56 protein-coding genes and 1 pseudogene are annotated in these 56013 nt (G+C 72.0%); 37 read left to right on the forward strand and 20 right to left on the reverse strand.

Annotated elements, in window-relative coordinates; all coding sequences use genetic code 11:
* Positions 1–358 precede the first annotated feature (358 nt).
* From BUE41_RS27410 to BUE41_RS27465, 12 genes are all read left to right on the forward strand, one after another.
* Positions 359–670, forward strand: coding sequence for a hypothetical protein (locus BUE41_RS27410; protein ID WP_073460244.1), 312 nt, complete (start codon positions 359–361; stop codon positions 668–670).
* An 84-nt stretch (positions 671–754) separates the two neighbouring features.
* Positions 755–1180: a hypothetical protein gene (locus BUE41_RS27415; protein ID WP_143172396.1), complete on the forward strand. Its 426-nt coding sequence runs from the start codon at positions 755–757 to the stop codon at positions 1178–1180.
* A 17-nt stretch (positions 1181–1197) separates the two neighbouring features.
* Positions 1198–1452: a hypothetical protein gene (locus BUE41_RS27420; RefSeq protein WP_143172397.1), complete on the forward strand. Its 255-nt coding sequence runs from the start codon at positions 1198–1200 to the stop codon at positions 1450–1452.
* A gap of 7 nt (positions 1453–1459) precedes the next feature.
* Positions 1460–1837, forward strand: coding sequence for a phage tail fiber protein (locus BUE41_RS27425; RefSeq protein WP_073460247.1), 378 nt, complete (start codon positions 1460–1462; stop codon positions 1835–1837).
* 380 nt (positions 1838–2217) lie between these two features.
* On the forward strand, positions 2218–4284 hold the full coding sequence (locus BUE41_RS27430) for a hypothetical protein (protein ID WP_143172398.1): 2067 nt from the start codon (positions 2218–2220) through the stop codon (positions 4282–4284).
* A 37-nt stretch (positions 4285–4321) separates the two neighbouring features.
* The gene (locus BUE41_RS31540; protein ID WP_200804135.1) at positions 4322–4771 is read left to right on the forward strand and encodes a hypothetical protein; all 450 of its coding nucleotides are present in this window, start codon (positions 4322–4324) and stop codon (positions 4769–4771) included.
* Positions 4771–5364: a class F sortase gene (locus BUE41_RS27440; protein WP_073460249.1), complete on the forward strand. Its 594-nt coding sequence runs from the start codon at positions 4771–4773 to the stop codon at positions 5362–5364. The genes BUE41_RS31540 and BUE41_RS27440 overlap by 1 nt, the downstream gene beginning before the upstream one ends.
* 14 nt (positions 5365–5378) lie before the next feature.
* Positions 5379–5774: a hypothetical protein gene (locus BUE41_RS27445; RefSeq protein WP_073460250.1), complete on the forward strand. Its 396-nt coding sequence runs from the start codon at positions 5379–5381 to the stop codon at positions 5772–5774.
* Positions 5771–6076, forward strand: a complete 306-nt coding sequence (locus tag BUE41_RS27450; protein ID WP_143172399.1) for a hypothetical protein — start codon at positions 5771–5773, stop codon at positions 6074–6076. The genes BUE41_RS27445 and BUE41_RS27450 overlap by 4 nt, the downstream gene beginning before the upstream one ends.
* A gap of 113 nt (positions 6077–6189) precedes the next feature.
* Positions 6190–6951 carry an N-acetylmuramoyl-L-alanine amidase gene (locus BUE41_RS27455; RefSeq protein ID WP_159444977.1) on the forward strand — a complete coding sequence of 254 codons (762 nt, stop codon included), beginning with the start codon at positions 6190–6192 and terminating at the stop codon, positions 6949–6951.
* A 39-nt stretch (positions 6952–6990) separates the two neighbouring features.
* On the forward strand, positions 6991–7386 hold the full coding sequence (locus BUE41_RS27460) for a hypothetical protein (protein ID WP_143172401.1): 396 nt from the start codon (positions 6991–6993) through the stop codon (positions 7384–7386).
* Between the two features lie 169 nt (positions 7387–7555).
* Positions 7556–7945, forward strand: coding sequence for a hypothetical protein (locus BUE41_RS27465; RefSeq protein WP_143172402.1), 390 nt, complete (start codon positions 7556–7558; stop codon positions 7943–7945).
* Here BUE41_RS27465 and BUE41_RS27470 read toward each other — a convergent pair.
* From BUE41_RS27470 to BUE41_RS27480, 3 genes are read right to left on the reverse strand one after another with little or no spacing between them, the layout of a single operon-like run.
* A complete protein-coding gene (locus BUE41_RS27470) occupies positions 7942–8793 on the reverse strand; it encodes a helix-turn-helix domain-containing protein (RefSeq protein ID WP_073460255.1) in 852 nt (283 codons plus the stop codon). The genes BUE41_RS27465 and BUE41_RS27470 overlap by 4 nt on opposite strands.
* Positions 8786–9343 carry a DUF6879 family protein gene (locus tag BUE41_RS27475; protein ID WP_073460256.1) on the reverse strand — a complete coding sequence of 186 codons (558 nt, stop codon included), beginning with the start codon at positions 9341–9343 and terminating at the stop codon, positions 8786–8788. The genes BUE41_RS27470 and BUE41_RS27475 overlap by 8 nt, the downstream gene beginning before the upstream one ends.
* Positions 9344–9345: 2 nt before the next feature.
* Positions 9346–9561: a hypothetical protein gene (locus BUE41_RS27480; protein ID WP_073460257.1), complete on the reverse strand. Its 216-nt coding sequence runs from the start codon at positions 9559–9561 to the stop codon at positions 9346–9348.
* Between the two features lie 224 nt (positions 9562–9785).
* Between BUE41_RS27480 and BUE41_RS27485 the strand changes: the two genes are divergently transcribed.
* From BUE41_RS27485 to BUE41_RS32285, 15 genes are all read left to right on the forward strand, one after another.
* Entirely contained in the window at positions 9786–10094 is a 309-nt protein-coding gene (locus tag BUE41_RS27485; protein WP_073460258.1) for a DUF6907 domain-containing protein, read from the forward strand.
* Positions 10095–10231: 137 nt separating this feature from the next.
* Complete coding sequence (locus BUE41_RS27490; protein ID WP_073460259.1) at positions 10232–10978, forward strand: hypothetical protein; 747 nt, start codon at positions 10232–10234, stop codon at positions 10976–10978.
* The gene (locus BUE41_RS27495; RefSeq protein WP_073460260.1) at positions 10975–12948 is read left to right on the forward strand and encodes a hypothetical protein; all 1974 of its coding nucleotides are present in this window, start codon (positions 10975–10977) and stop codon (positions 12946–12948) included. Before BUE41_RS27490 ends, BUE41_RS27495 begins: the two co-directional genes overlap by 4 nt.
* 64 nt (positions 12949–13012) lie before the next feature.
* Positions 13013–13831, forward strand: coding sequence for a metal-dependent hydrolase (locus tag BUE41_RS27500; protein WP_143172404.1), 819 nt, complete (start codon positions 13013–13015; stop codon positions 13829–13831).
* Positions 13828–14418 carry a hypothetical protein gene (locus BUE41_RS27505; protein WP_143172405.1) on the forward strand — a complete coding sequence of 197 codons (591 nt, stop codon included), beginning with the start codon at positions 13828–13830 and terminating at the stop codon, positions 14416–14418. The genes BUE41_RS27500 and BUE41_RS27505 overlap by 4 nt, the downstream gene beginning before the upstream one ends.
* A gap of 450 nt (positions 14419–14868) precedes the next feature.
* A complete protein-coding gene (locus BUE41_RS27510; RefSeq protein ID WP_143172406.1) occupies positions 14869–15147 on the forward strand; it encodes a hypothetical protein in 279 nt (92 codons plus the stop codon).
* A gap of 173 nt (positions 15148–15320) precedes the next feature.
* A complete protein-coding gene (locus tag BUE41_RS27515; protein WP_073460264.1) occupies positions 15321–15746 on the forward strand; it encodes a type II toxin-antitoxin system RelE/ParE family toxin in 426 nt (141 codons plus the stop codon).
* 30 nt (positions 15747–15776) lie between these two features.
* A complete protein-coding gene (locus tag BUE41_RS27520; RefSeq protein ID WP_073460265.1) occupies positions 15777–16172 on the forward strand; it encodes a helix-turn-helix domain-containing protein in 396 nt (131 codons plus the stop codon).
* Positions 16169–16639, forward strand: a complete 471-nt coding sequence (locus BUE41_RS27525) for a DUF6941 family protein (protein WP_073460266.1) — start codon at positions 16169–16171, stop codon at positions 16637–16639. Before BUE41_RS27520 ends, BUE41_RS27525 begins: the two co-directional genes overlap by 4 nt.
* Positions 16640–16840: 201 nt before the next feature.
* Positions 16841–17053, forward strand: a complete 213-nt coding sequence (locus tag BUE41_RS33090; protein ID WP_456107117.1) for a DUF7340 domain-containing protein — start codon at positions 16841–16843, stop codon at positions 17051–17053.
* Between the two features lie 241 nt (positions 17054–17294).
* Positions 17295–17699: a helix-turn-helix domain-containing protein gene (locus BUE41_RS27530; RefSeq protein WP_073460267.1), complete on the forward strand. Its 405-nt coding sequence runs from the start codon at positions 17295–17297 to the stop codon at positions 17697–17699.
* Positions 17692–18408 carry a MucR family transcriptional regulator gene (locus BUE41_RS30530; RefSeq protein WP_073460268.1) on the forward strand — a complete coding sequence of 239 codons (717 nt, stop codon included), beginning with the start codon at positions 17692–17694 and terminating at the stop codon, positions 18406–18408. The genes BUE41_RS27530 and BUE41_RS30530 overlap by 8 nt, the downstream gene beginning before the upstream one ends.
* Before the next feature lie 340 nt (positions 18409–18748).
* Entirely contained in the window at positions 18749–20215 is a 1467-nt protein-coding gene (gene pdxR / locus BUE41_RS27540) for a MocR-like pyridoxine biosynthesis transcription factor PdxR (RefSeq protein ID WP_073460269.1), read from the forward strand.
* 265 nt (positions 20216–20480) lie between these two features.
* Positions 20481–24218, forward strand: a complete 3738-nt coding sequence (locus tag BUE41_RS27550) for a PEP/pyruvate-binding domain-containing protein (protein ID WP_234997624.1) — start codon at positions 20481–20483, stop codon at positions 24216–24218.
* A 141-nt stretch (positions 24219–24359) separates the two neighbouring features.
* Positions 24360–24752, forward strand: a complete 393-nt coding sequence (locus BUE41_RS32285) for a nuclear transport factor 2 family protein (protein ID WP_159444978.1) — start codon at positions 24360–24362, stop codon at positions 24750–24752.
* 86 nt (positions 24753–24838) lie between these two features.
* Here BUE41_RS32285 and BUE41_RS32750 read toward each other — a convergent pair.
* Positions 24839–25159 (reverse strand): annotated as a pseudogene (locus tag BUE41_RS32750) (urease subunit beta); the annotation flags it as partial.
* A gap of 171 nt (positions 25160–25330) precedes the next feature.
* Between BUE41_RS32750 and BUE41_RS32295 the strand changes: the two are divergent.
* Positions 25331–25588, forward strand: coding sequence for a helix-turn-helix domain-containing protein (locus tag BUE41_RS32295; protein WP_073460272.1), 258 nt, complete (start codon positions 25331–25333; stop codon positions 25586–25588).
* A gap of 208 nt (positions 25589–25796) precedes the next feature.
* On the opposite strand, the gene BUE41_RS27570 is transcribed toward BUE41_RS32295, so the two are convergent.
* From BUE41_RS27570 to BUE41_RS27615, 10 genes are all read right to left on the reverse strand, one after another.
* On the reverse strand, positions 25797–26933 hold the full coding sequence (locus tag BUE41_RS27570; RefSeq protein WP_143172407.1) for a thiolase family protein: 1137 nt from the start codon (positions 26931–26933) through the stop codon (positions 25797–25799).
* On the reverse strand, positions 26930–27349 hold the full coding sequence (locus BUE41_RS27575; protein ID WP_073460273.1) for a Zn-ribbon domain-containing OB-fold protein: 420 nt from the start codon (positions 27347–27349) through the stop codon (positions 26930–26932). The genes BUE41_RS27570 and BUE41_RS27575 overlap by 4 nt, the downstream gene beginning before the upstream one ends.
* Positions 27349–28848, reverse strand: coding sequence for a carboxyltransferase (locus BUE41_RS27580; protein WP_073460274.1), 1500 nt, complete (start codon positions 28846–28848; stop codon positions 27349–27351). Before BUE41_RS27580 ends, BUE41_RS27575 begins: the two co-directional genes overlap by 1 nt.
* A complete protein-coding gene (locus BUE41_RS27585; RefSeq protein ID WP_073460275.1) occupies positions 28845–30254 on the reverse strand; it encodes an acetyl-CoA carboxylase biotin carboxylase subunit in 1410 nt (469 codons plus the stop codon). Before BUE41_RS27585 ends, BUE41_RS27580 begins: the two co-directional genes overlap by 4 nt.
* Positions 30247–30795 (reverse strand): acetyl-CoA carboxylase biotin carboxyl carrier protein, encoded by a 549-nt coding sequence (locus tag BUE41_RS27590; protein WP_073460276.1) that lies wholly within the window; start codon positions 30793–30795, stop codon positions 30247–30249. The genes BUE41_RS27585 and BUE41_RS27590 overlap by 8 nt, the downstream gene beginning before the upstream one ends.
* Positions 30792–32558, reverse strand: coding sequence for a pyruvate, phosphate dikinase (locus BUE41_RS27595; RefSeq protein WP_234997625.1), 1767 nt, complete (start codon positions 32556–32558; stop codon positions 30792–30794). The genes BUE41_RS27590 and BUE41_RS27595 overlap by 4 nt, the downstream gene beginning before the upstream one ends.
* Positions 32559–32566: 8 nt before the next feature.
* Positions 32567–33175: a hypothetical protein gene (locus BUE41_RS27600; RefSeq protein ID WP_073460278.1), complete on the reverse strand. Its 609-nt coding sequence runs from the start codon at positions 33173–33175 to the stop codon at positions 32567–32569.
* Positions 33175–34671 carry a class I adenylate-forming enzyme family protein gene (locus BUE41_RS27605; protein ID WP_073460279.1) on the reverse strand — a complete coding sequence of 499 codons (1497 nt, stop codon included), beginning with the start codon at positions 34669–34671 and terminating at the stop codon, positions 33175–33177. Before BUE41_RS27605 ends, BUE41_RS27600 begins: the two co-directional genes overlap by 1 nt.
* 64 nt (positions 34672–34735) lie before the next feature.
* Positions 34736–36271 (reverse strand): hypothetical protein, encoded by a 1536-nt coding sequence (locus BUE41_RS27610; protein WP_073460280.1) that lies wholly within the window; start codon positions 36269–36271, stop codon positions 34736–34738.
* Between the two features lies 1 nt (position 36272).
* On the reverse strand, positions 36273–37010 hold the full coding sequence (locus BUE41_RS27615; RefSeq protein ID WP_073460281.1) for a PEP-utilizing enzyme: 738 nt from the start codon (positions 37008–37010) through the stop codon (positions 36273–36275).
* A 140-nt stretch (positions 37011–37150) separates the two neighbouring features.
* Between BUE41_RS27615 and BUE41_RS27620 the strand changes: the two genes are divergently transcribed.
* Positions 37151–37966 carry a helix-turn-helix transcriptional regulator gene (locus BUE41_RS27620; protein ID WP_084755979.1) on the forward strand — a complete coding sequence of 272 codons (816 nt, stop codon included), beginning with the start codon at positions 37151–37153 and terminating at the stop codon, positions 37964–37966.
* 186 nt (positions 37967–38152) lie between these two features.
* On the opposite strand, the gene BUE41_RS27625 is transcribed toward BUE41_RS27620, so the two are convergent.
* Genes BUE41_RS27625 through BUE41_RS27640 form a run of 4 tightly spaced genes read right to left on the reverse strand, consistent with a single transcriptional unit; the run spans position 38153 to position 42504 of the window.
* Positions 38153–39274 (reverse strand): Rv3169 family protein, encoded by a 1122-nt coding sequence (locus tag BUE41_RS27625; protein WP_200804136.1) that lies wholly within the window; start codon positions 39272–39274, stop codon positions 38153–38155.
* A 41-nt stretch (positions 39275–39315) separates the two neighbouring features.
* A complete protein-coding gene (locus BUE41_RS27630) occupies positions 39316–40944 on the reverse strand; it encodes a PEP-utilizing enzyme (protein ID WP_073460283.1) in 1629 nt (542 codons plus the stop codon).
* Position 40945: 1 nt separating this feature from the next.
* Positions 40946–42136, reverse strand: a complete 1191-nt coding sequence (locus BUE41_RS27635) for a hypothetical protein (RefSeq protein ID WP_073460284.1) — start codon at positions 42134–42136, stop codon at positions 40946–40948.
* On the reverse strand, positions 42133–42504 hold the full coding sequence (locus BUE41_RS27640) for a PEP-utilizing enzyme (protein WP_073460285.1): 372 nt from the start codon (positions 42502–42504) through the stop codon (positions 42133–42135). The genes BUE41_RS27635 and BUE41_RS27640 overlap by 4 nt, the downstream gene beginning before the upstream one ends.
* A 399-nt stretch (positions 42505–42903) precedes the next feature.
* Between BUE41_RS27640 and urtA the strand changes: the two genes are divergently transcribed.
* From urtA to atzF, 8 genes are all read left to right on the forward strand, one after another.
* Positions 42904–44160 carry an urea ABC transporter substrate-binding protein gene (gene urtA, locus BUE41_RS27645; protein ID WP_073460303.1) on the forward strand — a complete coding sequence of 419 codons (1257 nt, stop codon included), beginning with the start codon at positions 42904–42906 and terminating at the stop codon, positions 44158–44160.
* Between the two features lie 76 nt (positions 44161–44236).
* The gene (gene urtB, locus BUE41_RS27650) at positions 44237–45121 is read left to right on the forward strand and encodes an urea ABC transporter permease subunit UrtB (protein ID WP_073460286.1); all 885 of its coding nucleotides are present in this window, start codon (positions 44237–44239) and stop codon (positions 45119–45121) included.
* Positions 45118–46230, forward strand: a complete 1113-nt coding sequence (gene urtC, locus BUE41_RS27655) for an urea ABC transporter permease subunit UrtC (protein WP_143172408.1) — start codon at positions 45118–45120, stop codon at positions 46228–46230. The genes urtB and urtC overlap by 4 nt, the downstream gene beginning before the upstream one ends.
* Positions 46227–47018 (forward strand): urea ABC transporter ATP-binding protein UrtD, encoded by a 792-nt coding sequence (urtD, locus tag BUE41_RS27660; RefSeq protein ID WP_234997626.1) that lies wholly within the window; start codon positions 46227–46229, stop codon positions 47016–47018. The genes urtC and urtD overlap by 4 nt, the downstream gene beginning before the upstream one ends.
* Positions 47018–47710: an urea ABC transporter ATP-binding subunit UrtE gene (gene urtE / locus BUE41_RS27665; protein WP_073460287.1), complete on the forward strand. Its 693-nt coding sequence runs from the start codon at positions 47018–47020 to the stop codon at positions 47708–47710. The genes urtD and urtE overlap by 1 nt, the downstream gene beginning before the upstream one ends.
* 31 nt (positions 47711–47741) lie before the next feature.
* A complete protein-coding gene (locus BUE41_RS27670) occupies positions 47742–48470 on the forward strand; it encodes a GntR family transcriptional regulator (protein WP_073460288.1) in 729 nt (242 codons plus the stop codon).
* A gap of 38 nt (positions 48471–48508) precedes the next feature.
* Positions 48509–52102, forward strand: coding sequence for an urea carboxylase (uca, locus tag BUE41_RS27675; protein ID WP_084755980.1), 3594 nt, complete (start codon positions 48509–48511; stop codon positions 52100–52102).
* On the forward strand, positions 52099–53778 hold the full coding sequence (atzF, locus tag BUE41_RS27680) for an allophanate hydrolase (protein WP_084755983.1): 1680 nt from the start codon (positions 52099–52101) through the stop codon (positions 53776–53778). Before uca ends, atzF begins: the two co-directional genes overlap by 4 nt.
* On the opposite strand, the gene BUE41_RS27685 is transcribed toward atzF, so the two are convergent.
* Both BUE41_RS27685 and BUE41_RS27690 read right to left on the reverse strand, forming a co-directional pair.
* Positions 53766–54959: a PucR family transcriptional regulator gene (locus tag BUE41_RS27685; RefSeq protein ID WP_073460290.1), complete on the reverse strand. Its 1194-nt coding sequence runs from the start codon at positions 54957–54959 to the stop codon at positions 53766–53768. The two genes, atzF and BUE41_RS27685, sit on opposite strands and share 13 nt — an antisense overlap.
* Before the next feature lie 46 nt (positions 54960–55005).
* Positions 55006–56013: an Acg family FMN-binding oxidoreductase gene (locus BUE41_RS27690; RefSeq protein ID WP_073460307.1), complete on the reverse strand. Its 1008-nt coding sequence runs from the start codon at positions 56011–56013 to the stop codon at positions 55006–55008.

The following is a 56013-nucleotide window of genomic DNA, read 5'->3' on the forward strand; positions in this document are numbered from 1 at the left end:
CTGGCGACGACGTCGACAACACCAAGCCCGCGCCGCCCACTACCGACGCCGCGGACACCAACCCCCACGATCATGAAGTGCCGTTGCAGTACTAGGCGCGATCACCGGACTGCTGACCGGCACCACCACCAGTCCCGCCGCCACCGGGGTGCTTTTCGTGCTCGGGACCACCGTCTGCGGGCTGCACGGCTCAGGGCTGTGGTTCGCGCGGGACACCCGGCCACGAGGCCGGTAGGAGGCGTGGGGACCGTTGACAACCACAGCGGTTGCCGAGGCCACCGCCCCGACTCCGCTCCCTCCCGCTTCTGAGCTGGCGTCGCTTCCGCAACCGGTAGCGATCACTCTGCTGGTCACGTCGGTGGTGCTGGCCGGTCTGGTGCACTTCGGCCCGGTCATTCGTGACCGCATCCGGCCGCGACCGGCGGAGGACGACCAGCCGGGCTCGTCGAGCCCGTCCACCCAGACGCCGCCGGTGGTGGATCGCACCGACCAGTTCCTGCAGCACCTGCTGCGTCAAATCGCGGAGGCGCAGGAGCGAGAGGACGAGCTGGAGCGGCAGATCCGGGAGCGCGACGAGCGGATCGAGCGGCTGGAGCGCGAGGTCGTGCGGCTGGAGCGGGAGGTGCTGCGGCTGGAGTCGCTGCTGTGGCGGCGCCCGACACGCGACTGAGCCACCCGAGCCGCGGTTGCCGCTGACCCTCGCCCTCGTGAGGTCGACGAGCTGCTGCATCACCCGTGCCCGGGAGTGGTGTCGGTGAGCAAGCAGCACTACACGGTGGTGCCGCGCACCACCTGCATCGACATCACGGTCAACGCCGGCGAGCCGCTGGCGCTGCGCATCCCGATCCTGGACGACCACGACCAGCCCGTGGAGATCACGCCCGGCGCCGAGGTGCTGTGGAAGGCGCTCGCGCAGGTGCGGCGTAACAACTTCTCCAGCGTGGTGCTGCACGAGTGGGCCACCACCGGGCCTGACCCGAACGCGGAGATCCTGCCCGGCCCCGCCTCGGCGGTGCTGTTGACCGCCACCGCGGATGAGACCGCCGCGTGGCAGGACTGGCCGGATTACACGTGCGCCTGGGACCTGTACCTGACCGAGCCGCCGACCGGCGGTGCCCCGTCTGAGCCGCACCGGATCGCGCAAGGCGGATTCCGGGTGTGGCCCGCCATCACCCGTTGATCACGAGGAACCCGGCTATGTCGATGCTGCGCACCTGCTCCCGATGCGGACAGACCGATGATCACCCGCGGCACGTCATCGCAGCTCCCGCGGGCCAGCAGGGGGCGAATTTTCATCACCGCTGCCACGCCCAGCTCGGCTGCCCACTGTGCATCGAGCAGCTGAAGGGCGCCGGGGACGCCGAGGGCGAAGACCTGCGGGCGTACCTGCTCGCGAACCCGCTCAGTGACGAGCGCGTCGCTGAGCTGCTGGGACAGGAGTCGGAGGGCTGAGTACAAGATGGCAACTGGTCTGATCGCCGCGGTCGCGAATGGGCTGCTGGAGGGCACCGCGGACCTGTCTGAGTTCACGTGGGTGAAGCTGCACGTCGGTGACCCCGGCGCGGACGGCACCTCGAACCCGGCCACGGAGACCACCCGCAAGCAGGTCACGTGGAGTGCCGCGTCGAGCGGACAGCAGGTGTCCACGAACGACCTGGTGTGGACGTCGATCGCGGCGTCCGGCACGGAGGACGCCACGCATTTCTCCGTGCTCGACCAGGAGTCCGGCGGCAACGTCGGTTTCACCGGCACCGTGACGGCGAACCCGTACAACGCGGGCGACACGCTCACCATCCCCGCGGGCTCGCTGACCCGCAGCTTCACCGTCGCCAGCTGATCACCGCGACAAGTCCGGCCAGTGGCCGCGCGCTGCGCTCTGGCCGGACCTGTCCGCGTAGGTAGGGGAAGTGGCGCGCTGTGGCCTCGATCAGGTGGTTCTCCACTGACGTTCACGATGGCGAGACCGTCTCTCCCGCCTGCGGCGCGGGCACGCAGGTGGGGGACCGGCTCATCGTCATCGTGCTGGAGGACGAGAACGAGACGTGGCACGAGCCGGTCACACCGCCACAGGGTGCGGGCACATCGTGGACGGTCTATCGGCGGAATCCGTTTGAAAACGACTTCGGCCCGAAGGGCAGCGTCTACGAATGGAAGGTCACCAACCCGGCGAACCTTCCTCAGGCGTGGTCTTTCGAGCCCATCGTGTGGTCGGCCGGGTTGGCGTGGGCTTTCTGCATCGCCGACCTGCCCGACTCGGCGCAGATCGTCGTCGACTGGGGTTCTGGTGTGCTACCGAACACCGGTGCCCGGAACGCGTCCGCCCCTTCCATCCCCAGCAGCGGCTACACCGGCACCGACCCGCTGCTGATCGTCGCGGTCGCGGCGATCCATGAATACGACGAGCCCGACATCACTCCGCCAGCCGGGATGACGCAGCGCGGCGAGATCCTGGAAGCCTGGTGGATGAACGGAGCGGCGTACACGCTGCAGCTGGTCGGAAAGGTCGACACCGGTAGCCGGTCGGCGGCGTACGAGAACGTCGACTCGTCGGACATGTACCCGTGGATCGCCGTCGCCGTGGCGATCCCGACTGCCGGGGCTGCCGCGACCGTGCAGGGGTCCGCGAGCGCGCCGCTCGGTGGGATCGCTGCGCACGCCGACGCGACCGTCACCCACCCAGCAACAGCTGCCGCGCCCCTCGGTGGCCTGCAGGCCGAGGTCGCGGCGACGGTCACGCACCCCGCGATCGCGGCGGCTGATCTCGGCGGGCTCGCTGCGGCCGCGTCCGGGCAGGTCAAGCACACAGCCGCCGCTGCTGCGCCGCTCGGTGGCCTGCAGGCTGCAGCGGAAGCCATGGTCACCCACCCGGCGACCGCGGCAGCCGACCTCGGCGGACTTGCGGCCACCGCGACCGGCACCGCATCGGCTCCTGCCTCCGGCGACGCGGCTCTCGGTGGCCTGCACGCGGAAGCGACCGCGACTGTCACCCACCCCGCCACCGCTGCCGCACCGCTTGGTGGGCTCGCCGCGCACGCAGACGCCACCAACTTCCGCGTCGCCGCCGCCGACGCCCCGCTCAGCGGCCTGCACGCTCAGGCGGAAGCTGCGGTCACTCACCCCGCCACCGCCGCGGCCGACCTCGGCAGCCTCGCCGCGCACGCCGACGGCACCATCACCCGGCCGGCCACCGCGGAAGCGGACCTCGGCGGACTCGCGGCCACAGCATCCGCCGCGATCACCCACCCCGCCAGCGCGGATGCTCCGCTCGGTGGGCTGGCCGCGTCCGCTGTCGCCGGCAACGTCGCAGCCGCCACCGCCAGCGCACCGCTCGGCGGACTTGCTGGCCACGCCGACGCGACCCGCACGGTCGTCGCCGCCGCTGCCGCCGATCTCGGCGGCCTCGATGCCGCCGCTGCGGCCGTACGCTCGACGACCGCGTCCGGGGCCGCGCCGCTCGGCGGCCTCGACGCTGCCGCTGCCGCGATCGTCGACCACTCGGCGACTGCCGCGGCACCTCTGGGGGGCCTGTCCGCCACCGCTGCCGCCAGCAGCGTCGCCACCGCGTCCGCTGTGGCCCCGCTCGGTGGTCTGGTCGGGCACGCGGACGCCACCATCGCTCGGTCCGCGTCCGCTGCCGCTGACCTCGGCGGGCTCGACGCCGCCGGGGTGGCCGTCGTCGACCACCCCGCCACGGCTGTGGCGTCCCTCGGCGGGGTCACTGCTGCCGCGTCGGGCGACACCACCGGTGTCGGCTCGGGTGCTGCTGCCGCCCAATTGGGCGGACTCACCGGGCACGCGGACGCCGCGGTCGAGCACTCCGCGTCCGCGGCGGCACCGCTCGGCGGGCTGGACGCCGCGGCTGTCGCGGTCCGCTCGACTGCGGCCGTGTCCGCTGACGCCCCACTCGGTGGGCTGTCCGCCAGCGCTGGCGGCGAGGCACGGAACGTCGGGGCCGCGCACGCCGACCTTGGCGGCCTCACCGCGACCGCTGCCGGTGACACGAGCGTGCAGGTGGCGGCGCACGCCGAACTCGGCCCGCTGGTCGCGCACGCGTCCGCCGGGCTCGATCTGCTCGCGGCCGCGCTCGCGGATCTGGGCGGACTTGCTGCGCACGCGGAAGCGACCGGTGCGCTGCCCGCGGTCGCTGACGCGCCACTAGGTGAGCTGGTCGCTGCTGGTGTGGGGGTGAGTTACCCGCCGCCGACGTGGGTGCCGCCGCTGCATGCGGGGGAGCCGGAGGATCTTCGGCAGCATCTGCATGCGGGGCAGCCGACACGCGACTAGCGCACCGCCGTGTGAGGGTGGGCGGGACGGTCGGGGCATGAACCGCACTGCTCGCGCAGCCGCGCTCGCTGCCGGTTTGCTCGTTGCTGGTGTGCTTGCCGCGCCGGCCGCTGCCGCGCAAGATGACGACCCGGGGACGCCCGAATGCGCGGAGGTCGTCCAGGAGGAGTGCACCGACGATCCCGGGAACGGCGACTCCCAGGACGGCGACTCCCAGGACGGCGACTCGCAGGACGGCGACTCGCAGGACGGCGACTCGCAGGACGGCGACTCGCAGGACGGCGACTCGCAGGACGGCGACTCGCAGGACGGCGACTCGCAGGACGGCGACTCGCAGGACGGCGACTCGCAGGACGGCGACTCGCAGGACGGCGACTCCCAGGACGGCGACTCCCAGGACAAGGACACCAAGAACAACGACGCCAACCAGGACGACGACGACAGCACCCCGATCCCGAGCAACATCAACACCGGCAGGGCGTACTGATGCGGCGCGCCCTCCTCGTGGGGGCGCTCTGCATAGCCCTCGCCGGCTGCGGCGCCACCACACCTAATGATCCTGAGCGGATACCAGCTGACCTGCCCACCCAAGCAGCCACCACACCGCAGGTCGCCGACCCCGCCCGCGTGCTGATCCCGAAACTCGGCGTCGACGACAACCTCGTGCCCGTCGGTATCTGCCGCGGCTACAGCGAGATGTGCCCCGACGGGCCCGGCGGCATGGAGCTACCGCCCGTCGAGGACACCGGCTGGTACAGGCCCGGCCCCGAGCCCGGCGAGCCCGGGCCCGCGGTGCTCGCCGGCCATGTCAACTGGAAAGGTCGACCGGGCGCGCTCGGCCGCATCGGCGAGCTCGAACCGGGCGACCTGGTCACCGTCGTCGACGTGCACGGCATCCACCGCACCTTCGTCGTCGACACCGTGCAGCAAATCCCCAAGACCGACTACTGGTCGCGCACCGTGCCGGCAGTTTTCGGCCCGACCCCGGGGCCGGAGTTGCGGCTGGTGACCTGCAGCGGCCAGGTCGTGGACGGCAACTACAGCGACAACACCGTCGTGTCCGCCCACCTGCTCACCTGAGGAGCGACCCCGGCATGGTGCGACGCGTCAAGCCACTCGCCAACGGCCGCATCCGTGACCCCTACTGCGCGTGCAACCATGGCCCCGCCGTGCACACCGACGACGGCGCGTGCAAGCTGCGCAAGTCGTGCGGCTGCACCGGCTGGACCCCGGTGCCGTACGAGTACGTGACCGAGCCGTGCCAGCGGTGCGCCGCGCTGCATCGCGAGGTGCACGCGCTGCGGGCCCGGATTGAGCGCATCCAGCAGGCGCTCGCCGCACCGCCGCCGAAGCCGCACCAGCAGCAGCGTCCGCGGGTGCGGATCCCGGAGCAGCGCAGCCGTGTCGGGCACCCGTACGACGAGCTGTTCCGGGCGCGCGTGCAGGCCCGCACCGGTGTCGACCCGGCGCCGCGGGAGCCGGTGCGATGACGATGCCGCCGATCCCGCACGACGACGAGGTCACCCGCGAGTACCGCCGCGCTCTCGACGAGCTGAACCTCTTGTTTGCCCAGCTCACCGGCAGACCGCCGTACATGGATGCGCAGTCGCGCGCCTACCGGGAGATGACCCCGGCCGATGCGGTGCCCGACGAGGACATTCCGCGGTGGGCGTCCCGCTGCCACGACCCGCTCGACCCGACCCGGCCAGTCGCTGAGCAGCTGCGGCTGCCGGAGCAGTACGAGGCCGAGCGGTGGGACCGGTTGCGGATCGACACCGGGGGTGGGTGGTGACCGGCATCTACGTGCCGTGGCTCGCCGACGCTGCCCGGTTGACCGGCTACCCGGTCGTCGAGGTCGCTGGGTGGCGCAGCCGCGGCCACGGCGGCATGAGCGCGGTTGAGGGCGTGGTCATGCACCACACCGCCGGCCCGAGGACGGGGGAGTACCCGTCGCTGGCGGTGGTGCGGGACGGCCGCGCTGATCTGCCCGGGCCGTTGGCCAACCTCGGGTTGGGCCGCTCTGGCACCGTGTACGTGATCGCGGCCGGCTTGGCGTACCACGCGGGCACGTCGCGGTGGGCTGGGGTGGACCCGGACGGCCGCCCGTTCGATTTCGTCAACCTCAACGCGCGATTCCTCGGGATCGAGGCCGAAGACGACGGCGACGGCACCTGGACGCCTGAGCAGCTGGATTGCTACCCGCGGCTGGTCGCGGCGCTCTGCTACTACATGCGCCGCCCCGCAAGCCGGGTGTGCGCGCACCGAGAGTGCGCGTTGCCGGCCGGGCGGAAGCCGGACCCGGCCGGCATCGACATGCCGACGTTCCGGGCGCATGTCGGGTCGCTGCTGGTCGACCCGCTCAACCGCATTCCTCGCAACCGGCCGGCTGCGCCGGTCAAGCCCGTGAAGGACGACGACGCGATGTACATCAAGTGCCAGCTCACCCCGTCTGGTAGCCCGGCGATCGCGATTCTGTCCGGCCCGATCTTCGTTGGTCTGGGCACCGAGCAGGAGCGGCAGTCGGCCGAGGCCGCGATCGCGGCGGGCGCGATCTGTCAATGGGTGAACCCGGCGACCTGGAACGAGTTGGACCGTCGCTCGCACGCGCTGTGTGACAACCCGCGCCCGGTCGCGGTCACGCAGCTGCCACAAGACGCCACCCGGTGACCGTGCCGAATCACGGCAGCGCATCATGAGGAGACCGCCATGACCGTATCCGAAAATCCTGTGAAGCCCCGGGTGCTGATCTTCGGGCGCGAGCCGGCGATGATCTCGGAACTCATCGCCAGCACTCTTCTTGTGCTGCACCTTTTCCTGCTGCCTGGACTCGATGAAGGTGTGCAGGCCGCGATCAACGCGGTCGTCGTCGCGGCCGCGTCGGTGAACACGGCGTGGAAGGTGCAGAGCGACCAGCTGCTGCCGCTGCTGGTCGGCTTCTTCAAGGTCGTGATCACGCTGATCGTGACGCTCGGCGTGACCATGAGCGAGGCGCAGCAGGCCGCGCTGCTGACGCTGATGTCGATGATCGCTGGTCTTTTCGTGCGCGGCGCGGTCGACGCCCCGGTCGACGCGAACGGCCACCGGAAGGCTGCGACGACCTAACTCGATCGTCCCGGGCCCGCATCCCCGAGGCTCACACCCATCGCGGGCCGGGAACACGGACTCCGCCCGCCACGGCCCCCGAGCGTGGCGGGCGGAGCCGTGTCCAGCGACGAGTAACGCGGCACCGCCACGTTCCTACGTTGATCACGTGACTATGCGCGTACGTGTCGTGACCCTCGCGGCGGCTGCTGGTGTGGTGGCAGCCGCAGTTACCGGCTGCTCCGCCCAGCGTGACGCAGAATGCGCTCGAGCCGTCGACGAGGCCGCTACCGCGCTGATCGGGCTGATCGAGCGCATGGACAACATCGGGTCGACGCAGCAGCAGCCAGAGCCCGACATGTCCTCGGCAGCCCGCATGAGGATGGCGTGCGAGCACGACTTTCCCTCCGCCTACAGCGATCTGATCGTGCGGATCAAGGACGGCTACGCGCCACGCAATGTCTTCAGCGGGTTCACGCAGAAGATGTTCATCTCTGCGCTCTGCATCCGCAGCGACGACCTTGGGGTGCCCACCGACGAGCTGACCGACGCTGCACGGCAGGTGTGCCAGCTCGCTTAACCGATCTGCAGGTCGTCGAGCACGGCGGCGATCACCTGGCGCGCCTCGTCGTCGAACACCGCCAACGCCTCCAGCTGGCCGAACTGCTTCACGAAAACGGCGACGTCCACCGGGTTGGTCAGGAAGGTCGCCGCCGTCTCGATACCGACCAGCACAGCCCGCTCGTCGAAAAGGTCGAACCCGTGCGTGGGCGCCAGATCGACCGCGCTCCGCCACGGGATCACCCCGACCCGCACCCCGGGCAGCCGAGACCGGTCGATGAGGTGGCGCAGCTGCTCGACCATCACCTCCGGGCCACCGAGCTGCCACCGCAGCGCCGCCTCCGGGACGACCACGGTGACCTGGTGCTGGCCGTCGCCGACGATCGTTTGTCGCTCGGTCCGCGCGGCCACCTCGGCGGCCTGCGCGTCCGGGGTCATGTCGCCGCCGGACGCGAAGACGGCGCGCTGGTAGGCGGGTGTCTGCAGCAGGCCGGGGATGAGCAGCGGTTGGAAGGTGCGCAGGTGGATCGAGCCGTTCTCGATCCGCTTGATCCGCTCCTGCAGCCCGCCTCGTCGCAGGATCACCTTGGCCGGCACGCTGGTGCGCTCGCGCAGGTCACGCACCATGCGCAGCAGCTCGGCCCGGTCGGCCGGTGATGCCCCGTACACCCGCGCCAGCTCGGTCGCCTGCTCGACGCTCGGCACGATCAGGCCGCGCTCGTAGCGGGACAGCCCGGACTGGGAGACACCGCGCGCCAACTTGGACGCGGAGTTCGCCGACAGTCCCGCCTCGGTGCGCAGCCTGCGCAGCAGCCGGGAGAGCGCGTCGAGCTGCTTCGGGTCGTAGTCGCGCTTGCGGTTAGGCACTGGCCGCCACCGGGTGGTGGTACTCGGGGTGGCGGGCCCACCACGCGGGGAAAGGCTCGGCCAGTCGCCACGCGGTCTCGGCGGCGTCGACGTACGGGGCAGCGTCGTCGCCGTCGAGAGCGTGGGCGTGCAGGAACTTGCCAGCCATGCTGTAGGCCATCAGCGCGATCCGCTGCCGGTCGAGCATCCAGAACTCGGCGTCGACCACCTCGGCAGGCGCGGGCCGCTCGGTGAGGTCGAGGATGCGGATGTCCTCCCCGGCGGACACGTTGGCGACGTAGGCCCAACCCATCTCGAATCGCAGGTAATCGCTGGGTGGCTCGCGGAGCACACGGACCCGGCGCACGGTCGCGCCACGGCTGCGCTGCTGCTGCACCCACCGTCCCCAGCCGCCGACGACCTCGGGCGAGGGCCCGGGTTCGCCCGCGAGGAAGCGCGCGAAGTCGTCCCCGTCTGAGGCCACGTCGTAGTAGGTGAGTGTTTCGTAGCGCAGCGCGTCGCTGGTGAACCGGTCGGTGTACTCGTCGAGCTGCTGCTCGTCGAGTCGCATGGTCACCCCGCGCCTGCTGTGTCGAAAACCTCGTCCGGCACCCACAGATAGCCCTCGCCCTGTGGCGGCAGACCAAGGTCGGCCAGCACCTGCGGGTCGGTGATCAGGTAGCCCTGCACGATGCGGCCACCCGGCAACGCGACGTGTCGGCCGACGCCGGCGCACTGCTTGCCCGAGCCGCACTCGCGGGACTGCCACGTCAACCTCTGCTGCTCCATCGGGTCCCCTCCCGAACGACAACACGCGCAGTGTCTTCGGGCGGGGACTGCTTAGTCAACTCGGCACGGCGTGCATAACCCAACCGACCGGACGATTATGCACACTTGCCAAGTATGCATAACATGGTGGCGTCGGCCGCCCGGCGAGTTACGGCGTCCCCTCCCGAAACACCGCCGAGCGGCCGACACAACACCACCGCCGACCACCCCAGGAGGTCCCACCCGTGACCACCACCCCGACACCGACCACGACCTGCCCGTCCTGGTGCGACCCCCGCTCACACGCGGTCAACGACACCCACGGGTCCACACCGATCACTCACCAGGCCGTCTACGACGACGTCGAGATCTCGATGGCCGTACGCAGCACCGGCACGAGCACCCGAGTCACGCTCGACATCCGCAACCTCGTCAGCCAGTGGCCCGGCGGCGCTCCCATCGAAGCCGGGGTCGAGCTGCTGCCTGCCGAGGCCGAGCTGATCGCGCACCGGCTACTGCTGCTCGCATCGCTCGGGCGAGGAGGTGCGCGGTGAACCTCACCGAGTTCCTGCTCGCACTCGCCGCGGTCGTCGCCGCAACCGCCTACCTCATGCCGATCAACCCGCCCACCACACGCGGCGACGACCAGCAGCACTGACCCCGCCGAAACCGTGACCTGGAGCAGCTGACCGTGCACGACCACACCGCACCCACCCGCCGTCGGCGGCCGTCCGCCGCGACCGTCGCCCTCGCCGTCGGTGCGCTCGGATCCGGCGCCGCCAACGTGGCGTGGACGTGGGAACTCGGCCCCGTGCGGGTCGTGGCCGGACTTTTCGCGACCGCGCTGGTACCGGTGTCGCTGCACCTGTGGCCGCGCGTACCGATCACCGGCGTGTGGACCCGGATCATCCGGGCGCTGGTCATGGGCTACATCTGCGTCGCCGCCGCGATCGTCAACCTGGCGCACTCCGCGCAGCTGCTCACCACCGACCCGGCCGCGCCCCGCCCGGTCGCCGAGGACCTGCGGCTCGCGATCCTGCTGATCACCGCCGTCGAGGGTGTGATGGTGATGGCCACCCTGGCCAAGCGGCGCCGCCCCGAGCAGCCCGCCGCGGCGCAGGTGTCGTCGCACACCGTGGCTGCCCTGGTCACGGTCGCACGACTGGCGCAGCAGGCGCAGCAGCAACGGCCGACTGCTCGTCGCACCCGTACCCGCACCAGCCACGCTGCACCAGCACCCACGCCCGCCCCGGAGCCGGAGCAGCAGCCCGAGCCTGAGCCCGAGCGGGAGCAGCCCGCCGGGAAGGTCAGCCCGCGCGAATGGGCCGAAGCGCACTGGCCGGTCACCGGTGCCGAGATCAAGATGGCGACCGGGTGCTCCAAGGCGCACGCCTACCGCATCGCCGCTGACCTGAAGCGGGAGAAGGCCGCGTCATGACCACGCAGCCCGAGCCCGCCGCCGGGGTGGTGCTGCGGAAGGACCTGCAGCCCGCCGTCGAGGCGCCGCAGCTGTCCCGGGCACGCCGCGCCGTGCTCGCCGTCGCCCGACCACTGCCCAACCGGCAACAGCTCGCCGCGTCCGCGCGCTGGTGGGCCGTGCACCTGCTGCGCGTGGCGCCGTGGCTTCCACTGCTCGTGCTGCGCGAGCTACGACCGATCGGCCGCGGCCTCGGTGACCTGCTGCACCGCTGGTCGACATGGGTGTCTGCGCAGGACCGACACGAGTACGCCAAGGCCGCCGAGGGCAACCTCAAGGCCAAGCAAGGGTTGGCCGCGTCCAAGACGCAGACCGCGCGCCGCTGGCTGTCCCTCGCCGCCGTGCTGGTGGCGCTCACCGCCGGGGTGTGGGCGTGGCTGCGGCAACCACTCACGCTCGCCGCTGCCGCCATCCTCGTGGCGGCAGCGCTGGACTGGCACGGCCGACGACTGCTGCCCGGTGCGGACCCGCTGCCCGCGGCGGTGCAGGTGCCACGGGTGCTCGACGACGGCGTGCCGCTGTCGCAGATCACCGCGTCGATCCTGGAGACGCTGGAGCGCGAGGGATTCGAGCCCGGCTCGGTCGGCGTCGCGGAGCCGCTGGTGTACGACCACGACCGGCACGAGTACCGCATCAGCTTGGCCACCCGCGACGAGATCAAGCCCGAGCACCTGCGCGCCATCGAGCGGGCGGTAGGGGCGCGGGATTACGCGGTGCGGAACTTGGCCACCGACACCGCGACCGTGCGGCAGCTGGTCATCCGGGTCGGGGACCCGCTGGCGACGCCGGTGGAGCGGCCGTGGATCCCGACCGGCAGCCGCTCGATCGTGGAGGGCATCACCCTCGGCGTCTCCGCCACCGAGGTGCCGTTCACCATCCCGTTCGCCGGGGTGCACATCCGCATCGTGGCGGGCACCGGCGGCGGGAAGACGTCGTGGCTGCTGCGGTCGATCATCGACGGGTTGTCTGCCTGCCACGACGTGGTGATCGGCGGTATCGACATCACCAACGGGCCCGAGCTGACGCTGTGGCGCGACGTCATCCAGTACAAGGGGTTCGACCCGGCCTCCGCGGACAAGGTGCTGGACAAGGCGCTCGCCGAGATCGACCGCCGCTCCAAGATCCTGTCGGCGATCGCGGAGGACGACGACCCGGACAACGACGCCGCCGAATGGCACTCCGGGCTCGGGCCGGCCTTCGTGGTGCTGGTCGACGAGTTCTCACAGCTGGCCGCATTCGACGGCCGTACCGGCCCCACCAACACGGGCGGGCTGAATCTGCTGGCGAAATGCGAGCAGATCGTGCGAACCGGCCGCAAGCATTGGGTGTCGCTGGTGATGTTGACGCAGAAGACCGGCAATTCCGACTTCGGGTCCACCACGATGCAGACCCAGTGTGCTGTCACCATCGCTGGGCCGTGCGACCAGCAGGACGCCAACCGGATCTTCGGCGCTGATCGTCGCGAGGCCGGGTACACGCCGCACCTGCTGCGTCCCGGCGTGGAGGGCGATGCACGCGACGCGGGCAAGGTTTTCGTGGAGTCGCCGTGGCACCGCACCCCGGACATCTACCGGGCCTACGCGCCGGGCACCACCGCAGAGGTGAAGCGGCGCGCTCGACAGCGCATCGAGGACGGGCTGCCCCGCCTGGACAGCACCCTGCCCGCGGAGGTGCTGGACGCGGTCGAAGTGCCACCGGTGCTGGCCGCCGTGGAGGCTGCTTTCCGCGACGCGGGCTGCCCGGAGCGGATGGCCACCGCCGAGCTTCTGGACCGGCTCGCCGACGCCGGGCTGACGCTCACCTCGGGCAAGCTCGCCGACGAGGTGCGTCCCGCCGGGCTGCAGCCGACCCGGTGGCACAAGGCCGGGTCGAGCCCGGTTCGCGGGTACCGGTGGGTCGACGTCGAGCGTGCCATTCGGGAGATCACGTGAGGCCCGGCAGTGCCCGGCAGTGGCCGGTACGGGGCCGGTCACGGCCCGGTACGCGGGGGTGGTCGTGTCCGGCACAGTGCCGGGCCGCGACCGGGTCGCGTGCCGGGAGAGTGCCGGGCGGGTGGGCGCGATGATGGGCCGCCAGCACGCCTGCTGCGGACTGCTCGTCGGGGTGGCGCTCGCCGGGCTGGTGCCGTCCGCGCCGCTGCCTGTGCGGGGGCTGGTGGTGGCCGTCGCTGGCGGGGCAGCACTGCTGCCGGACCTGGACCACCCGGGCGCGACCGCGGCGCGGTCTCTCGGTCTGCTGACCCGGGTGATCGCGCACGCGGTGGACTGGGTGAGTCTCACGGTCTACCACGCGACCCGCGCCCCAGGAGACCCCGCGGAGCGTCGCAGTGGACACCGCACCCTGACGCACACGGTGCCCGGGTGTCTCCTTCCTGGTCTCCTGCTCACGGTTGCTGGTCTCTTGTGGCCGGTCTCCTTGGCGGTCGCGTGCAGTCTCTTGACCGGTCTCCTCGCGCTGGGGCTCCGCCGCGCGGGTCTCCTGCTGCTGGTGGTCTCCTCGGTGGTCTCCTGGTGGACGCTGACCACGTATCCGGGCTGGTGGTGGCTGGTCTCGGTCGCGGTCTCCTGCGGGTGTCTGGTGCACCTGGCAGGAGACTGGGTGACCGAGGCCGGTGTGCCGCTGCTGTGGCCGCTGCAGTCAGAGCAGTGCCGCTGGAGACTGCTGACCGCTCCGGTCACCTTCCCGGCGGGTAGCCCGGTGGAGACCCAGATCGTTGCGCCGCTGCTGCTGCTCGGTCTCCTCGTCGAGGCGTTCTGGGCGACCGGTCTCCTCGGTGCCGTCGTCGCTGCTGTCTCCCCGGAGGTGTCGGGATGAGCAGATCCGTGGTGTGGGCGTCGGGTCGGCGCGAGCCGGCGCCGGGAGCGCCGAGGTCTCCTCGGCGTCGTCGTCGGCTGCGTCGGCCGTCGCTGCTGACCGCGTTCTGGGCGCTCGTGACCCTGGCGCTGCTCGTGGTGCTGACCATGACCGAGGTCGCGCTGTCGGTGATCTGGCTGGTGCTGTCGGCGGTGGCGACGCTGCTGTCCGCGGCGGCCGATCAGGTGGCCAAGCGACCGGCTGCACCACCTCCGCCGCGTCCGGGTGCTGCGGCTGCGAATCCCCGGGGAATCGCGGATCGCGGGGGTGGTGGCCGACAGGCCGGTACGGCGGTGCCTCGCTGCACCAAGACCGGGCAGCCGATCGACGAGTGCCGCTGCGCTCAGCGGCACGTGAAGACCGCCGACGGGGCGCGCCGGTACCGCCTGCCGGTGGGGTCGCCGATGCCGGGCAAGGCCGGTGGTCGCGCGCAGAAGGGCACGACCAGCAAGGCTGCCAAGAGGTCGGCCGGGCCGCGCGTGCCGACGACCAGCAACGCCCGTCCGTCCCGGCCGCCGGTCGGTGAGGTGATGCGGAGGGGGTCGTGACCGAGGTTGCGGTGCGGCCGCTCGTGGTGGAGGGCGAGGTGATCTGGTCGTCGCTGGCGTCGGAGCCGCCGCCGGAGTCGCCGCTGCGTGGGTGCGGGCTGGTGTGGACGCCAGCGTCACGGGCGGAGATTGCCGCCTCGATCGCGGCTGCCCGCCGTAGGCGGTGGTGGCGGCGTGTGCGGGGGCGCCGGTGATCGCGCTCGTGGTGGCCGCTGCGGTGTACGTGGCCACCCGGACGCTGCTGCTGGCGGTCGCCGCCGGTGTGGTGGCGGCGGCGGTGCACGCGTGGTGCTACCCGTACAAGCGATGCTGGCGGTGCCGTGCTCGTGGTGGGCCGCGGAAGACGGACGCGTCCGGCCGGTATTGGCGTGATTCGTGTGTGGTGTGCGGTGGTTCGGGGAAGCGGGTGCGGTTCCTGGCTCGCATTGTCGGGGGTTGGGGGTTGGATTGATGCCGCGGCCGGAATCGTTGGCCGAGGTGTTCGCGCAGCTCTTCGCCGCGGATCCGGGGCGGGCGCGTCGGATCGTCGAGGAGCACCAGCTGGATGCTGCCGGCCGGTGCCGGGCGTGTGAGGTGCGCGGCTGCACGCTGCGGGCGTGGGCGCTCGACGCTCTTGCGCGTCGTGGCGAGGTCGGCCGTACGCCGCGGTGGCGCCGCGACGACATCGAGCGGTACGCGCGGGAGGCGCCGCCGGGTCGTCGTCGGCGTGGTGGTGGGGAGCTGGCTTGACGGGCGCGGCGCCCGTCGTCGGACGGTGCCGCGCGGGCTCGTCCCGGGAAGCCCGCATCGGGTCGTCTCTGCGGTGCTGTCTGACGGTCCGTAGTGGTGTAGTCATGAGGGGACATCCCGTCGGGTCAGCTCTTCACCCCTAGGAGGTCGCCGTAGTGTCGAACGGTGGTCGGATGTCGTTCGCATACATCGGCGGGGGTGGTGGCACCTGGGACTGGTACGTGGAAGGCGGGCTGAAACTCGCGATCGAAGAGATCCGGCGACATGCTGCGGCGATCGCAGCTACCAGCGGCGATCTCGCCGCGGCCGACTTTCTCGCCTTGATTCGCGCGAAGCTCAAGCGGGCTGAACGAGGTGAGCTGGAGGTGCCCGACGATGGGAAGCCGCATCTGCACCTCCGGCCAGGTGTGATGGAGATCCGATGGCACATCGAGGGGACGAACTGGCGGCTCTACTACTGCGAGCCGCTTGAGCTGCGCCTCAGTCGCGTGATGCTAGGTCTCTTGTTCAACGTCAAGACATCTCCTGAGCAACAGGACGCCGACATCACAGCTGCGGCACACCGATGGTCCTGTTGGCAGGCGCAGCGGCGAGGCTAGTATCGGGAGTAACCGATGAAGGGGTCGGGCATGGACGAGATCGACATCTTGCTGGGGAGCGGCACCACGAGTGTTGACGCGCTCGCCGATGAGCTCGTGCGGGCCGACTTCGCGTGGATCGATCAGCTGGTCCGGTTGCGGAAGCAGACGGGCATGACTCAGCAGCAAGTCGCACAGGCGATGGGCCGTTCGCAGAGCGTGGTCTCCGACATCGAGACGATGAACTCCGATCCACGACTCTCGTCCCTCCGGCGGTACGCGCTTGCCATCGGCGCCGTCGTCAAGCACCGAGTGATGCTGCGGCCTGCAGATCATCCGCTTGTGACGCCTGCGCGTGTAACCACAGCGTCCGGCGGGGAGGGCACGCCCATCTCTGTGCAGAGGGTCTTGGCCAGCGGACCACTGGCATTGGGCCGCGCCGGATGAAGTTGATCGTTCTTCTGGCCGACGCAGCTCAGGCAGGCCCGGCAGGGAAGGTCCATGCTCTCGGGCTGGGCTGGACTGTCATCGACACGCCCACGAGCCAGCCCGCCAGTGTCATTGTCTTGGTGATCTTCGATCGCCAAGCAGACGCTGTGGGAACCCACGAGGTGACCTTGCGGTTGCTTGGCGATGACGGGACGCCGGTGACTACCCCCGACACTGACGAGCCGATCTTGATCAGGGCAGGGATCGAGGTTGGCCCACAGACCGCCGAAGAAGTGCAGGACATGCCGTCCGTGGCGTCGTTCATCGTGAATGTTGGTCCTGGACTTCCCCTCGAACCGGGCCGCAGGTACCGATGGGAGGCGGAGATGGAAGGTGAGCGGGCATCGTTCGTCTTCGTGACGCGGCCACGACCCGTGGCAGCATCAAGCGGCGCCGGGGACGCGCTGGGTTCAGCCTCAAGCTGAGCTACTCTCCCTACGATAGGTCGCCCGGCGCCGCACCCGCCTCGACCAGCAGCGATCGCCGCCACCCGGGATCTGCCCGCCACCGAAGCGGCCCACGACCGTGCGCTCACCGACCACGTCCGCGACCGGGCCGCCGCCGTCGACGACATCGCTGCCGCCGCGGACCTTGCTGAGCAGTGGCTCGAGCAGGCCCGCGCCATCATCACCCCGCCCCGTCGATGGGCGCACCCCGGCGCGTGCCCCGCGTGCGGGAAGTCCGTCGCCTACGTCACCGACGAGTCCGGGCAGCAGGTCCGCCGCCCCGCGCTCGAGCTCGACCGCGCCCACGCCGCCGCGCGGTGTCTCCGCTGCGGCGCCGTGTGGCGCGGCGAGGGGCAGCTTCGGTCTCTCGCCGCGGTCCTCGAGGAGTCCTGATCGGGGCAGAGTCCCCGCCGTCCGAAAGTCGCCTGAAGACAGCCCTTGACGATGTCCGACTTCCTGACATAGACTCTGTGGTGTCAGCGGGGCAGGCACAAGGCCACACCCCACCTCCACAAGGGAGACACCGATGCTCGTGCATCTCCATCGCCATCATCGACTGATACACGCTCGTCCCACCGGCCCCGCCCCGCGCTACGCGGGCGGGGCCGTTGGCTGTGCAGCCCAGGAGGCCCTCATGACAGATCCGACCGACGTCGACGTCGACTCGCCGATGACCGACGCCGAGCTGCGCACGGTCCGCGAGCACCTCGGGCTCACCACCCGATGGCTCGCCGAGCACTTCGGCGTCGCCGAGCGCACCGTGCACCGCTGGGAGTCCGGCGACACCCCGGTGCCCGACGACGTCCGCGAAGAGATGGAGCGGCTCGAAGCCGTCACCGCCGCCACGGTCACGGCCACGATCGAGGCCCTGCACGACGTCCGCGACGTGGAGATCCAGACCTACCGCACGGATCGGGACTACCGCCGCCACCACCCGGGCCAGACGTGGCCAGCGTCCTGGCACCGAGCCGTCGTCGCCCGCGTGGCACAGGAGGTGCCCGGCCTCCACGTGACCTACTGGACCCCCGGGGATGACTGACCGCGACCGGCTCGGCTACAGCCGGACGTCGATGGCGACCGTGATGGCGCGGGACCCGCAGCGGTGGCCACGACCGGCGGCGATGCTGCGCCGGGGCCGGGTGTGGGTGCTGCTGTGGGACGCCGACGAGATCGACGCCGTCGCGCCCCCGGCCACCGCGCCGCAGCGCCGCGGCGCACGCGCGACGGTCAGCGACTCCGACGGGCTGCTCACGTGCCTGGAGTGCGGGCGCAGGTACCGCAGCCTCGGCCGCCACCTGCACGCGGCGCACCAGCTGACGGCTGCCGAGTACCGTGCCCGCCACGGCCTGCCCGCGACCGCGGCGCTGCGTGCCGACGGGGATCGGGAGCGGTCCGCCCAGTACTGGCGCCAGCGGCTGGCCGTCGACCCGACCGCTGTCGACCACCTTGCCCCGTGGAATGGCCCCGAGCATCTCGACGCGATCCGCGGCAAGGCGATCGAGGTCCACAGCGAGACGCGGGAGCTGGAGATCGTGCGCGCCCACCGCGCCCCTGGGCAGCGCTACGCCGTGCAGGCCATGCTCGCCCGGCGCCGTGCCCGGCTCGACGACCTTGCCCGCGCCGCCGGCTTCTCCGATTTCGCGGCGGCGATCGAGGCTACGCGGGATCTCCCGGCCACCAAGGCGGCCCGCCGGATCGGGTGCGGCGCGTCGACGGTGCGGCGGCACCGCCAGCGGGAGGGTGGTTGATCTGGCATCGCGTGGGGCAGTTGTGGGGCAAACTCGTGCACGCGAGCGCACGCCGCGCATCGCGACGCATCGTGCCGATCTCGCGCTGACCTGCGGCTTGCACGCGGGGCATCGTCACATCGCGTGAGCGCACGCCGGTCTCAGCGCTTCTCGTACGCATCCGGGCTGGAGAACCGGACTCGCTGCATGCTCAGGTAGATCGGCACTGGATACGCTCCTCCGCAGGTGGTGGGAACCCCGGCGACTCCGGCGAGGCGTTCGTGCGGGCCCGTCGCCTGTGGACGCTAGCCCGACCCGGCACCCTGGCCAGGGCCAATCCGAGCCGGATGAGGGGAGCCACGTGACACCTCGACGCAACGCGCGCCCGGCCGGGACGCCCGCGTACCTGGTCCTCTACGAACGGTTGCGCGCGGGCATCCTCTCCGGGCAGCTGGCGGCCGGGTCCCGGCTGCCGCCGAGCCGCGCGCTGGCCGCGGAGACCGGGCTCTCCCGCAACACCGTGCTGGCCGCGCTGGCGCAGCTGGAGGCCGAGGGCTACATCGTGGGCCGGCGCGGCTCCGGCACCTACGTGGCGAGCGTGCTGCCCGAGCACATGCTCACGGCCGGCACCCGGTTGCGGGTTCCGGCCCGCCCCGGCACCGGCGCGGCCACGCTGTCCGAGCGCGGCCAGCGCCTGACGCAGATCCGCCGCATGCCGCTGCCCGCCGTCATCGGCCGGGAGCCTAAAGGCACCGCGTTCCTCATCGGGCTGCCGGCGCTGGACCGGTTCCCCTTCGAGACCTGGACGCGGCTGCACACCGAGCGCTTGCGCCGCTCGGCCGCCCGGCTCATGACCTACGACGACCCGGCCGGGTACCGGCCGCTGCGCGAGGCGATCGCCGCGCACGTCGGCACGTCGCGAGGCATCCGGTGCTCGGCCGACCAGGTCGTCGTGACCAGCGGCTCCCAGCAGGCGCTCGAGCTGTGCGCGCGCATCCTGCTCGATCCGGGGGACGCGGCGTGGCTGGAGGACCCCGGCTACCTCGGGGCCCGGGCCGCGCTCGTGTCGGCAGGTGCCCGGCTCGTGCCGGTCCCGGTCGACGAGGAGGGGCTCGACGTGGCCGCCGGGATCGCCCGCGAACCGGACGCGCGGCTGGCCGTCGTCACGCCGTCGTACCAGTTCCCGCTCGGCCACACGATGTCGCTGCCGCGCAGGATCGCGCTCATCGAGTGGGCGGGCTCGCGCAACGCCTGGATCGTCGAGGACGACTACGACGCGGAGTTCCACTACGTCGGCCGCCCGCACGCCGCGCTCGCCGCGATCGACGCTCACCAGCGGGTGGTCTACGTGGGCACGTTCAGCAAGGTGCTGTTCCCCGGGCTGCGGCTGGGCTACCTCGTCGCGCCGCCGCACCTCGTCGACGGGTTCGTCGCCGCGCGGCTGAGCACGGACATCCACGCGTCGCTGTTCGACCAGGCCGTCGTCGCCGACTTCATGACCGCCGGGCACCTCACCCGGCATCTGCGGCGGATGCGGGTGCTGCACCGCGAGCGCCAGCAGGAGCTGCTGCGGCTCGCCGAACCCCTCGTCGGCGCGCTCGATCTCGCTCCGTCGAACGGCGGGCTGCACCTGATCGGCCGGCTCCACCCGTCCCGCGACGACCGGGCCATCGCCCGCCGCGCCGTGCAGGACGGGGTGCACGTGTGGCCGTTGTCCACGCACTACCTGGGTGCCGAGCCGAGACCGGCGCTCCTGCTCGGCTACGCGGGGACGACGCCGGAGGACATGCGCGCCGGGATCCGGGTGCTGGAACGGGCGCTGGGCTAGAAGCGGCAACGAACGGCCCTTTCGTCCACTCAGAGTGGACGAAAGGGCCGTTCGTTGCGCCTGCTGCGCCGCGCCCAGTGCCGCCGAGCGTACCGCCAGCTGCCTCTGGGTTCTACCAGGCGGAGGCCGGCGCCGCGACGGTTCGGCGATCATCGAGTTGGGCCGGGACTTGGTGGAACCCGGCCGCCGCGCTACTCTCCCGTCCCAGGTGAGCCGGGAAGGCTGGTCGGCGCGTCGCTGAACGCCGTCCGAAAGGCCTGGTCCCATGTCGTTCACCGCTCGTCCCGAGGTTCTCGTCTGCGGCGCCGGTGTCGCCGGCCCGGTCGTCGCCTGGTGGCTGCACCGCTACGGGTTCCGGGTCACCGTCGTCGAGCGCACACCCGAACACCGGCGCGGCATCGGCGGGCACGCCGTCGACCTCTTCGAGCCCGCGGTCGCGGTGCTCGATCGGATGGGTCTGGCGGGCCGGGTCGAGGAAGCGCGCACGCGCACCGAGCGGATCAGCGTGGAGCGGCCGGGACACCGGGCGGTGAGCGTGGACTTCGGTGCACTCAGCGCGTGGGTGTCCGACGGCCGCCACATCGAGGTCATGCGCGGCGAGCTGGCCGGGATCGTGCTGGCGGCCGCTGAGGCCGAGGTCGAGCACCGGTTCGGCGACGCCGTGCGCACCCTCCGGCAGGACGCCGGCGGCGTGCTGGTGGAGTTCGACAGCGGCCGCACGCGACGGTTCGACTTGGTCGTCGGCGCGGACGGGCTCCACTCCGGCGTGCGGCGGCTCGTGTTCGGCCCGGAGCACCTGTTCGCGCACCACCTCGGCGGGTACCTGGCGGCGTTCACGCTGCCCGATCACCGCGGCCTGCCGGGGCACATGGTGGTGCACCCGGAGGTCGACCGGCTGGTCGGGGTCTACCCGGTGTGGCAGACGGGGCAGGCCCGGGCCGTGGTGCTGTTCCGCACGCGGGAGCCGGTGCGGTTCGACCACCGGGACGTCGCGCAGCAGCAGGCCCTGCTGCGAACGGTGTTCGCCGACGCCGGGTGGGAGGTTCCGCGGCTGCTGGACGCCGCGGACTCCGCGGAGGACTTCTACCTCGACGAGATCTCCCAGATCCGGATGGACGCCTGGTCGCGGGGGCGGGTGGCGCTGGTCGGGGACGCTGCCTACGCACCCGGCCCGGCGGTGGGCGGCGGCACCACGCTGGCCGTGGTCGGGGCGTACGTGCTGGCGACCGCGTTGGCCGAGGCCGCCGGGCAGCCAGGGGCCGCGTTCGGGGCGTACGAGCGGGAGATCGGCGACTACGTGCGGCGCAGCCAGGCCCTCGCCCCTGCGCTCATGCGGTCGCTCGTCCCGCGCTCGGTGTGGGACATCCGCGCCCTGGTGGCCTTCGCACACGCCGTGCCCCGGTTGCCGAGCGGGCTGCTGCGCCGGATCACCGCGGCCCAGTCCGGTCCTGCGCGCACGATGGCGTCCTTCGCCCCGCCCGCACCAGCAGCACCCTTGCCGGTGCCCGCTGCCGAGCCGGTCAGTGACCGCCCGCCCGCGGTCGTCGCGCTGTCGGACGCCGCTGAGCATCGCGACGTGATCGGCGGGAAGGCGGCCGGGCTGGCGGAGCTGATCGCGGCGGGGGAGCGGGTGCCCCCTGGCTTCTGCGTCACCACCGTCGCGCACGACGCGGTGCGGGAGGCCGGCGCGCTGCCCGACCAGCTGCGCAAGGAGATCGTCACCGCCTACGAACGGCTGGGCGGGGGCGCGGTGGCGGTGCGGTCCAGCGCCACCGCGGAGGACCTGCCGCACGCCAGCTTCGCCGGACAGCACGACACCGTGCTGGACGTGCGCGGTGCGGATGCGGTGATCGAGGCCGTGCAGCGGTGCTGGGCGTCCCTGACGGGGGAGCGGGCCGTCGCGTACCGCGCTGCCGACGGGATCGGCGAGGGCATCGACGACGCAACCGTCCGCATGGCGGTGGTGGTGCAGCGGATGATCGAGCCGGCCGCCGCCGGTGTGCTGTTCACGGCGAACCCGATCACGGGCGCGCGCGGCGAGATGGTCGTCGACGCCACCGCGGGCCGCGGCGACGCGGTCGTCGACGGCACGGTGCGCGCCGACCACTACGTGCTCGACGGTCCCGCGCCCGTGAGCGACGGCGGGTGCTTGAGCAGCGCGCAGCTCGCGCAGCTGTGGGCGGTGGGGGAGCGGCTGCAGCGGCGGTCCGGATCACCGCGCGACGTCGAGTTCGCCTTCGCCCGCGACGGCGTGCTGTGGCTGCTGCAGTCGCGGCCGGTCACCACCCTGTTCCCGCTGCCCCGCACGACACCGGCGGACCTGCGGGTCTACTTGGAGTGCGGGAACCTCCAGGGCATGCTGCGCCCGTTCACCCCGATGGGCATGGCGGGCATGCGCGCCGCCGCCGCGCACCTGATTCGGGCGCTCGGGATGTCCGCTGACCCGGTCACGCAGACGCGCGGGCTCGTCGAGGCCGCGGGGCGCATGTACCTGGACATCACCCCGTTCGTGCGCAGCGCAGTCGTCCGGCCGCGGCTCCTGGAGGGCATGCGGACGTACGGGCCCCGGGTCACCGACGCGCTCGCGCGGGTGCTGGACGATCCGCGGCTCGCACCGGTGCGCGGGCTGCCGTTCCGGGTGCGCACCGTGCTCCGGGTGGGTGCGCGGCTGGCACCGGGACTGATCGCCGGGTTCGTCGCCGCGGTCATCGCCCCGGGGCGCACCCGGCGGCGGGCGTTCGCGGTCGCCGACGAGATCCGGCTGGCCGGCGAGGCCCCGCTCGATGCGCGGACCGCGGCCGATCACGTGCGGCGCGCCGCGGAGACCCAGGCGCCGTTCGTCGAGCGATCGCCTGCGATGCTGGCGCCGCTGTACGCGGCGATGGCCGCCCATGCGATGGCCGCGCGGCTGCTGCGCGGCGTCGCCGCTGAAGGCGAGGTCGACGAGACCCTGCGCGGGATGCCGTACAACGTCACCACCGAGATGGATCTCGCGCTCTGGCGGGTGGCCGAGGCGGCGGCGCCGCACCGTGAGCTGCTGCTGGGAACGGCCCCGGCCGAGCTGGCGGCGCGGTACTGCGCGGGCGAGCTGCCCGACATCGGCCTCGCCGCGTTCCTGCGCGAGTACGGCCACCGCGGGGTGGCGGAGGTCGACGTCGGAGTGGAGCGGTGGGCGGAGGACCCGACCGCGGTGTTCGCCGCGCTCGCGGGCTACCTGCGGCTCGACGATCCCGAGCAGGCTCCGGACCGGCGGTTCGCCGCAGCCGCTGACGCCGCGGTCGCGAAGATCGACGAGTTGGTGGCCAGGGCCCGGCCCACCCGGCCGCTGCGGGCCCGGCTCGCGGGCCTGTTGTTGCGCCGCTCGCGGGAGCTCGCCGGGCTGCGGGAGCTGCCGAAGTCCGTCTGGCTCCACTCGATCCGCCGGATGCGGACACATCTGCTCGCCGCCGGTGCGGAGCTGCATGGTCGCGGGCTGCTCGACCGGCCCGAGGACGTCATGTTCCTCGACCTGCGGGAGGCCCTCGCGGCCGCCGAGGGCACGGACCTGCGCGCGCTCGTCGAGCGGCGGCGCGCCGAGTACGAGCGGGAGATGCGGCGACGCACCGTCCCCGTCCTCATGCTGTCCGACGGCACTGTCCCCGAGGCGCTCGTGCCCCGCGGCCCGGTGCCGGCCGGGGCACTCGTCGGGATGGCGGCCGCCCCCGGCCGGGCAACGGGGCGGGCTCGGGTGGTGCTCGACCCGGCCGGGGCACGCGTCGAGCCCGGCGAGGTCCTCGTCGCGCCGACCACCGACCCGGGCTGGACACCGCTGTTCATGACCGCGGCCGGGCTGGTCACCGAGACCGGGGCGCCGATGGCGCACGGCCCCACCGTCGCGCGGGAGTACGGCATCCCCGCCGTCATCTGCGTCCGCGACGCGACCAAGGTGATCAGCACCGGGCAGGTCATCACCGTCGACGGGGCAGCCGGGACGGTGGTGGTCGAGGAGGGTTCGTCCGGCTGAGCGGTCCCGCCGCGTCGGCAGTGCGCCATCTACCGGCCCTGACGGACGATCGCTACCGTCGAGGCTCTCGGCGGTCGTTCGACCGTCCACATCGCCGCTCTCGAGGGGGATCCCGTGTCGGCCGAGGCCAACAGGAAGATCGTGTCCGATGCCTTCGCGGCGTGGCGCGAGGGCCGTTCCCACGTCAGCAGCCTCTTCGCCGACGACATGAGGTGGGAGGTGACCGGGCGGTCGAAGTCGGCCAAGGTCTACCCGAACAAGCAGGCGTTCGTCGACGAGGTGCTGGTGCCGTTCGCTGCGCGGTTCGCCCCGGAGGCGCCGTTCCGGCCGGTGGCGATCCGCGGCATCTACGCCGACGGTGACACGGTCGTCGTCGTCTGGGACGGGGAGGGAACCACCCGCATCGGGAGCACGTACCGCAACACGTACTCGTGGTTCCTGACGTTCCGCGACGGGCTGGTGGTCGACGCCCTCGCGTTCTTCGACAGCATCGCCTTCGACGAGCTCTGGGACGGCGTGGCACCCGGCGAGTGACGTTCGTCCGGACCCGCTGACGGCGGCGCGGGACCGGACCGAGGCCCTGGGGGCCCGCACTGGATCGCGCCGGCCGCGAGCAACCCTTCCCGGAAGGTCTTTCCGCAACCCCCGAGGATCTCGTCGCCGGGCGAGGTGTCGTCGGCCTCGCTCTGAACGATCAGGTCAGTGTCGCCCAGGCGTACCCGATCGCTGGTGCTCGGCCCGTACATCGCCGCACAGACGCTGCGGTCGACGGTGGTCTCGGGAGGCTCCATCGTCGGTCGGGTCGGTGAGGAGGAATCGTGAGGCGCGACCTGCGCCCGCCAGCGGTACCAGGGAGACCGACGGGTCTCGCCCGGCGCCCAGGAGAGGGAAGTTCCGGCGGGAATGTCGAGCCGCATCCCCGCAGCGGTCGGCCGATCCATGCGCAGTCCCTCTTGGCGTGTGCGATCGGGAGGAGCGAGGAGACGTGGATCAGTGAGTCGGTCGCGTTGGTGCTCTCCAGCTCCACGCGGCGTCGGCCGGGGCGATCGCCACGGGCTCGGCGCACAGCTCGAGCCCACCGGGCGCGTCCGGATCCGGTGGACCGATCTCCGGTGTGTCTGGATGGCGCTGATTCGGTCCCTGCCATCGCCGCGACGCTGTTCTGCCGCCGCAACACCGTTCTCAACCACCTCCGCCGCCTCGCCCAGCTCACCGGTCGAGATCCGCGCCACCCGGCCGACGCCGCGCTGCTCACGCTCGCTCTCCACACTGCCGACACCCGCTCCGCACACGTCAGCCGAGCAGGGAGGGCATCGCGACCGGTGACGCGCGGGCCCGCGAGCACGGCGTCGAGGCGCGGAACCCGCTGATGTGGGGCTGGACCCGCTTCGGTGGACAGCCGGTAGGACGGGACCGGTCGTCTCAGGTGGTGTTCGCGGCTGCACCGGAGCGAGACGCGGATCCGGGCTGCGATCGGCCGATGCAGGAAAGCCGCTCTCCGGCCACGCAGTGGTGCGAGAGAGCGGCTCACCTGCGCTTCCGCCGGCGGACGCGGGACGCCTCAGCGCGCAGACGCTGTCAGGGCACCGACAGGATCGTCACGACGCAGGCGTTCCCGTCCATCCCGGCCGCACCGCCGCCCATCGTCTCCACCAGTCCGACGCGGTGCCGCGCCACCTGCCGAGCCCCCGCCGTGCCGCGCAGCTGCCAGGCGATCTCGGCGATCTGGGCGGTGCCGGTGCCGCCGAGGGGGTGCCCGCGGGAGAGCAGGCCGCCGCTGGGGTTCACCGGCTGGGCGCCGTCGCGCGCGGTGTGCCCGGAGGGGGCCAGCTCCGCGCCCTTGCCGCGCGGGGCGAGGCCGAGGGCCTCGAGGGTGATGATCTCGCCGATCGTGAAGGCGTCGTGCACCTCCAGGACGTCGATCTCGGCGGGGGAGCGGCCCGCCTGCTCGTACGCCTGCTCGGCGGCGCGGGCGACACTGGCGTAGCCCCACACGTCCGGACTGCGGTGGTCCCACAGCGCGCCGGAGACCATCGCCGAGGCCTCGATCCTCAGGTCGTTCGGGTTGTTCCGCTCGCGGCCGACGATCACCGCGCCGGCCCCGTCGGTGGTGGGGCAGCACTGCAGGAACGTCAGCGGTTCGGCGATCATCCGGGAGGACAGGACCTCCTCGATCGTCGGCGCCTTGTCCCGCAGCTGGGCACGCGGGTTGTCCAGGCCGTTGCGCTTGTTCTTCACCGCGATGGCGGCGAGCTGCTCGGGCGTCACCCCGAACTCCTGCATGTACCGCTGGGCCTGCAGCGCGTACAACCCGGGCAGCGGCAGTGACGACGCGCCCTCCGGGTCGGTCGCCTCCGGTACGATCGCGCCGGAGAACAACGTCGACATCTGGTCAACGCCCAGCACGAGCACACAGCCGAACCGGCCGCGCCGCACCGCCTCGACGGCCTCGTGGTAGGCGCTGGTGCCGCTGGCGCAGGCGTTCTCCACCGTCCACATCGGCACTCCGGGCAGGCCGAGACCGCGCTGCACCCGGGTCGCGACGCCGGGTGGTCCGAACACTGTGCCGACGACGATCGCCTCGATCTGCCACGGCTGGATCCCCGCATCGGCGACCGCCTCCGCGATCGCGGTCCAGGCCAGCTCCTCGACGCGCTTCTCCGGCTGCAGCCGGTACTGACTGGTGCCGACGCCCCACAGCATCACCCCGGTCACGCTGCCACCTCCGCTACCAGGTCACCGTCGTCCGTGCCGGTGATCCGCAGCCGGGTGCCGATCGGCACCACCGCGGGCTCGGCGAGGTGCACGAGCACCCGTGGGCCGTCGTCGAGATCCAGGTACGCCAGCGCGAACGGCGGCTTCCGCCCCCCGACGGCGATCTGCACCACCGTCGACGACCAGGCGATCCCGGTCGTCGCGAACCGGGCTTCGGCGACCGAGCCGTAGCAGACGGGGCACCACGGGATCCTGCGCTGCGGGACTGGGTAGCGGCACTGCGTGCAGCGGAGCCCCACCACCGCGGCGTCCGCACCGGCGCCGTCGAGGACGGGGCGGGGATCGGCGACGGGGAGCCCGCCGACGGCCGCCCCCGGCCGGCGCTTCGTGGGCCGGCCGACTCCCAGTTCGCTCATCAGTGATCACCTTCCAGGGTCAGTTCGAAGCCGGGGCCCTCGATGTGCAGGTAGGACCCGACGGCGGTCTCGACGAGCCGGCGGATGAACCTGCCCTCCTCCGTGGTGGGGGCGAAGTCGCGGTTGCGCTGCGGGGTGGCCCGCATGGCCTCCACGTCCGACTCCGGCACCAGCAGGCGCAGGATCAGCTCGTCGTCGGAGATCGAGCCACCGAACCGCTTGCGCAGCTCCTCCAGCGAGGGCTGCGGTGGCTCCCAGTCGGAGTAGGTCTTCGCCTTCGCCGAGCTCATGATGGTGTCGAGCACGTCCTGGTCGAGCGGCCCGACCGGCTTCCCGTAGAAACCGTGGACGTAGATCATCACCTCGTCCGGCACCACCGAGTACCGCTTCCCGGTGACGACGTTGAGCACCGCCTGGGTGCCCACGAGCTGCGAGAACGGGGTCGCCATCACCGGGTAGCCCAGCTCCTCGCGCACCCGGGCCATCTCGTCGAGGACCTCCTCGAAGCGGTCCTCCATCCCGTGCTGGCGCAGCTGGTTCTTGAAGGTTCCGGTCATGCCGCCGGGCAGCTGGTGGCGGTAGAGGAACAGGGAGTACTCCGCGGGCTGCCCGACCGGCAGGTCCTCGTACTCGGCCACCCGCAGCAGGTGCTCGGCCACCGGTGCGAACCGGCTCTCGTCGAGGTCGACGTCGAACCCGGCGTAGCGCAGGTTCGCCACCGTGTTCTCCGTCGATGGCAGCGACACCCCGGCCGCGAGCGGCTTCGACGCGGTGTGCACGATGTCCGCTCCGGCGAGCACTCCCTCCAGGTAGTTGATCGGGGCGAGCGCGTTGTTGCTGTGGAAGTGGATCTCCACCGGCAGGTCGCCCGCAGCCTGCTTGATCGCGGTGACCAGGGAGCGCGTGCGCTGCGGGGTGAGCAGCCCGGCGGCGTCCTCCAGCTCGATGCCGTCCACCCCGAGCGCGACCAGCTCCTTCGTGCGCTCCGCGTAGTACTCGTCGGTGTGGTAGGGGCTGTCGGCGTAGAGGATGCACGCGATCGCCTTCGCTCCCTCGGCCTGCGCGGTGCGGGCCAGCCGGCCGATCTTGTCGAGGTTGAACAGGCCGTCGTAGATCCAGAAGCTGCCGATGCCGTGCGCGACCAGCCGCTGCACCCACAGGTCCATCACGCTGTCCGCGGTCAGCCCGAAGGTGACGATGCCGTTGCTGCGGGTCCCGGCGCGGATCGTGGTACGCGGCATCGCCCGCGACAGCGACGTCAGCTGCTCCCACGGGTCCTCGCGGCAGTGCCGGGCCAGCACCTCGAAGATCGAGCTGCCGACCAGGTCGATCGTGTGGAAGCCGGTGCGGTCCAGTTCGCCCGCGATGGGCAGGCCCATGTCGCGGCGCATCCGCATGCCCCACCAGCTCTGCGGCCCGTCCCGCAGCGTCTGGTCGATGATCTCGATCTTCCGCCGTCCCCCGCCCGCGGTGCGCGGGGCCACGTCCAGGTAGGTCATCGCTGGTTCTCCAGGTAATCGGGCAGGCCGCGCCGGGTGATCCAGTCGGTGCTGACGCGGCCCGCGCGGAAGTCGGGGTGGTCGACAGCGGTCCGGCAGAACGCGCGCGTCGTCAGGACGCCTTCGACGCGCAGCTCGTCGAGGGCGCCGACCATGCGGTCGATCGCGGTGGCGCGGTCCGGACCGTGCGCGACGATCTTCGCCAGCAGCGAGTCGTAGTACGGCGTGACGACGTGGCCTGTCTCGCAGTGGCTGTCGACGCGGATGCCGGGGCCGCTCGGCGGCTCCCAGGCGGTGACGGTGCCGGGGGAGGGCAGGAACCCGCGCGCCGGGTCCTCGGTGGTGATGCGCACCTCGATGGCGTGGCCGGACAGCGTGACGTCGTCCTGGCCGATGCCGAGCGGCTCGCCGCCCGCCACGCGCAGCTGTGCGGCCACGAGGTCGAGCCCGGAGATCATCTCGCTCACCGGGTGCTCCACCTGGATGCGCGCATTGAACTCGAGGAACGCGTAGTCCTGCCGGTCGGCGTCGTAGAGGAACTCGACGGTGCCGGCGCTGTCGAGCCCGAGCGCCTCGGCGAACCGCACCCCGTCGCGCCGGATGTCCTGACGGACGTCCTCGGGCAGGTCCGGCGCCGGGGCCTCCTCGACCACCTTCTGGTGGCGGCGCTGCAGGCTGCAGTCGCGCTCGCCGACGTGCACGACGTTGCCGTGCTTGTCACCGAGCACCTGCACCTCGACGTGCCGGGCTCGGCGCACGAACCGCTCCAGGTAGACGCGGCCGTCGCCGAACGCCGAGCGCGCCTCCTCGGTCGCGACCGGGAAGCGGGCCCGCAGCTCGGCCTCGTCCTCGACCACGGACATGCCTCGGCCGCCGCCGCCCGCCGCGGCCTTGAGCAGCACGGGGTACCCCAGCTCGCCGGCTGCCGCCACCGCGGACTCGACGTCGTCGAGCACCGGTGAACCGGCGAGCGTGGGGATGCCTGCGCTGCGCGCCAGCTCCCGAGCACGGGCCTTGTCCCCGGCCTGCGCCACCGCCTCCGGCCGGGGCCCTACGAACACCAGGCCCTGCTCGACGCAGGCGCGTGCGAACTCGGGGTTCTCGCTCAGGAACCCGTAGCCGGGGTGGACGGCGTCGCAGCCGGTGCCCAGCGCGGCGGACAGCACCGACGGGACGGCCAGGTAGCTCTGGCCCGCCGGGGGCGGCCCGATGCAGATCGCGCGGTCGGCCAGCCGGGCGGCGAGCCCGTCGCGGTCGGCCGTGGAGGTGGCGACGACGGACTCGATGCCCAGCGCCCGGCACGCCCGCACCACTCGAACCGCGATCTCGCCGCGATTGGCGACGAGCACGCGGCGCAGCGGCCGGGCGATGTCCGGCCGCGCATGCGCGACGGCCGGACTACCCATCGTTCGGCCGGATCCAGAACAGCGGCTGGTCGAACTCCACGAACTCGGAGTTGGCGGCGCAGACCTGCACGATCGTGCCCGCCACCGGCGCGAGCACCGGGTTCATCAGCTTCATGACCTCGACGATCGCGAGCTGCTGGTCCTTCTCCACGACGTCGCCGACCTGCACGAACGGCGGTTGCCCCGGCGCGGGCGCTACCCAGAACGCACCCACTGCGGGCGACGTGGCGGCCACGCACCCGGTCAGGTCGAGCTCGACACCCGAGGCCGGGGCGGGCGGGGTCGGCTGGGCCGGGACCTGCGCCGCGGGCTCTGCCGTCCGGGGGGCCGGCTGCTCGGCCACCGCGGTCGCCGCGGGAGTGGCCTCCGCGGCGGGCGGCCGGGCCCCGGCGGGCGGCCCGTGCTTGCCCACGGCGATCCGCATGCCGTGCACGTTCACGGTCATACCGGTCCACTGCGAGTCGCGGAAGGTCCGCAGGATCTCCTGCACCTCCCGCAGCAGCACGGAGCCCGGGACCGGCGGCTCTCCGATCGTGCTCACGACGTCCCTCCGCTGTGCTCGATCGCGGCGAGCAGCACCGGCAGCCGGTGCTCGGCGACGATCGCCGCCACCCCGGACCGCAGTGCCGCGCGCACGCCCTCCGGGGTGGTGAAGACGGCGCCGCGCACCGTCTTCGTCCCCGCGGGGATCTCGGGCAGTTCCTCGCCCAGCTCGTCCGGCGGCAGTTCGTCGGCGTCGAACACCGGGCCGGGCGCGTCCGCACCGGGGGCGAGCACCTGGATCGGTGCCTGGGCGGTGGCCCACTCGGCCAGCCGCCGCAGGTCGTCGTCGGACGCCTCGGTGGCGGCCGAGGTGGGCAGCTCGCCCGCGTACACCTTTCCGCCGGTCGCGTCGACCGTGACGATCCGGCCCACCAACCGGTCGACCGTGCCCGCGCCGCAGCCGACCACGCAGGCGGTGTCCAGGGCTCGGCTCACGACCGCGGCGTGCGAGGTCGTGCCGCCCTGCTCGGTCACGACGGCTGCGGCGGCGATCATGCCGTGGACGTCGTCCGGGCTGGTGGAGCGGCGCACCAGGATCGCGTTGGGGGTGGTCTGCGCCTCCTCCGGCGTGGCGACCGCGAGACCGGTGGCGACACCGGGGCAGGCCGAGGTTCCGGAGGCGAGCAGCTCCGCCCCGTCGGCCGCGCCTTCGGTGAGCGTGGGTCGCAGCAGCGTGCGGATCTGCTCGGCCGTCACCCGCCGCACCGCCTGCGCCGGGGTGATCGCACCCTCGTCGACGAGCGCGACCGCGATCCGCACCGCGGCTCGCGCGGTGCGCTTCGCCGGACGCGACTGCAGCAGGAACAGCTCGCCGCGCTGCACCGTGAACTCGATGTCCTGCGCGTCGGCGCCCTCCCGGTCGAGCCGGTCGGCCGCGGCGATCAGCTCGTCGTAGACCGCGGGGTGGGTGTCCTTGAGGTGCTCCAGCGGCTTCGGGGTGACCCGGCCGGAAACGACGTCCTCTCCCTGCCCGCGGGGCAGGTACTCGCCGTACGGCTCACGCGCGCCGGTGACCGGGCTGCGGCTGAACAGCACCCCGGTACCGGAGTCGTCGTCGAGGTTGCCGAACACCATCGCCTGCACGGTGACGGCGGTGCCCAGGTCGTCCGGGATGCCGTAGTGCTTGCGGTAGGCCACGGAGCGGCGGGAGCGGCTGGACGCGAACACCGCTGCCACGGCGCCGCGCAGCTGCTCCCACGGGTCGGTGGGCACGCTCTCGCCCGTGTCCTCCAGGATCGCCGCCCGCACCGCCGCCGTGTCCGGCAGCTCGTCGAGCTCCTCGGTGCAGCCGAGCACCAGCCGGCCGTAGAAGCAGCTGAAGCGGCGGTGCACCTCAGCGGCGAACGCCGGGTCGCCCGTCTCCGCGGCCAGCGCGCGCTCGACCTCGTCGGTGCAGCCCAGATCGAGGATCGTGTCCATCATCCCGGGCATCGAGATCGCGGCGCCGGAGCGGACCGAGACCAGCAGCGGCCGCTCACCGCCGCCGAACGTGCGGGCCAGCTGCTGCTCCAGCAGCCGGATGCCGGCGGCCAGCTCGTCGGCCAGCCCGTCGGGCAGCTGCTCGCCGCCTGCGAAGTACGCCGCGCACGCCTCGGTCGTCACGACGAACGCGGGCGGCACCCGCAGCCCGAGCGAGCGCATCCGCCACAGGCTCCACGCCTTGCCGCCGACCAGGTCACGGCTCGGCTCGACCGCCGGGTCGTCCGGCACGATCAGCCACCGGAACGAGCCGGACGCCGCCGGCGGGGCTTGCGCGCTCACCGCCGTGCTCATTCGGGACGCTCCCGCCCGGTCATCCGCAGCAGGTGCTCGTGCATCTGGAACCACACGGTGTGCACCGAGTCCACCCGCACGCCGCTGACGTAGTCGGTCTCGCCGCCCTCGGCGCGGGTGAGCGCGTCGCGGATGCGGTCGAGGAAGCGGTCGACCAGCGGGTCCAGGGCGATGACCGGGGCGAGGACCTTCGCGGTCTTGTCGACCACCCGCGACAGCTTGTCGAGGATCTTCCCGTCGTAGTCGGCATCGGCGTGGTCGTTCGGGACGCGCTCGCCGCCGATCTCCTTCGTCTGCCAGTCGGTGGTCAGCGACAGCACCTGCTTGTTGACGCCCGTCTCGAACGCGTTCATCGCGTCCGTGACGTCGGCGGTGCCGCGCAGCGCCGTGAACGCCTGCGGGTAGACGCCGTCGAGCACCTCGCGGCCCTTGGGCGTGATCATGTACTTGCCCTTGGCGGCCATGACCTCACCGGCGGCGACAGCTTTCTCCAGGCCGGCCTCGAGCTCGGCGAGGTCCTGCCCGGTCACCTCGGCGAGCTGCTCGGCAGTGGCGAGCTGCTTCAGCGTCAGCGAGTGCAGGGTGAGCTGGTACGGATCGAGCATCAGGAGTCCTCTCGTCGCGGAGCCTCGCCCCGCTGAGCGGCCAGCATCCGGTCGCGCACCTCGCGGCGCAGCGACTTGCCGACCGGGCTGGTGGGCAGTTCGGGCCAGATCTCGACGACCTTGGGCCGCTTGAACCCGGCGAGGCGGTCGGTGCAGAACGCGCGGATCTCCTCCGGATCGGCGGGGGAGCGCAGCACGACGGCCGCGGTGACCCGCTCGCCCCACTTCTCGTCCGGGATCCCCACGACGGCGGCCTCGACCACGGCGGGATGGGAGAGCAGCACGTCCTCGACTTCGCGCGGATAGACGTTGAAGCCACCCGAGATGATCACGTCGTGCCGGCGGTCCAGCAGGTACAGGTAGCCCTGCTCGTCCCAGCGGCCGATGTCGCCGGTGTGCAGCCAGCCGTCCGGTTCCTTCGTCTGGGCGGTGGCCTCCGGCCGGCGCCAGTAGTGGTCCATCGTGTGCGGGCCGCGGGTCAGCACCTCGCCGACCTCACCGGGCCCGAGCGAGCGGCCCTCGGCGTCGCGGATGTCGACCTCGACGAACGTGTACGGCTTGCCGGCCGACGCCAGTCGCTCCGGGGTGTGCTCCCACGGCTGTAGGCAGGTGATCGCCAGCGGAGCCTCGGCCTGCCCGTACAGCTGGGTGAAGATCGGGCCGAGCAGGTCGATGCCGCGCTGCAGCACCGAGGTCGCGATCGGAGCGCCCCCGTAGCAGAGCCGCTCGAGCGTCAGGTCCGCCTTCGGGGTGTCCGGGTGCTCCAGGAGCATCCCGATCATCGTCGGGACCATGAACGTGGTGGTGGCGCGGTGCTTCTGCGCCACCTCCAGGAACGCCGCCGGGGTGAACTTCGGCAGGATGACGTTGGCGGCACCCTTCACCAGATGCGGCAGGAAGAAGGCGCCGCTGCCGTGGGTGATGGGGGCCGCGTGCAGCATCACCGACTCCGGCCGCAGGTTGGGCAGCAGGTCGACCAGGAAGTTGTCGATCTCGGCCAGCTCGCTGCGGGTGGTGAGCACGACGGCCTTCGGCTTGCCGGTGGTGCCCCCGGTGTAGGCCAGGCGGAACGGGGCGCCCGGGTCGCGCGGTACGTCGCACGGTCCCTCCGGGGCCGACTCGATCATGCCGGGCAGCTCGTCCGCGGTGATCATGATCTCGACCCGGGTCGGTGGGTCGGCCACGTGCACCAGGGCGCGCGCCTGCGAGTCGTCGATCTTGAACGCGTGCTCGTGCGGGGTTTCGCGAGCGTTCAGCGGTACCCGGACCAGGCCAGCCTTGGCCAGCGCGTAGTAGGTGACCACGCCGTCGATGCTGTTCGGCAGCAGCACGGCGACTCGGTCCCCGGGCTCGAGGCCGCGGGCGAGCAGGGCGTGTCCCAGTCGGTCGGTCAGGGCGTCGAACTCGGCGAACGACACGACGCGCTCGCCGTCGATCAGCGCGGGCGCGTCGCCGTACTGGCGGCCCGCCCGGCGGATCAGGTCTGCGATCTGCACGGGGGCTCCTCGGGAAGGGACGACCGGCCGCGGTCGGTGCGACGGCGCGGCCGGTCGCCCACCATCAGTGCAGGTCGGCGCGGCGCAGGCCCGCGCCGCGCCCGGCCAGGTTGCGGCTGGTGCGCTGGGTGAGCTTGTACAGCTCGTCGGCGCGCTCGCTGCGGTAGTTGCGCTTCACCCACTCCTCGTCGAGGTAGCGGTTGGCGCCCTGCAGCACCGAGGGGGTGAACTCGCGCGCCCGCCGGTTGTACTCATCGATCTCCAGCCGGCCCTGGCTGGTCGTCCAGAGCCCGGTCTTGGGCGGCAGGCTCGATGAGCCGGACAGCTGGTTCCCCGCCGTCGGTGCGAAGTCGTCATCGACGAGCACCGAGTACGGGATACCGGTCAGCATGTTCTGGTTGAGCCCGGAGTAGCGGGCCATCGTGTACTCGTTCGCCTTCTGGTGCGGGAAGCCCAGCAGGCCCACCATCTCGGCCAGGTTGTCGCGGCCGTACTCGTCGTTCATCAGCGGCTTGAACCGCTGCACCCGGTCGTCGATCTGGAACCAGTCGTCCTGGCGGTAGGTGCCGGCGAGGTGCGCGAAGTCCTTCGCCACCGACGAGTACACCAGCGCACCGGCGTCGATCATCTGCTCGCGCGTCCAGGTCGCGATGCGCTTCCACAGATCGGCCGTGGCCTGGTTGAGGATCTCGCGATAGTTCTCCATGGTCTCGGCCAGGGTCTCCGCGTTCTCCATCGCCACCGGCACGTAGCCGTCGGTCAGCGCGTCGGCGGTGTACATGCCGACGGCCACGATGTTGTTCGCGTCGTAGGCCGGTTCCGCCTCGAACGACGCCCAGTCGTCCATCAGGTGGAAGTTGGTGTCCTTGAAGACGATCGGGATCGTCAGGTTCATGTGGGGCAGCTGCGTCGCGATGCCGTCGAGCCAGGGGTAGTCGCCCTCGGTCAGCTCGAAGAAGTCGCGGACGATCAGCTGCCGGTTCTCGCCGAAGTTGTACGGGCCGGAGGTGTGGATGCCGATCCGGCACTCGCAGTGGGCCAGGAACGCGAACTGCGACAGCTGCGCGATGAGCTTGGTGGCCGCGGTGTGCAGCCGGTCGCCCGGGGTCACGCCGTGCAGGTCGGCCTCGAACACCTGCAGGGTGCGCTCGGGCAGGTACTGGCTGCGGTCGCCGAACTCCTTGTTGGTCAGGTGCCCGTCGTTGCGGTGGTAGGAGAGGTTGAACCGGCGGGAGAAGTCCAGCACGTCGACCACGTCCTGGACCGCGTCGGCCGGGCCGAGCAGACCCCAGTTCATGAGCATCTCTCGGCCGATCAGGTAGAAGGCCGGCATGCCCCAGGCGGCGTTGACGGTGTTGACCTTGAGCGACACCTCGCGCGCCCGGTCGCCCAGCTCCTCCGCCGGCGTGACTGCGTCGATCTCCCGAAGCAGCGTCGGCAGCCGGTAGAAGGTGTTGAGGTAGCTGAGCAGCATGTACGGGTTCATCGGGAACAGCTTCGACTCCTGGACCGTGCGCGTGATGCACAGCCAGTACGTCGTGTCCGACAGCTGCCGCAGGTAGTTGTTCGCCTCGAGCAGACGGCGGTAGTCGATCTCCATGTCACGCGCCCTTCTCGTGCAGCCAGATCCGGGCGTGCCCGGTGTCGCCGGTCTCGTACGCGTCGGCGGCCGGCGGTGCGGCGGTCACCTCGATCTCGACGACGTCGCCGTCGGAGATGGCGTCGATCGTGCAGTTCATGAGGGTCGGCACGTCGTACTCGCGGGCCAGGATGCCCAAGTGCGAGCGCACCGTGCCGCCGAGGCAGATGACGCCGGCGAAGCCCTCGATGATCGGCGCGGTGAGCGTGCCGCCGGAGTCGTCGATGACAGCGATCGTCCCCGGGGGGACGCCGTCGGCCAGGTAGCTCATGACCTGCTCGGTGGTCGAGATCAGCGCGGCCTCGCCGACCACGTTCTCGGACTTGCGCAGCACGTTGTCGCCGACCCCGACCTGGCGGCGGCCGTCGCTCGACTCGCCGTCGGCGAACGTCGCCCCGGTCCGCTCCGGACGCTTGTACTTGTGCGGCTCGGACTCCAGCGACACCGTCGCGGAGAACTCGAACCGGTAGCCGTCGTCCAGCGCGGCCTGCTCGATCGCCTGCGCATCGGAGAGCGAGAACAGGTCGAACTGGCGGGCGAAGACCACGTCCTTCCACGCCGCGCCGGTCGCGGCGAACCGCTTGGCGGCCAGCTCACGGACCGCTGAGTTGAACCGGGCGGGGAGCGGAAGCACCTCGGTCGTACCCCACTTGGGTGGGGTGTGTGCGGGCACAGTCGCCTGCTGTGCGGAATCGGACATCGTCACCTCACTGGGACCGGAGCGGGTGTGTTCGCGCAGGTGGGCCGCCCGCCGTCGAGACCGGCGTTCCCGCGCCCGCGCCAGCCACCCGAGCGGCCCCCTGCTGTTCACGGGGACGAAACGTAGGTAGCTTTATCTCTGTGACCCAGTCCACGTTGGTGGACAGTCCGGCGTCGACGTCGACGATCCGGTCCGACCGGCGCCGGCCTCGTCCCGCGCTGCGAACAGTCGACTACGAGCGCGCGTTCGATGTGCTCGAGGGCTGCGATCGCGCGCCCTCTCTCCCGGATTTCCGGGAGCAGATGGTGGAGGCGCTGTGCCGCCATTTCGGGCTCAGGCACGTCTCGTTCTTCGCCGGCGCCACCTTCCACAACGTCTTCGGCGACCACGCGCCGCTCGTCGAGGGCGCGACGAAGAAGATGCTGCCGGAGTACCTGGAGCGGTGGAACCGGTTCGACCTCTTCGGCTCACCGCCCGCGATGCGTCAGCTCGTGTCGAGCGGCGTCTCGTCGCTCTCCGAACTGCAGTCCCGCGGCAATCTCCCGGCGTCCGCCGAGGCATACGTCCGGCATTTCTTGGTGTCGACGTGGCGGATGGAGTCCGCGACGGCGATCCGGCTCGAGCTGCCGGGCGGTCACACCGCGCTGGTAGGCATCTTCGACCAGCGCGCGGACAAGCTCGGCCCGCCGGAGCTGGCCACGATGCGCCTGCTCAGCAGGCAGTTGTCGGCGATCGCGCGCCGGCTCCCGCCGACCCGCCCGAAGGCGGCGCTGGCTGGGCTCTCGGAGCGGCAGCGACAGGTCGTGCAGCTGGTGGCGGACGGCTTGTCGAACGCCGACATCGCCGTGGCGCTGTCGCTGGCGGAGGACAGCGTCAAGAAGTACGTGAGCCGCATTCTCGCGGCCACGGGATGCCAGTCGAGAATGGAGCTGGCGCTGCTCGCGCGGTCGATCTGAGCGGCGAGTCGCGGTTTTTCCTGACGCCGATTTGTGGGTTCCGGGGTAAGCCCGGTCCTCGTTGCGGACGACGTTTCTGTGGAAGCGAATCGATTCAGCCGACGATAACGTTGTTCTCGACGCAGCACCCCGATCGTGCGCACGACGAGATCGCCGTCCTCATACGGACGGCGATCTCGTGCGCTCCTACAGGAAGGAGGTCTCCCGGGTGAGGCCGTACTTCGGGTGCTCGCCGATCACCATCGACTCGAAGATCCCGTAACCGGTCGCCTCGCCCTCGCGGACGCGGATCACGCAGTCCCGCAGCTGGTGGACCTCCTCGAGGGCTTCCCGGGTCGTGACATCGGCGAACCGCTCGCCGTCGAGGTGCTGCGGTCCGAGCCACTGCCCGTGCCGGTGTCCGCGGAACCCGAAGTAGAGCCCGGTACCCAGGTGGAACCCGGTGTCGCTGATCGGCTCGATCTCCACGGTGCGGACCTTGCCCCACCCCGCATCGAACGTGATCTTGCCGCCGAGCAGTCGCCGGTTCACCGGGTCGTACTTGAGCTCGTCCTCCATGGCGTGCAGCGGCGTCTGCGTGCCGTCCGGGTGGTTGACGAACCCGGAGAAGTACGTGGTCTCGCCGTTGACCCACTGGCGGTAGTGGTGGATCTCGTAGTGCGAGCCGTCCGGGTTGCGCAGGTACATCGGGCTCCAGGTGAGCAGGAAGTCCTGCGCGAGCCGGTCGGGCTTGTAGACGTCCGGCGCCGGGTGGCCGACGTCCATCCGCACGCCCCAGGAGTGGTCGCGGAACCCGAACCACTCCTCGTCGCGGACGACGATCTCCTCGCCGTCGATCCAGACCTTCCCGCTGACCGTGGACGACTGGTGGTAGCGCAGCAGATCGGACTGCACGCGGAAGCCGACCGGTTCCCGCTGTGCGTCCTTGCGCTCCAAGAACGGCGGCAGCACGCCGGTGACGGTGAGGTCGAAGCGGATCGGTAGGATGTGGTTCTCCCGCAGCACGAACCGCACCTTCTTGAGCGGCTCGATGATCTCGTAGTCCAGCGGCCCGACGCCGATCCGTTCGGGATCGAGATCGAGCTGGCGGCTCGCACGGACGGTCAGCTGCTCCTTCTGCCGCGAGATGCCCGCGAACATGTCCATGACGTTGCGGTTGTGGTACTTGCCCAACCCCACGTCGACCTGCAGCGAGCCGTCCCGGGCGAACAGCGACGCCCATAGCTTCTCGGTCCAGGAGATGTCCGCGTGCGCGATCGTCGCGAACGTCTCCGGGGTCTGGTGGCACAGCAGCTCGTCGGCTGCCATGAGTTTCTGCATCGACTGACGCATGGCTCCTCGACGCCTCCTCAGCGCAGGGGCGAGAACGACCCGGGCATGTCGTTGGCGACCAGCGCCGTGCCGAAGATCGTCGCCGCCTTGTCGTCGTCGTCCAGCGGATCCGGGTAGAGCGCGAGGGTGTCGGGGGAGAAGCTCCAGTCGATCTGGTCGGTCACCCCGGCGATGGCCGCGAACGGCCGCAGCCCGGAGGTGTACATCCGGGTCGCGGAGAAGATGCGGTCCTCGCGCTCCATGGAAGCGAACTTCTCGTACAGCTTCATGTGGTTGCGGGAGACATCCGCGAGCAGCTCGCCCCACCGGTCCGGCCCGAGCAGCTCGGACGTGCCGTCGTCGCGGTGGCCGATCACCGTGGCTTCGGTGACGGCGGAGAGGAGCTGGTCCGGCTCGGTGAACGTCGTACCCCAGTCGTTGATCTCGAAGTAGGTGAACTTCCCCGGGTCGTAGGTGAGCGCCAGCGTGAGCCCCGCGTACGGCGGGGTGAGGTCCTCCGCCCACGGGTAGGCCCACTCACTCGGCCCGAGCGACAGGTAGTCGCGCACGATCGTCTTCCGGCCGTCCGGCTGCGGGTACGGCCCGGAGTCGGCGACGCCGACGCGGGAGTCGCAGAAGTAGAGGAACGAGTACCCGGAGACGGTCGCGTTGAGCCGCTTGAGCGCCTTCGCCGAGGCTGCATCGAGGGTGGTGCCCTGGCGGACGAGGTCGTCGACCACGTCGGCCGGCAGGTACCGGTTGGTGAACCCGGCGTCCTTGTAGTCGAGGGTGCCGTCGCCGCGGTGGGCCAGCGCGAGCCGGCGCCAGAAGTCGACGACCGTGCGGATCTCCTCGATCCGCTCGTCGCGGCGCAGCCTGCCCATCTTGATCAAGCACTCGCGGCCGCACAGGTAGTGGTAGCCGACCATCCAGATCCACAGCGGGCTGAGCTTGCCGGGCGCGTTCTTCACGGCCCTGGCGATCTGCTCGGCCGGCATGGCCGCGTCGATCACCGCGACGCGCTCGGCGTAGGTGTGGAAGTCGTCGATGACCGACAGCGACATGTACGGCAGCATCGGGAACAGCTCGGAGGTGAAGCCCGAGCGCCGCGTCATCTCCGGTTTGAACGCCCGCCCCATGTGCTGGACGAGATCCTCGAGCCGGTCGTCGGTCAGCTCCTCGGCGATCAACGCGTCGAGCGCCTCGGCGGAGACGGTGAGGTCGAACGGCTTGACCGCGATCTCGTCGCCGATGGTGCGGATGTAGCTCCACCACGCCGTCGAGACGTCCCGCTGCGCGGCGGGCTCCTCGCCGGGGTCCGCCGCGGTGGAGCGCAGCACGCCCACACCGTCGACGATGTCGAGCACGACCTCGGTGCCGTCGGCGACCTCGCCGGTCAGCTCGGTGCCGACCAGGCACGGCACGTCGAACTCACGGGAGACGATCGCGAGGTGGCTGCGCAGCGTGCCGTCCCGGCACACGATGCCACCGAGCCGCCCCAGGATGGGTGACAGGAACGTCGTACCCCCCGACTCGACGAACGCGATCGTCGACTCCAGGTCGGAGTCGATCGACTCGATCACGTCGGACGGCGAGCGGAACCAGCGGACCGTGCCGGTGGTGCGGGGGAACGTGAACGACGGGGTGCCCTTGCCGATGACGGTCATGTCAGCCTCCCAGCGGTCGGAAGCAGCTGTCGCGGTCCTGGGGGACGAACACCCCGCCGATGAGCCGCAGGGCGAGGTCGGGATCGGCGAACCTGTCGTAGGACTGCTGGATCGACTCGGACACCGTCCAGTCGATCTCGTCGTAGCAGCCGGCCAGCCGCGCCCAGGCCTTGAGCTTCCAGGCGTACATCGAGGTGGCGTAGAGGTTGCGCTCCTTCGGGTCGGTCTGCGCGAGCCGCTGGTAGAGCGCGCGGTGGGCCTTGCGGATGGCCGAGGTCGCCTCGGCGAGATCGGCGAGCTCCAGCGGGCGCAGGGCGCCGCCGTCGGTGCAGAACACCCGAGTCTCGATGATGTCGACCTGGTAGTCGCTGGGGGTGAACCAGGCGGTGCCCCAGACGTTGTTGTCCATCTTGACCGAGGCCGGCAGCCGGTAGGCGATCACGAAGTGGTGGAACGGGAGGGTTTCGCGGATGCCGTCGACCCACGGGAAGTCGCCGTCGCCGTCGGCGCAGGTTTCGCGCAGGGCGATGAACGTGCCGTCGTCCAGCACGTACGGGCCGGTGTCGCAGACCGCGGTGCGGGCGTCGCAGTTCTCCAGGAACGCGTACGCGGTCAGCCGCGCGCCGAACTTGCGGATGGCCGCCTTGTGCTCCTCGTCGGCGGGCAGCAGGTGCCCGCGGATCTCGGCCATCAGCTCGTCGCTGACGACGTGGCTGGAGTTCGGCGGGTCGGCGTGCATGTTGTAGAGCACGCCGTCGGTGCGCATCGCGATGGTCGCCCGCCGCCAGAACCGCAGCACCTCGAGCTGGTCCTGCAGGCCGTCAGCGAGGGTGTTCTCACCCAGGTCGACGTAGAGCTCGCGGCCGGTGAGGTAATGCAGCGGCATCGCAGCCAGGTTGATGAAGCTGCGCTTGTTGCCGATCGGCAGCGCCCTGGCCACCAGCTCCTCCGGCGTGGCGTGCTGCAGGATCGTGCGGATGCGGTCGGGCACACGGAGGTAGTCCTCCATCATCGACATGATGATGTAGGTGTTCATGCCGAACAGCTCGGACTCGAACACCGTGCGCGCGGCGAGCTCCGACTTGTACGCCGCGCCGCCCTCGTGGACCAGCCAGTTCCACTCCTCGAGCGTCGGCTCGTAGTCGGGGTCGGTGTAGAGGGCCGTGAGGTCGGTCGGCGCCGTCGTCGTCATGCCGCAACCCCTGCTGCGATCGAGATCCGCGCGGTCTCGGGATCGGAGAGGTCCAGCACCACCGTGGAGCCGTCGGTGATCTCGCCGGACAGCTGGGCCGCGAGGACGCACGGGACGTCGGATTCGCGGGACAGGATCGCCAGGTGCGACTCCCGGCTGCCCGCGGTGCACACGATGGCCTTCAGGTCGGGCAGGATCGGCGAGAGGAACGTCATCCCGCCCTTGTTGACGAACGCGATGGTCTCCTCGAGATCGTCGTCGTCGATGGAGAGCACATCGGACGTGTCGTGGAACCAGCGGGCGGTGCCGCGCACCTGGCCCGCGGTGAAGAGGTTGACTCCGGTACCGACGTCGGTCAGATCACTCATCGCTTCTCCGTCCCGCCCCCACGCTGGGGCGTATCTGGTCCGGGGTGCGCAGAGCGCGCACGGCGGACGCTAGGAGCGGGCGCACCTGTGACCCAGTGCACGTAGGGGGACACTCGCTGGAGTGTCCCGCCGGCGGAGCGAGCTCCAGGCTGCTGACCACGGCTTGTGCGCGCCGGGTCGTCCGATGTTGCGAGCTGATCACGCGATCTGGTGGTTGGACGGCCTTCCGGCAACCGGTGCGTAACGACGATTCGCCGTCGCCGCAACACGGCGTACCTACCGTTCCCGCCTGGATACGCGCCTGTATCCAGCAGCTCAGCGGCGACATCGCGGGTGGACGGGGCCGCTCGCGACGAGCCGCCGCTGCAGTGGGCCAGCTACTGGAAGGCAACCCCAGAGATGATCACTTCACGAGCCCGACGGCTCGCCGCCGCTGCTGCGGTGCTCGCGGTGGGCCTGCTCTCCGCATGCGGCGCTCGGGTAGACGACTCGAGCGCGTCGGCCGGTGGTGAGGGCACGTCCTGCGTCGACACCTCCGGCCCGTCGGTCAAGATCGGTTTCTTGAACTCGCGGTCGGGCACGATGGCGATCAGCGAGAACACCGTCTACAACTCGCTCAAGCTCGCGGCCGACCAGATCAACGCCGCGGGCGGCGTGCTGGGCAAGCAGCTCACGGTCGTCGCCGAGGACGGCGCCTCCGAACCGACGATCTTCGCCGAGAAGGCCGAGAAGCTGATCCGCAGCGACTGCGTCGCGGCCGTGTTCGGCGGCTGGACCTCCTCGTCGCGCAAGGCGATGCTGCCGGTGTTCGAGTCCAACAACGCCCTGCTGTTCTACCCGGTGCAGTACGAGGGCCTGGAGTCGTCGCGGAACATCTTCTACACCGGCGCCACCACGAACCAGCAGATCGTGCCGGCGCTGGACTACCTGAAGGAGAAAGGCGTCAAGAGTCTCTTCCTCGTCGGTAGCGACTACGTGTTCCCGCAGACCGCCAACAAGATCATCAAGGCGTACGCCGAGGCGAACGGCATCGAGATCAAGGGTGAGGAGTACGCCCCGCTCGGGCACACCGACTTCGCCACGATCGTCGCGAAGGTCCGCGACGCCGACGCGGACGCGGTGTTCAACACCCTCAACGGCGACTCCAACGTCGCGTTCTTCAAGGAGTACAAGAACCTCGGCCTGACGCCGGAGGCCATGCCGGTCATCTCGGTGTCCATCGCCGAGGAGGAGGTCGGCGGCATCGGCGTCGACAACATCGCCGGGCAGCTGGTGGCCTGGAACTACTACCAGACCATCGACACCCCGACGAACAAGAAGTTCGTCGAGGACTTCAAGGCCGCCTACGGTGAGTCGAAGGTCACCTCCGACCCGATGGAGGCCGCCTACACCTCGCTCTTCCTCTGGAAGGGCATGGTCGAGAAGGCGCAGTCGTTCGCGGTGAACGACGTCCTCGCGGCGGCCGACGGGGTCAGCTTCGAGGCCCCCGAGGGCACCGTCACCGTCAACGGCGAGAACCACCACATCGCCAAGACCGCGCTGATCGGCAAGATCGGCCAGGACGGCCTGATCTACACCGAGTGGTCCTCCGGCAAGCCGATCGAGCCCGACCCGTACTTGAAGACCTACCCCTGGGCGACCGGCCTCTCCGGCTGATCTCCACCGCCGCCGGCCGGGTCGCCTCCGTCCCCGGCCGGCGGCATCCCCCGTCCCCACCGCCCGGGAGTCGTCCGTGGAAGTCCTGCTCACCCAGCTGTTCAACGGTCTGTCGGGAGGGTCGATCCTCCTGCTCGCCGCCCTCGGCCTCGCCCTCACGTTCGGTCAGATGGGCGTCATCAACATGGCGCACGGCGAGTTCATCATGGCCGGCGCCTACACCGCGTTCGTCGTGCAGAAGGCGCTCGGCGACGCGGGTGTCTCGCTGCTCGTGTCGCTGCCGGTGGCGTTCGTCGTCGGCGGCCTGCTCGGCGTGGTGCTCGAGGCGACGCTGCTGCGGCGCATGTACCACCGCCCGCTCGACACCCTGCTCGTCACGTTCGGCGTCTCGCTGGTCCTCCAGCAGCTCGCCCGCGACATCTTCGGCACCGCCGGGGTCGACGTGCCCGCGCCCGCGTGGCTGTCCGGTCCGCTGGAGGTCTTCGGGTTCTCCTTCCCGCGCACCCGGGTGTTCATCCTGGTGCTCGCGATCGTCGCGGTGATCGTGCTCGCCGCGCTGCTCAAACTCACCCCGCTGGGCAGGCGCATCCGGGCCACCGTGCAGAACCGCCAGCTCGCCGAGAGCTCCGGCATCTCCACCCGGCGCACCGACCTCATCACGTTCTTCGTCGGGTCCGGCCTCGCCGGCGTCGCCGGGGTCGCGCTCACGCTGATGGGCTCGATCTCGTCGAACCTCGGCACGTCCTACGTCATCGACGCGTTCCTCGTCGTGGTCATCGGCGGCATCGGCCAGATCAAGGGCGCGGTGATCGCCGCGTTCGTGCTCGGCGTCGTGCAGTCGTGGGTCGAGTACTCCACGACGGCGTCGATCGGGAAGGTGATCGTGTTCGCGCTGATCGTGGCGTTCCTCCAGCTGCGCCCGCAGGGCATCTACGTCGTGCGCTCCCGGAGCCTGGCATGAACATCCGCTCGATCCTGTCCAGCCGGTGGGCCGTCCTCGGTGGCTTCGCCCTCGGCGCGATCCTGCTCATGGGCGTCGCGCCGGCGGTGCTGTCCGACTTCCGCCTCGGCCTTCTCGGCAAGTACCTGTGCTTCGCGATGGTCGCCGTCGGCATCGGGCTCGCCTGGGGCCGCGGCGGCATGCTCGTCCTCGGCCAGGGCGTGTTCTTCGGACTCGGCGCCTACCTCATGGCGATGCACCTCAAGCTCGCCGACGCGCCGGCGAGCACCGGCGTGCCGGACTTCATGGCCCTCATCTCCTCAGACGGCGTGCCGTGGTGGTGGGAGCCGTTCCGCTCCGGCGCGGTCACCCTGATCGCGATCGTCGTCATCCCCGCGGTGGTGGCGATCGTGCTGGGCCTGGCGACGTTCCACCGCCGGGTGCGCGGGGCGTACTTCGCGATCCTGTCGCAGGCGCTCGCCGCGGCGTTCGCGATCTGGCTGATCGGCAACCCGCGCAGCACCGGCGGCTCCACCGGCCTGAACAACTTCAAGGGCTTCTTCGGGTTCTCCCTGCGCGATCCGGCGAACCGGCTGATGCTGTACCTGATCGCCGCCGGCGCGCTGCTGGCGATGATCGCGATCGCCCGCCAGCTCATGGTGAGCCGCTACGGCGAACTGCTCGTCGCCTGCCGCGACGCCGAGGAGCGGGTCCGCTTCCTCGGCTACAACCCGGCCACGATCAAGACGGCCGCCTACACGGTCGCCGCGGTCATGGCCGGCATCGCGGGGGCGCTGTTCGTGCCCATCGTCGGCATCATCTCCCCGAACGACGTGGGCATCGTGCCCTCCATCGGCCTGTTGATCGGGGTCGCGATCGGCGGGCGCACCACGCTGCTCGGTCCCGTGCTCGGGGCGATCGCCGTCGCCTGGGCCGAGACGTCGCTGTCCGAGCAGTTCCCGTCCGGCTGGACCTACCTGCAGGGCCTGCTGTTCATGCTGGTCGTCGCGTTCCTGCCGGGCGGGCTCGCCTCGCTCGCGCCGACGCTGCGGGACTGGCGCAAGCACCGCAGGTCCGACACCGCGGCAGGACAGCCGGGGGTCGCAGCCGTACCGGAGGGATCGGCGTGAACACCGGGTTCAACCGCGACTACCTGCAGATCTCCGACCTGCGCGTGAGCTTCGACGGGTTCGTCGCCGTCGACGGCGTCGATCTCGTGGTGCTCCCCGGCGACCTGCGGTTCCTCATCGGCCCGAACGGGGCCGGGAAGACCACTCTGATCGACGCGGTGTCCGGCCTGGTGCCGGCCACCGGCTCGGTGCAGTGGGCCGGCACTGAGCTGCTCGGCCGCAAGGTGCACCGCATCGCCCGGCTCGGCGTCGGTCGCACGTTCCAGACGGCCACTGTCTTCGAGAACCTCACGGTGCTGCAGAACCTCGACATCGCCGCCGGTGCCGGCCGCGGTGTCAGGACCCTGCTGCGGAAGCGCTCGCAGGTGCCGGAGTCGGTGACCGAGGTGCTGGCGACCGTCGGGCTCACCGAGCTCGCCGACGCGCAGGCAGGCACGCTCTCGCACGGGCAGAAGCAGTGGCTGGAGATCGGCATGCTGCTCGTGCAGAACGCGAAGCTGCTCATGCTGGACGAGCCCGTGGCCGGCATGAGCGCCGAGGAGAAGGACGAGACAGGCGAGCTGCTGCAGCGCATCGCCGCCGATGACCGCACCGTCATCTGCGTCGAGCATGACATGGACTTCATGCGGGCCTTCGCCGCGTCCGTGACCGTTCTGCACGCCGGGAAGGTGCTCGCCGAGGGCTCGGTCGCCGACGTGCAAGCCGATCCCCGCGTCCAGGAGGTCTACCTCGGGCCGGGCGCGCACACCGCGGCCGAGGTCGAGGCCGTCATGGGGGAGGCGCACTGATGCTGCGGATGGACGAGGTCGAGGTGGCCTACGGCCACACCGCGGTCGTGCACGGCGCGACCATCGAGGTCGCGACCGGCGGCGTCACCGCTGTCATGGGGCACAACGGGGCGGGCAAGACCACGCTGCTGCGCGCCGTCGTCGGGCTGCTGCCGGTGCGGCGCGGAAAGGTCCTCCTCGACGGCGAGGACGTCACCGCGCTCGCCCCGCACAAGCGGGTCGCGCGCGGGCTGGCCTACGTGCCGCAGGGCCAGCAGTCGTTCGGGCAGATGACCGCGATGGAGAACCTGCAGCTGGTCGCCGACGGGCGCAAGCGCGGCAAAGGGCTGATCGATGAGGCGCTCGACCTGTTCCCGGCCCTGCGCCCGGCGCTCGGCCGCCGCGCCGGGCTGCTGTCGGGCGGACAGCGCCAGCAGCTCGCCATCGCGCGGGCGCTGGTCACCGAGCCGCGGCTGCTGATCCTGGACGAACCCACCGAGGGCATCCAGCCGTCGGTGGTCGCCGAGATCGAGGAGACGATCCTCGAGCTCACCCGGCGCGGCGACCTGTCCGTGCTGCTCGTCGAGCAGCACGTCGGGTTCGCGCTGTCGGCGGCCAGCACGTACTACGTGCTGGCCGGCGGGCGGGTCACGTCCAGCGGCGCCGGCGGGCAGGCCGCCGTCGGCGATGTCCGTGCGGCCATGGCGATCTGAGACAGCGATTCGATCGGGGCGAACGGAGCACATGACCGACCGCACGACCGGTGCCGGCGACGTGGAGGCACCCCTGCGTGAGCGGGTCTACCTCGAACTGCGCGACGAGCTGCTCGGCGGGCGGATCCCGCCCGCCGAGCGGCTCACCGAGCCGCGCCTGTCGAAGCGGTTCGGGGTGTCCCGCACGCCGATCCGGGAGGCGGTGACCCGGCTCGTCGCAGACGGCCTGCTGCAGCGCGAGGACTACGGCTACTCCGTGGTCGTGCCGAGCATGTCCCGCGTCCTCGATCTCTACGAGGTGCGGATCGCCGTCGAGCTGCGCGGCATCTCCCGCAGCATCGAGAACCCGCAGGTCCGCCACGACGCCGACCAGCTCGGCGCCGAGCTGGAGCGCTGGTACGGCCTGCGGGTGGACCCACCCGAACCGTCGCCCGAGTTCGTTCTGGAGGACGAGCAGTTCCACGCCGAACTGCTCGGCTCCTCCGGCAACAGCGAGCTCGTCGCCGTGCTCGTCGACGTCAACCGGCGGATCCGGCGGGTGCGCATGTACGACTTCACCATCCCCGGCCGGATCGAGACCTCGATCGACGAGCACATCGAGATCGCCGAGCGCGTCCTGGAGAACGACCTGGTGACCGCGCACCGCAAGCTGCACGAGCACATCGGCGCCTCGCTGGAGATCGTCGTCGAACGCGCCAACCGGGCGATCGCCGCGATGAACGCCCGCGCCGCCGAACTGCCGATCTACCTCGGCAGCTGAACCCGCCGACCAGACCACCGACGACGAGGGACATCCGCGTGTTCGACACGGTCCTGGTGGCCAACCGCGGTGAGATCGCCTGCCGGGTGCTGCGCGCGGCCCGCGAGCTCGGGCTGCGCACGGTCGCCGTGTACTCCGACGCCGACGCCGGCGCGCCGCACGTGCACGCGGCCGATCGGGCGGTGCGGCTGGGGCCCGCCCCGGCGAGCGAGTCCTACCTGCGCGTCGACGCGGTGCTGTCCGCGGCGGCGGCCACCGGGGCCGGCGCGGTGCACCCAGGGTGCGGGTTCCTCGCCGAGCACGCCGGGTTCGCCCGCGCCTGCGAACGCTCGGGCATCGTGTTCGTGGGCCCGACGCCGGAGCAGATCGAGCTGTTCGGCGACAAGCAGGCCGCCCGCGCTGTGGCCACTGCGGCCGGGATCCCGCCGGTGCCCGGTTCGGGCCTGCTCCCCGACGCCGAGGCTGCGGTGGCCGCGGCGGAACGGCTCGGCTACCCGGTGGTGCTCAAGGTCGTGGGCGGCGGAGGCGGGGTCGGGATGCGCGCCTGCTCCGACGCCGGCGCGGTGCGGGCCGCGTTCGGCGCGGTCACCCGCCAGGCCACTGCCGCGTTCGGGTCGGCAGCGGTGTTCTGCGAGCGCTACCTCGGCCGGGTCCGCCACGTCGAGGTGCAGCTGTTCGGCGACGGCGCCGGCCGCGTCGTCACCCTCGGGACCCGCGACTGCACACTGCAGCGGCACCACCAGAAGATCGTCGAGGAAGCGCCGGCCCCAGCGCTGCCGACCGCGTTGGAGGACCAGCTGCTGCGTGCGGCCCGCACGCTCGCCGCGGCCGTGTCCTACCGCTCGGCCGGCACTGTCGAGTACCTCGTCGACGTCGCGACGGGGCGCGCCCACTTCCTGGAGGTCAACCCGCGCCTGCAGGTCGAGCACCCGGTCACCGAGGCGGTCACCGGGATCGACCTGGTGGAGTGGATGCTGCGGCTCGCGCTGGGGGAGCAGGTGCTCGACGGCGTGCCCGACCACGGCCCGGCCGTGCGCGGGCACGCGGTGGAAGCGCGGATCTGCGCCGAGGACCCCGTCCACGACCACCGCCGGGCGGGTGGCCTGCTGACGCGGGTGCGGTTCCCGGAGGGGGTGCGCGTCGACAGCGGCATCGAGACCGGCGCGGTCGTGACCCCGCACTACGACCCGCTGCTGGCGAAGGTGGTCGCTACCGGGCCGACCCGTGACGCGGCGCTCACCGCGCTCGGCGCGGCGCTGGCGCAGACCCGCATCGACGGCGTCCCCACCAACCTCGCACAGCTGCGCGCCGCGCTGGCCGACCCGGCCGTCGGCGCCGCCGCGCACACCACCGCGACGCTGGCCGGGATCGCGGTCACCGAGCCGCGGATCGACGTGCTGCGCGGCGGCACGCTCACCACCGTGCAGGACTTCCCCGGCCGCACCGGGTACTGGGAGGTCGGGATCCCGCCGTCCGGCCCGATGGACGACGCGTCGTTCCGCGCCGCGAACCGCATCCTCGGCAACCCCGAGGGCGCCCCCGGGCTGGAGGCGACGTTCACCGGGCCGGCGCTGCGGTTCTCCCATCCGGCCACGGTGTGCGTGACCGGCGCCCTCGCACCGGTCACCGTCGACGGGCAGCCTGTGCCGCAGTGGTGCCCGGTCGACGTCCCGGCGGGCGCTGTGCTCGACATCGGCACGGCTGCCGGGCCCGGCCTGCGCACCTACCTCGCGATCGCCGGCGGGCTGGACGTGCCCGGCTACCTCGGCAGCGCCGCGACGTTCCCGCTCGGCGGGATCGGCGGCTACACCGGCCGCGCGGTCGCCACCGGCGACGTCCTCGTCCCCGGCAGCCTGCCCACCGGCCCGGGCGACCCGGACGTGCCGCGGCCCGAGCTGAGCCACGAGTGGGAACTCGCCGTCACCGAGGGCCCGCAGCCGGCGCCGGAGTACTTCACGGCAGCCGACATGCGCCAGTTCTACGAGACGACGTGGACGGTGCAGAGCCATGCCGACCGCACCGGTGTGCGGCTGTTCGGCCCGCGCCCGCGGTTCGCCCGGCCCGACGGCGGCGACGCCGGCCTGCACCCGTCGAACGTGCACGACAACCCGTACAGCGTCGGCGCGGTCAACGTCTCCGGCGACACCCCGATCCTGCTCGGCCCGGACGGGCCCAGCCTCGGTGGCTTCGCCTGCCCGCTCACCGTGGTCTGCGCGCACCGCTGGAAACTGGGCCAGCTCCGCCCCGGCGACACCGTGCGGTTCGTGCCCGTGACCGCCGACGTGGCCGACCGGCTGCGCAGCGATCCGGTTCGCTGCGCGGCGACGCTCGCCCCGCTCCTGCGCACCGGCCCGGACCCCGGCGAGGCCATCCTCGCCCGGACGCCGGCCCGCCCCGATCGGCCAGCGCTGGTGGTGCGCCGCGGCGGCGACGACAACCTGCTCGTCGAGTACGGGCCGATGGAGCTCGATCTCGCCCTGCGCATGCGGGTGCACGCCCTGGGCACCGCGCTCACCGAGCAGCGCCTGCCCGGGCTGATCGACGTCACCCCCGGCGTGCGGTCACTGCACCTGCACGTCGATCCGGACGTGCTGCCGGTGCGGCGGCTCGCCGACCTGGTGGTCGAGGCCGACGCCGACCTGCCGGCCACCGCGGATCTCGCGGTGCCCAGCCGGGTGCTGCGGTTGCCCCTGTCGTTCGACGATCCCGTGGTCGCGCGGGCCGTCGAGCGCTACCGGGCCGGGGTGCGCGCCCAGGCGCCGTGGCTGCCGTCCAACACCGAGTTCGTGCGCCGCATCAACGGGCTCGGCTCGGTCGATGAGGTCCGCGACATCATGGCCGCCGCCGAGTACCTCGTGCTCGGCCTCGGCGACGTCTACCTCGGCGCGCCGCTCGCGGTCCCGGTCGATCCGCGGCACCGGCTCGTCACCACGAAGTACAACCCGGCCCGCACGTGGACCGCCGCCGACACCGTCGGCCTCGGCGGCGCGTACCTGTGCGTGTACGGCATGGACTCCCCGGGCGGCTACCAGCTCGTCGGGCGGACCGTGCCGATCTGGTCCGGGCACCGGCAGCGCCCGCCGTTCACGCCGGGCGTGCCGTGGCTGCTGCGGTTCTTCGACCGGATCCGCTGGTACCCGGTCAGCGCGGAGCAGCTGCTGGAGGAGCGAGCGGCGTTCGCCGCGGGCCGGCTCGACGTCGAGATCACCGAGGAGCGGTTCGTCCTCGCCGAGCACCTGGCGTTCCTGGAGCGCGAGGCCGACTCGATCGCCGCGGTCGAGCGCACCCGGCGGGCCGCGTTCGCCGCCGAGCGCGCGGCGTGGGAGGAGGCGGGCGAGTTCTCCGCCGCGGCCCGGGTCCCGCCGCCCCGCACGCCGGAACCCGGGTCGCTCTCGGTGCCGGCCGGGGCGACGGTCGTCGAGGCCCCGATGGCGGCTGGAGTGTGGCGCTGCGAGGTCGCCCCCGGCACCCGGGTCGCGGCCGGTGCGCCCCTGATCACCCTGGAGGCGATGAAGTTGGAGATGCCGGTGCGCGCCCCCGCGCCGGGGCTCGTGCTGTCGGTGCACGTCGGCCCCGGCGACCAGGTCGCCCCGGGGCAACCCCTGGTGGTGCTGGGGGAGGCGAGCGGATGACGGCCGCGCCGCCGTCGCCGTTCGTCGTCCCGGGGATCGACCGCGCCCTGCCGCCCGCCGCGCGGGTGCGCGAGGCGTACCGGCGCATCGCTGCCGCCGACCGACCCGAGGTGTGGATCACGCTGCGGCCGGAGACCGACGTGCTCGCCGAGGCCGAGGCCGTGCAGCGCCGCCTCGACGCGGGGCAGCGGCCGGCGCTGGCCGGGCTGCTCGTCGCCGTGAAGGACAACATCGACGTCGCCGGGATGCCCACCACGGCGGCCTGCCCCGAGTACGCCTACCGGCCCGACACCGGAGCGACCGCGGTCGAGCGGCTGCGCGCCGCGGGAGCGCTCGTCCTCGGCAAGACCAACCTCGACCAGTTCGCGACCGGGCTGGTCGGCACGCGCAGCCCGTACGGCGCGGTGCGCTGCGCCTGGGATCCGGCTCGGGTGTCCGGCGGTTCGTCGTCCGGGTCGGCCGTCGCCGTGGCGCTGGGCATCGCCGATCTCGGCATCGGCACCGACACCGCGGGCTCCGGACGGGTGCCAGCAGCGTTCCAGGGCATCGTCGGGATCAAGGCCACCCCGGGCATCGTGCCGGTCACCGGGATCGTGCCGGCCTGCGCCGACTACGACTGCGTCGCCGTCCTCGCCGCGGATCTGACCACCGCGCACCGCGCGCTCACCGTCATGGCTGGCCCTGACGGGCGTGATCCACGAGGCCGCGACTGGCCGGCCGATGTGCACCTGGCTGCTCCCGCGCGGCCGCGGGTCGCCGTGCCCCGCCCGGCCGACCTGACCGCGCTCACCCCGGGCTACCTGGCCGCGTTCGCCATCGCCGTGGAGCGGCTCGCCGGGATCGCCGAGCCCGTCGAGGTCGACGTGACCGGGCTGCTGCAGACCGCGACCCTGCTCTACGACGGTGCGCTGGTCGCGGAGCGGCACGCCGCGGTCGGGCAGTTCCTCGCCTCCCGTCCGGCCGGCGCCGATCCGGTCGTCGCCGCGATCGTCGGGGCTGCCGCGGACGTGACCGGGCCGCAGTTCGCCGCCGACGTCGACGCTGTGGTGCGCGCCCGCCACCTCGCCCAAGAGGTCCTCGCCGACACCGACGCCCTGCTGCTGCCGGTCACCACCGAGCACCCGACGATCGCCGCGATCGCGGAAGACCCGGTCGGGATCAACCGTCGGCTGGGCACGTTCACCAACTTCGCGAACCTGCTGGACATGGCCACGGTGGCGGTGCCCGCCGGGGAGGCCGACGGCGGCCCGTTCGGGGTGATGTTCGTGGCCGGGTCGATGCGCGACCACGTGGCGCTCGACCTGGCTGCCCGCTGGACCGGTGACCGGCTCTGCCCGCCCACCGACGCCGTCGAGCTGCTCGTGGTCGGATCACAGCTGGCCGGGGAGCTGGACGCGGTCGGCGCCCGCTTCCTCACCGAGGTCGCCACCAGCGCCGCCTACCGTCTGGTGGTGCTGCCCGGGGAACCGGAGCGGTCCGCGCTGGTGCACCGCGGCCGCGGCGGCGAACCGGTGGCGGGGCAGCTGTGGGCGGTGTCGCCGGGCGGGCTCGGGCAGCTGCTCACGGCGCTGCGCGCGCCGCTCTCGCTCGGGCCGGTCGAGCTGGCCGACGGCCGGCTGGTCACCGGGCTCGCCTGCGCCGCGGAACCGGCGGCGCTCGGAAGTCACCCCGGCTGACCTAGGCGTTCCGCCAGCTCGTGCAGGCGCACGGCGAGCGAGATGCGGAACAGCCGCTCGTCATCCCGCCAGCCCACGCCCAGCACGCGGTCGAGCCGGTCGAGCCGCTGCAGCACCGTGTTCGGGTGGAGGAACAGGGCGCGGGCGGTGCGGGTCGGGCTCGCCCCGGTGCGCACGAACGCCCGCAGCGTGGTGAGCAGCTCGGCGCCGCGCTCGGCGTCGTAGTGCAGCACCGGCCCGATGGTCGCCTCGAGGAACGCGGCCAGCGAGCGCCGGTCGGCGTCGAGCACGGCCGCGTAGGGCAGCACCTCGTCGGCGGGCACGGTGCCGTCGTGCACGCCGAGCGCGTCCAGCAGTCGGACTGCGCGGCGCGCCGCGTCGAAGCGGCGGGGGAGCGGATCGGTCCCGGACGGCGCCCGCACGGCCAGCACCGGCCCGCCGACCGCGTCCGCCGCGGCCCGCCGCACGTCTTCCACCGCCGGGCCGCGCGCCTGTTCTGCCAGGACGACGACGAGATCGGCGTGCGCGCCGACCAGCCCGGACGCCCCGACCGCGCGGGCGATCACCCGTGCCGCTTCCGCCCGGCGGTCCCCGCCCACCGCGATCACCGCGAGTCCTTGCAGCTGCTGCGGATCGAAGCCGAGCCGCCGCACCTCCTCGCCGACGCCCGGCCGGCCTGCTCCGTCGGTGACCAGATCCGTCACGAGATCAGCGCGGCGGCGCTGGTCGGTCTCGGTGACCGCCTCCTCGGCGAGCACCAGCAGCGCCGCGACGTGCGCCGCCCGTTCGACCGTGCGCACGTCCGCGGCGCCGAGCACCGCCTCGCGGCAGTCGGCGAGCACCGCGCCGAACAGGTACCGGCCGACGGCCAGCGCCGCGACCACGACCCGCCCAGCCGGGGCGTCGACGACCGTCGCGTGCCCGGTGGTCCAGCTCCGCTCGACGGCGGCGCGGACGTCGGGCAGGCCGGCGATCTCCTTCAGCTGCTCCGCGTCACCCGCGGCGGCGCGATCGTCTCCGTGCTCGTCGACGATGCGGACACCGCACCCGAGATGGGCGGCCAGCGCCTGTGCGACCGGGGCGGGCCCGTCGCCGGCGACGACGGCGCGCACCAGCTCCTCGTGGACGGCGACGGCGCGCGCCGGTTCCTCGGGCACCCCGGCCGGGTCGCTCGCGTCCACACGCGCATCCTCCCCCAGGGCGTGTCCACTGTGGAGAAGACCCGGGTCACGTCGTCGCGGCCGGTCCGGGCACCTCCACCATCGCGATCGCGGGTCGGCGCGGCGTGGCCGAGACCGGCCAGCCGTGCCCGATCCGCAGCACGGCCTGCGGGCGGTGAGTGCCGTGGATCAGCGTGCGCAGCTGCTCCCGGGTCGGCTCGACCTCGATGATGTGCGACAGGAAGGACGCGGACAGGCCCTTCGTGGTGGCGGTGAGCAGGACGCGCTGCAGCGCCTGGCCTGCGGCGACCTCGGAGGTCGGACCGAACATCTGCGCGGAGAGCACGACGAGCGCGGGCTCGGCCTCGTAGGTGATGTTCGTCTCGGCCGAGGTGGCGCCGGCGCCGCGGGTGAAGTCGCGCGGGACCCAGCGGTCGTGGGCCGACGGCCGGCGCTCGTGGGGCAGTACCGGCACGCCGTCCGACCGGTTCGGGTCGACGGCCGTCCAGCGGGCGAACTCCTCGCGGAACGCCGGATCCGCCTGCTGGCGGGCGTGCGCGTCCACCGAGAGCAGATGCAGCCGCTCCCGCTCGGCGGGGTCGGTGACGACGTGCAGCCACGCGTTCTCCGCCAGTGCCGCGGCGCGCAGCGCGGTCAGTTCCGCGGGCGTCACGGGCCGGTCGGTGAACGGGTGCCGGTTGGTCCGCCGGCGCGGGACGGCGGCCAGCAGCTCGCGCTGGACCGCGGTCTGCGGGGTGCGCCCGCCGTGGCGGACGACGGCGAGCAGGTCCGGGTCACGGTCGGTGTAGAGCGTGACCAGCGGGCGGATGCCGTGGGCGTGCAGGGCGAGGCGGAGGTTGAACAGGGCAGCACCGCAGGCGAGACGTTGCTCACGTCCGTGCGGGTCGGCAGCGGGCAGCCGGCGCTCGGGATCGGCCCACAGCTCGATGCGGTCGGGCTCCACGCGGAAGCGCCACGGCTGGCTGTTGTGCAGCGAAGGAGCGCGTCCTGCCACGGCGAGCACGCGGACGACGTCGTCGGACGTCAGCCCGAGCGCGGCAGGGATGTGCGTCAT

This window comes from Pseudonocardia thermophila, from assembly GCF_900142365.1.
GTDB lineage: Bacteria > Actinomycetota > Actinomycetes > Mycobacteriales > Pseudonocardiaceae > Pseudonocardia > Pseudonocardia thermophila.

Excerpts from the sequence above, each read along its gene's own strand:
- BUE41_RS27625 (WP_200804136.1), bottom strand. The coding sequence starts at position 39,274 with ATGGCAGCCGACGAGCTGCTGTGCCACCAGACCCCGGAGACGTTCGCG.
- BUE41_RS27580 (WP_073460274.1), bottom strand. The coding sequence starts at position 28,848 with ATGACCTACCTGGACGTGGCCCCGCGCACCGCGGGCGGGGGACGGCGG.
- BUE41_RS27550 (WP_234997624.1), top strand. The coding sequence starts at position 20,481 with ATGTCGTTCACCGCTCGTCCCGAGGTTCTCGTCTGCGGCGCCGGTGTC.
- BUE41_RS30530 (WP_073460268.1), top strand. The coding sequence starts at position 17,692 with ATGACTGACCGCGACCGGCTCGGCTACAGCCGGACGTCGATGGCGACC.
- BUE41_RS27530 (WP_073460267.1), top strand. The coding sequence starts at position 17,295 with ATGACAGATCCGACCGACGTCGACGTCGACTCGCCGATGACCGACGCC.
- BUE41_RS27670 (WP_073460288.1), top strand. The coding sequence starts at position 47,742 with ATGACCGACCGCACGACCGGTGCCGGCGACGTGGAGGCACCCCTGCGT.
- BUE41_RS27615 (WP_073460281.1), bottom strand. The coding sequence starts at position 37,010 with ATGTCCGATTCCGCACAGCAGGCGACTGTGCCCGCACACACCCCACCC.
- BUE41_RS27575 (WP_073460273.1), bottom strand. The coding sequence starts at position 27,349 with ATGAGCGAACTGGGAGTCGGCCGGCCCACGAAGCGCCGGCCGGGGGCG.
- BUE41_RS27440 (WP_073460249.1), top strand. The coding sequence starts at position 4,771 with ATGCGGCGCGCCCTCCTCGTGGGGGCGCTCTGCATAGCCCTCGCCGGC.
- BUE41_RS27460 (WP_143172401.1), top strand. The coding sequence starts at position 6,991 with ATGACCGTATCCGAAAATCCTGTGAAGCCCCGGGTGCTGATCTTCGGG.
- BUE41_RS27690 (WP_073460307.1), bottom strand. The coding sequence starts at position 56,013 with ATGACGCACATCCCTGCCGCGCTCGGGCTGACGTCCGACGACGTCGTC.
- BUE41_RS27450 (WP_143172399.1), top strand. The coding sequence starts at position 5,771 with ATGACGATGCCGCCGATCCCGCACGACGACGAGGTCACCCGCGAGTAC.
- BUE41_RS27520 (WP_073460265.1), top strand. The coding sequence starts at position 15,777 with ATGGACGAGATCGACATCTTGCTGGGGAGCGGCACCACGAGTGTTGAC.
- BUE41_RS27505 (WP_143172405.1), top strand. The coding sequence starts at position 13,828 with ATGAGCAGATCCGTGGTGTGGGCGTCGGGTCGGCGCGAGCCGGCGCCG.
- BUE41_RS31540 (WP_200804135.1), top strand. The coding sequence starts at position 4,322 with ATGAACCGCACTGCTCGCGCAGCCGCGCTCGCTGCCGGTTTGCTCGTT.
- BUE41_RS27585 (WP_073460275.1), bottom strand. The coding sequence starts at position 30,254 with ATGGGTAGTCCGGCCGTCGCGCATGCGCGGCCGGACATCGCCCGGCCG.
- urtE (WP_073460287.1), top strand. The coding sequence starts at position 47,018 with ATGCTGCGGATGGACGAGGTCGAGGTGGCCTACGGCCACACCGCGGTC.
- BUE41_RS27635 (WP_073460284.1), bottom strand. The coding sequence starts at position 42,136 with ATGACGACGACGGCGCCGACCGACCTCACGGCCCTCTACACCGACCCC.
- BUE41_RS27425 (WP_073460247.1), top strand. The coding sequence starts at position 1,460 with ATGGCAACTGGTCTGATCGCCGCGGTCGCGAATGGGCTGCTGGAGGGC.
- BUE41_RS27475 (WP_073460256.1), bottom strand. The coding sequence starts at position 9,343 with ATGCGACTCGACGAGCAGCAGCTCGACGAGTACACCGACCGGTTCACC.
- urtC (WP_143172408.1), top strand. The coding sequence starts at position 45,118 with ATGAACATCCGCTCGATCCTGTCCAGCCGGTGGGCCGTCCTCGGTGGC.
- BUE41_RS27445 (WP_073460250.1), top strand. The coding sequence starts at position 5,379 with ATGGTGCGACGCGTCAAGCCACTCGCCAACGGCCGCATCCGTGACCCC.
- BUE41_RS27610 (WP_073460280.1), bottom strand. The coding sequence starts at position 36,271 with ATGGAGATCGACTACCGCCGTCTGCTCGAGGCGAACAACTACCTGCGG.
- BUE41_RS27525 (WP_073460266.1), top strand. The coding sequence starts at position 16,169 with ATGAAGTTGATCGTTCTTCTGGCCGACGCAGCTCAGGCAGGCCCGGCA.
- urtA (WP_073460303.1), top strand. The coding sequence starts at position 42,904 with ATGATCACTTCACGAGCCCGACGGCTCGCCGCCGCTGCTGCGGTGCTC.
- BUE41_RS27640 (WP_073460285.1), bottom strand. The coding sequence starts at position 42,504 with ATGAGTGATCTGACCGACGTCGGTACCGGAGTCAACCTCTTCACCGCG.
- BUE41_RS27420 (WP_143172397.1), top strand. The coding sequence starts at position 1,198 with ATGTCGATGCTGCGCACCTGCTCCCGATGCGGACAGACCGATGATCAC.
- BUE41_RS27600 (WP_073460278.1), bottom strand. The coding sequence starts at position 33,175 with ATGCTCGATCCGTACCAGCTCACCCTGCACTCGCTGACGCTGAAGCAG.
- BUE41_RS27630 (WP_073460283.1), bottom strand. The coding sequence starts at position 40,944 with ATGACCGTCATCGGCAAGGGCACCCCGTCGTTCACGTTCCCCCGCACC.
- BUE41_RS27515 (WP_073460264.1), top strand. The coding sequence starts at position 15,321 with ATGTCGTTCGCATACATCGGCGGGGGTGGTGGCACCTGGGACTGGTAC.
- BUE41_RS27480 (WP_073460257.1), bottom strand. The coding sequence starts at position 9,561 with ATGGAGCAGCAGAGGTTGACGTGGCAGTCCCGCGAGTGCGGCTCGGGC.
- BUE41_RS27510 (WP_143172406.1), top strand. The coding sequence starts at position 14,869 with ATGCCGCGGCCGGAATCGTTGGCCGAGGTGTTCGCGCAGCTCTTCGCC.
- atzF (WP_084755983.1), top strand. The coding sequence starts at position 52,099 with ATGACGGCCGCGCCGCCGTCGCCGTTCGTCGTCCCGGGGATCGACCGC.
- BUE41_RS27495 (WP_073460260.1), top strand. The coding sequence starts at position 10,975 with ATGACCACGCAGCCCGAGCCCGCCGCCGGGGTGGTGCTGCGGAAGGAC.